The 56,591-nt window shown below is 68.3% G+C and carries 54 protein-coding genes and 1 tRNA gene (2 of these 55 cut by a window edge); 36 read left to right on the forward strand and 19 right to left on the reverse strand.

Going from position 1 to position 56,591, the window contains the following annotated elements; genetic code table 11:
• A protein-coding gene (locus I2487_RS12175) for an ABC transporter ATP-binding protein (RefSeq protein WP_207169628.1) crosses the window boundary here: on the reverse strand, window positions 1-690 show its 5' portion. 336 nt of this gene lie to the left of the window's left edge; only the first 690 of its 1,026 coding nucleotides appear in the window; its start codon is at window positions 688-690; its stop codon lies off the left edge, out of view.
• Between the two features lie 208 nt (window positions 691-898).
• Here I2487_RS12175 and I2487_RS12180 point away from each other — a divergent pair, with 208 nt between their 5' ends.
• From I2487_RS12180 to I2487_RS12195, 4 genes are all read left to right on the forward strand, one after another.
• On the forward strand, window positions 899-1,606 hold the full coding sequence (locus I2487_RS12180) for an ABC transporter ATP-binding protein (protein WP_036476763.1): 708 nt from the start codon (window positions 899-901) through the stop codon (window positions 1,604-1,606).
• The gene (locus I2487_RS12185; RefSeq protein ID WP_207169627.1) at window positions 1,603-2,898 is read left to right on the forward strand and encodes an ABC transporter permease; all 1,296 of its coding nucleotides are present in this window, start codon (window positions 1,603-1,605) and stop codon (window positions 2,896-2,898) included. Before I2487_RS12180 ends, I2487_RS12185 begins: the two co-directional genes overlap by 4 nt.
• Before the next feature lie 58 nt (window positions 2,899-2,956).
• Complete coding sequence (locus tag I2487_RS12190; protein WP_207169626.1) at window positions 2,957-3,688, forward strand: hypothetical protein; 732 nt, start codon at window positions 2,957-2,959, stop codon at window positions 3,686-3,688.
• Between the two features lie 225 nt (window positions 3,689-3,913).
• Window positions 3,914-5,407 (forward strand): MFS transporter, encoded by a 1,494-nt coding sequence (locus I2487_RS12195; protein ID WP_207169625.1) that lies wholly within the window; start codon window positions 3,914-3,916, stop codon window positions 5,405-5,407.
• Here the strand turns inward: I2487_RS12195 and I2487_RS12200 are convergent.
• Window positions 5,391-5,732, reverse strand: a complete 342-nt coding sequence (locus tag I2487_RS12200) for a hypothetical protein (protein WP_207169624.1) — start codon at window positions 5,730-5,732, stop codon at window positions 5,391-5,393. The two genes, I2487_RS12195 and I2487_RS12200, sit on opposite strands and share 17 nt — an antisense overlap.
• Window positions 5,733-5,897: 165 nt before the next feature.
• Between I2487_RS12200 and I2487_RS12205 the strand changes: the two genes are divergently transcribed.
• The 4 genes from I2487_RS12205 to I2487_RS12220 all read left to right on the forward strand — a co-directional run bounded on the left by I2487_RS12205 (window position 5,898) and on the right by I2487_RS12220 (window position 9,746).
• Window positions 5,898-6,533, forward strand: coding sequence for a hypothetical protein (locus I2487_RS12205; RefSeq protein ID WP_207169623.1), 636 nt, complete (start codon window positions 5,898-5,900; stop codon window positions 6,531-6,533).
• A 209-nt stretch (window positions 6,534-6,742) separates the two neighbouring features.
• On the forward strand, window positions 6,743-7,504 hold the full coding sequence (locus tag I2487_RS12210; RefSeq protein WP_518523725.1) for an exodeoxyribonuclease III: 762 nt from the start codon (window positions 6,743-6,745) through the stop codon (window positions 7,502-7,504).
• Window positions 7,505-7,564: 60 nt separating this feature from the next.
• Window positions 7,565-8,605, forward strand: coding sequence for a tryptophan--tRNA ligase (trpS, locus tag I2487_RS12215; RefSeq protein ID WP_518523726.1), 1,041 nt, complete (start codon window positions 7,565-7,567; stop codon window positions 8,603-8,605).
• A 31-nt stretch (window positions 8,606-8,636) separates the two neighbouring features.
• Entirely contained in the window at window positions 8,637-9,746 is a 1,110-nt protein-coding gene (locus I2487_RS12220; RefSeq protein ID WP_207169622.1) for a YhjD/YihY/BrkB family envelope integrity protein, read from the forward strand.
• A 28-nt stretch (window positions 9,747-9,774) separates the two neighbouring features.
• Here the strand turns inward: I2487_RS12220 and I2487_RS12225 are convergent, their stop codons facing one another.
• From I2487_RS12225 to sdhC, 5 genes are all read right to left on the reverse strand, one after another.
• A complete protein-coding gene (locus I2487_RS12225) occupies window positions 9,775-10,779 on the reverse strand; it encodes a hypothetical protein (RefSeq protein ID WP_207169621.1) in 1,005 nt (334 codons plus the stop codon).
• 95 nt (window positions 10,780-10,874) lie between these two features.
• Window positions 10,875-11,663 carry a succinate dehydrogenase iron-sulfur subunit gene (locus I2487_RS12230; RefSeq protein ID WP_207169620.1) on the reverse strand — a complete coding sequence of 263 codons (789 nt, stop codon included), beginning with the start codon at window positions 11,661-11,663 and terminating at the stop codon, window positions 10,875-10,877.
• On the reverse strand, window positions 11,663-13,450 hold the full coding sequence (gene sdhA / locus I2487_RS12235) for a succinate dehydrogenase flavoprotein subunit (protein ID WP_207169619.1): 1,788 nt from the start codon (window positions 13,448-13,450) through the stop codon (window positions 11,663-11,665). Before sdhA ends, I2487_RS12230 begins: the two co-directional genes overlap by 1 nt.
• 76 nt (window positions 13,451-13,526) lie before the next feature.
• Window positions 13,527-14,033: a succinate dehydrogenase hydrophobic membrane anchor subunit gene (locus tag I2487_RS12240; RefSeq protein ID WP_207169618.1), complete on the reverse strand. Its 507-nt coding sequence runs from the start codon at window positions 14,031-14,033 to the stop codon at window positions 13,527-13,529.
• A gap of 2 nt (window positions 14,034-14,035) precedes the next feature.
• The gene (gene sdhC, locus I2487_RS12245; RefSeq protein WP_084479674.1) at window positions 14,036-14,422 is read right to left on the reverse strand and encodes a succinate dehydrogenase, cytochrome b556 subunit; all 387 of its coding nucleotides are present in this window, start codon (window positions 14,420-14,422) and stop codon (window positions 14,036-14,038) included.
• 403 nt (window positions 14,423-14,825) lie between these two features.
• On the opposite strand from sdhC, the gene I2487_RS12250 reads away from it, so the two are divergent.
• The 14 genes from I2487_RS12250 to I2487_RS12315 all read left to right on the forward strand — a co-directional run bounded on the left by I2487_RS12250 (window position 14,826) and on the right by I2487_RS12315 (window position 28,928).
• Complete coding sequence (locus tag I2487_RS12250; protein WP_345941422.1) at window positions 14,826-15,956, forward strand: mannose-1-phosphate guanylyltransferase; 1,131 nt, start codon at window positions 14,826-14,828, stop codon at window positions 15,954-15,956.
• A gap of 19 nt (window positions 15,957-15,975) precedes the next feature.
• Window positions 15,976-17,193 (forward strand): amidohydrolase, encoded by a 1,218-nt coding sequence (locus I2487_RS12255; protein WP_207169686.1) that lies wholly within the window; start codon window positions 15,976-15,978, stop codon window positions 17,191-17,193.
• Window positions 17,194-17,274: 81 nt separating this feature from the next.
• Entirely contained in the window at window positions 17,275-17,739 is a 465-nt protein-coding gene (locus I2487_RS12260) for a cytidine deaminase (protein ID WP_207169617.1), read from the forward strand.
• A complete protein-coding gene (locus tag I2487_RS12265; protein WP_255546329.1) occupies window positions 17,736-19,085 on the forward strand; it encodes a thymidine phosphorylase in 1,350 nt (449 codons plus the stop codon). The genes I2487_RS12260 and I2487_RS12265 overlap by 4 nt, the downstream gene beginning before the upstream one ends.
• A 10-nt stretch (window positions 19,086-19,095) precedes the next feature.
• Window positions 19,096-19,905: a DedA family protein gene (locus I2487_RS12270; protein ID WP_207169616.1), complete on the forward strand. Its 810-nt coding sequence runs from the start codon at window positions 19,096-19,098 to the stop codon at window positions 19,903-19,905.
• 59 nt (window positions 19,906-19,964) lie between these two features.
• Window positions 19,965-21,116 (forward strand): adenosine deaminase, encoded by a 1,152-nt coding sequence (locus I2487_RS12275; protein WP_207169615.1) that lies wholly within the window; start codon window positions 19,965-19,967, stop codon window positions 21,114-21,116.
• Window positions 21,113-21,916: a MazG nucleotide pyrophosphohydrolase domain-containing protein gene (locus I2487_RS12280; protein ID WP_345941423.1), complete on the forward strand. Its 804-nt coding sequence runs from the start codon at window positions 21,113-21,115 to the stop codon at window positions 21,914-21,916. Before I2487_RS12275 ends, I2487_RS12280 begins: the two co-directional genes overlap by 4 nt.
• Window positions 21,917-22,018: 102 nt before the next feature.
• Window positions 22,019-23,299, forward strand: a complete 1,281-nt coding sequence (gene eno, locus I2487_RS12285) for a phosphopyruvate hydratase (protein ID WP_207169614.1) — start codon at window positions 22,019-22,021, stop codon at window positions 23,297-23,299.
• 225 nt (window positions 23,300-23,524) lie between these two features.
• Complete coding sequence (locus I2487_RS12290; protein ID WP_207169613.1) at window positions 23,525-24,094, forward strand: FtsB family cell division protein; 570 nt, start codon at window positions 23,525-23,527, stop codon at window positions 24,092-24,094.
• Between the two features lie 27 nt (window positions 24,095-24,121).
• Window positions 24,122-24,817 (forward strand): DUF501 domain-containing protein, encoded by a 696-nt coding sequence (locus I2487_RS12295; RefSeq protein WP_218624110.1) that lies wholly within the window; start codon window positions 24,122-24,124, stop codon window positions 24,815-24,817.
• A gap of 76 nt (window positions 24,818-24,893) precedes the next feature.
• Window positions 24,894-25,877, forward strand: a complete 984-nt coding sequence (locus I2487_RS12300) for a Ppx/GppA phosphatase family protein (RefSeq protein WP_207169611.1) — start codon at window positions 24,894-24,896, stop codon at window positions 25,875-25,877.
• Complete coding sequence (locus I2487_RS12305) at window positions 25,874-27,331, forward strand: S8 family peptidase (protein ID WP_255546330.1); 1,458 nt, start codon at window positions 25,874-25,876, stop codon at window positions 27,329-27,331. The genes I2487_RS12300 and I2487_RS12305 overlap by 4 nt, the downstream gene beginning before the upstream one ends.
• Window positions 27,332-27,403: 72 nt before the next feature.
• Window positions 27,404-28,795 (forward strand): NAD(P)/FAD-dependent oxidoreductase, encoded by a 1,392-nt coding sequence (locus I2487_RS12310; protein WP_207169610.1) that lies wholly within the window; start codon window positions 27,404-27,406, stop codon window positions 28,793-28,795.
• Between the two features lie 59 nt (window positions 28,796-28,854).
• Window positions 28,855-28,928 (forward strand) — tRNA-Leu (locus I2487_RS12315).
• A 107-nt stretch (window positions 28,929-29,035) separates the two neighbouring features.
• On the opposite strand, the gene I2487_RS12320 is transcribed toward I2487_RS12315, so the two are convergent.
• On the reverse strand, window positions 29,036-30,061 hold the full coding sequence (locus I2487_RS12320) for a hypothetical protein (RefSeq protein WP_207169609.1): 1,026 nt from the start codon (window positions 30,059-30,061) through the stop codon (window positions 29,036-29,038).
• 411 nt (window positions 30,062-30,472) lie between these two features.
• Window positions 30,473-31,507 (reverse strand): LacI family DNA-binding transcriptional regulator, encoded by a 1,035-nt coding sequence (locus I2487_RS12325; protein WP_207169608.1) that lies wholly within the window; start codon window positions 31,505-31,507, stop codon window positions 30,473-30,475.
• Window positions 31,508-31,698: 191 nt separating this feature from the next.
• Here I2487_RS12325 and I2487_RS12330 point away from each other — a divergent pair, with 191 nt between their 5' ends.
• Genes I2487_RS12330 through I2487_RS12340 form a run of 3 tightly spaced genes read left to right on the forward strand, consistent with a single transcriptional unit; the run spans window position 31,699 to window position 34,693 of the window.
• Complete coding sequence (locus I2487_RS12330) at window positions 31,699-32,841, forward strand: Gfo/Idh/MocA family protein (protein ID WP_207169607.1); 1,143 nt, start codon at window positions 31,699-31,701, stop codon at window positions 32,839-32,841.
• Window positions 32,838-33,863, forward strand: coding sequence for a DUF6807 domain-containing protein (locus I2487_RS12335; protein ID WP_207169606.1), 1,026 nt, complete (start codon window positions 32,838-32,840; stop codon window positions 33,861-33,863). Before I2487_RS12330 ends, I2487_RS12335 begins: the two co-directional genes overlap by 4 nt.
• Window positions 33,863-34,693 (forward strand): cupin domain-containing protein, encoded by an 831-nt coding sequence (locus tag I2487_RS12340; RefSeq protein ID WP_207169605.1) that lies wholly within the window; start codon window positions 33,863-33,865, stop codon window positions 34,691-34,693. Before I2487_RS12335 ends, I2487_RS12340 begins: the two co-directional genes overlap by 1 nt.
• 84 nt (window positions 34,694-34,777) lie before the next feature.
• Here the strand turns inward: I2487_RS12340 and I2487_RS12345 are convergent, their stop codons facing one another.
• Both I2487_RS12345 and I2487_RS12350 read right to left on the reverse strand, forming a co-directional pair.
• A complete protein-coding gene (locus tag I2487_RS12345) occupies window positions 34,778-35,386 on the reverse strand; it encodes a CbiQ family ECF transporter T component (RefSeq protein ID WP_207169604.1) in 609 nt (202 codons plus the stop codon).
• A gap of 70 nt (window positions 35,387-35,456) precedes the next feature.
• Entirely contained in the window at window positions 35,457-36,104 is a 648-nt protein-coding gene (locus tag I2487_RS12350; RefSeq protein WP_345941424.1) for a biotin transporter BioY, read from the reverse strand.
• A 191-nt stretch (window positions 36,105-36,295) separates the two neighbouring features.
• Here I2487_RS12350 and I2487_RS12355 point away from each other — a divergent pair, with 191 nt between their 5' ends.
• The 3 genes from I2487_RS12355 (at window position 36,296) to ilvA (ending at window position 40,109) form a co-directional block, all read left to right on the forward strand.
• Window positions 36,296-37,207: a Bax inhibitor-1/YccA family protein gene (locus I2487_RS12355; protein ID WP_207169603.1), complete on the forward strand. Its 912-nt coding sequence runs from the start codon at window positions 36,296-36,298 to the stop codon at window positions 37,205-37,207.
• Between the two features lie 146 nt (window positions 37,208-37,353).
• Window positions 37,354-38,826 carry an AI-2E family transporter gene (locus I2487_RS12360; protein WP_207169602.1) on the forward strand — a complete coding sequence of 491 codons (1,473 nt, stop codon included), beginning with the start codon at window positions 37,354-37,356 and terminating at the stop codon, window positions 38,824-38,826.
• On the forward strand, window positions 38,823-40,109 hold the full coding sequence (gene ilvA, locus I2487_RS12365) for a threonine ammonia-lyase (protein ID WP_207169601.1): 1,287 nt from the start codon (window positions 38,823-38,825) through the stop codon (window positions 40,107-40,109). The genes I2487_RS12360 and ilvA overlap by 4 nt, the downstream gene beginning before the upstream one ends.
• Window positions 40,110-40,234: 125 nt before the next feature.
• Here the strand turns inward: ilvA and greA are convergent, their stop codons facing one another.
• The 3 genes from greA to I2487_RS12380 form a co-directional block, all read right to left on the reverse strand.
• A complete protein-coding gene (greA, locus tag I2487_RS12370) occupies window positions 40,235-40,735 on the reverse strand; it encodes a transcription elongation factor GreA (RefSeq protein ID WP_084479677.1) in 501 nt (166 codons plus the stop codon).
• A 146-nt stretch (window positions 40,736-40,881) separates the two neighbouring features.
• A complete protein-coding gene (locus I2487_RS12375; RefSeq protein WP_207169600.1) occupies window positions 40,882-41,739 on the reverse strand; it encodes a molybdate ABC transporter substrate-binding protein in 858 nt (285 codons plus the stop codon).
• Window positions 41,740-41,810: 71 nt separating this feature from the next.
• Window positions 41,811-42,248 (reverse strand): DUF4307 domain-containing protein, encoded by a 438-nt coding sequence (locus I2487_RS12380; protein WP_207169599.1) that lies wholly within the window; start codon window positions 42,246-42,248, stop codon window positions 41,811-41,813.
• A 236-nt stretch (window positions 42,249-42,484) separates the two neighbouring features.
• Between I2487_RS12380 and mca the strand changes: the two genes are divergently transcribed.
• The 4 genes from mca to I2487_RS12400 all read left to right on the forward strand — a co-directional run bounded on the left by mca (window position 42,485) and on the right by I2487_RS12400 (window position 48,484).
• Window positions 42,485-43,342 carry a mycothiol conjugate amidase Mca gene (gene mca / locus I2487_RS12385; protein WP_207169681.1) on the forward strand — a complete coding sequence of 286 codons (858 nt, stop codon included), beginning with the start codon at window positions 42,485-42,487 and terminating at the stop codon, window positions 43,340-43,342.
• A gap of 193 nt (window positions 43,343-43,535) precedes the next feature.
• Window positions 43,536-43,829, forward strand: a complete 294-nt coding sequence (locus I2487_RS12390; RefSeq protein WP_207169598.1) for a hypothetical protein — start codon at window positions 43,536-43,538, stop codon at window positions 43,827-43,829.
• 123 nt (window positions 43,830-43,952) lie between these two features.
• Entirely contained in the window at window positions 43,953-46,103 is a 2,151-nt protein-coding gene (locus I2487_RS12395) for a prolyl oligopeptidase family serine peptidase (protein ID WP_207169597.1), read from the forward strand.
• A 152-nt stretch (window positions 46,104-46,255) separates the two neighbouring features.
• Window positions 46,256-48,484, forward strand: a complete 2,229-nt coding sequence (locus I2487_RS12400; RefSeq protein ID WP_207169596.1) for a thioredoxin domain-containing protein — start codon at window positions 46,256-46,258, stop codon at window positions 48,482-48,484.
• A gap of 25 nt (window positions 48,485-48,509) precedes the next feature.
• Here I2487_RS12400 and trhA read toward each other — a convergent pair whose 3' ends face one another.
• On the reverse strand, window positions 48,510-49,121 hold the full coding sequence (trhA, locus tag I2487_RS12405; RefSeq protein ID WP_255546347.1) for a PAQR family membrane homeostasis protein TrhA: 612 nt from the start codon (window positions 49,119-49,121) through the stop codon (window positions 48,510-48,512).
• 230 nt (window positions 49,122-49,351) lie between these two features.
• Between trhA and uppS the strand changes: the two genes are divergently transcribed.
• Both uppS and phoH2 read left to right on the forward strand, forming a co-directional pair.
• The gene (uppS, locus tag I2487_RS12410) at window positions 49,352-50,134 is read left to right on the forward strand and encodes a polyprenyl diphosphate synthase (protein WP_207169594.1); all 783 of its coding nucleotides are present in this window, start codon (window positions 49,352-49,354) and stop codon (window positions 50,132-50,134) included.
• A gap of 398 nt (window positions 50,135-50,532) precedes the next feature.
• On the forward strand, window positions 50,533-51,843 hold the full coding sequence (gene phoH2 / locus I2487_RS12415; RefSeq protein WP_345941426.1) for an RNA 5'-3' helicase PhoH2: 1,311 nt from the start codon (window positions 50,533-50,535) through the stop codon (window positions 51,841-51,843).
• A 125-nt stretch (window positions 51,844-51,968) separates the two neighbouring features.
• Here the strand turns inward: phoH2 and I2487_RS12420 are convergent, their stop codons facing one another.
• Window positions 51,969-52,679, reverse strand: coding sequence for a rhomboid family intramembrane serine protease (locus tag I2487_RS12420; protein WP_207169593.1), 711 nt, complete (start codon window positions 52,677-52,679; stop codon window positions 51,969-51,971).
• A gap of 146 nt (window positions 52,680-52,825) precedes the next feature.
• Here I2487_RS12420 and I2487_RS12425 point away from each other — a divergent pair, with 146 nt between their 5' ends.
• Complete coding sequence (locus I2487_RS12425; RefSeq protein WP_207169592.1) at window positions 52,826-53,338, forward strand: MarR family winged helix-turn-helix transcriptional regulator; 513 nt, start codon at window positions 52,826-52,828, stop codon at window positions 53,336-53,338.
• Between the two features lie 124 nt (window positions 53,339-53,462).
• On the forward strand, window positions 53,463-54,884 hold the full coding sequence (locus I2487_RS12430; RefSeq protein WP_207169591.1) for a class II fumarate hydratase: 1,422 nt from the start codon (window positions 53,463-53,465) through the stop codon (window positions 54,882-54,884).
• 99 nt (window positions 54,885-54,983) lie between these two features.
• On the opposite strand, the gene I2487_RS12435 is transcribed toward I2487_RS12430, so the two are convergent.
• The 3 genes from I2487_RS12435 to I2487_RS12445 form a co-directional block, all read right to left on the reverse strand.
• Window positions 54,984-55,472 (reverse strand): NUDIX hydrolase, encoded by a 489-nt coding sequence (locus I2487_RS12435; protein ID WP_207169590.1) that lies wholly within the window; start codon window positions 55,470-55,472, stop codon window positions 54,984-54,986.
• 4 nt (window positions 55,473-55,476) lie between these two features.
• Window positions 55,477-56,010: a prepilin peptidase gene (locus tag I2487_RS12440; protein WP_345941425.1), complete on the reverse strand. Its 534-nt coding sequence runs from the start codon at window positions 56,008-56,010 to the stop codon at window positions 55,477-55,479.
• 79 nt (window positions 56,011-56,089) lie between these two features.
• Window positions 56,090-56,591, reverse strand: the 3' portion of a protein-coding gene (locus tag I2487_RS12445) for a carbonic anhydrase (RefSeq protein ID WP_207169589.1). It continues 128 nt past the right edge of the window; only the last 502 of its 630 coding nucleotides appear in the window; its start codon lies off the right edge, out of view; it ends in the stop codon at window positions 56,090-56,092.

Here is a 56,591-nt window from a genome sequence, read left to right on the forward strand (position 1 = left end):
GGTCGAATGGTCGCGGATGAGCCCGGCAGGGGAGCCTTCCGCCATGATCCGACCCTCATCGACCACGATCAGGCGCTCGCAGAGCTGCTCGGCCTCGTCCATGTGATGGGTGGTGAGCACCAGCGTGGTTCCGGATTCACGCAGCCGGAACAGCCTGTCCCAGAGGATGTGTCGGGCCTGCGGGTCCAGCCCGGTGGTGGGCTCATCGAGCAGCAGGATCTCCGGCTCGTTGACCAGCGCGCGGGCGATGGTCAGCCGGCGCTTCATGCCCCCGGAGAGGTCCTCCACCCGGGCCGTGGCCTTGTGGCTGAGCTGGGCGAACTCCAGCAGCTCTTCGGTCTTGGCGTTGAGCCAGCGGCGCGGCAGCCCGAAGTAGCGGCCATACATGATGATGTTCTCCCGGACGCTGAGCTCCTCGTCCAGGTTGTCCTGCTGCGGGATCACCCCGAGCCGGGCTCGGACCTCGGGGCCGTTCTGCTCCGGGTCGAGTCCGGCCACCGACATCGTGCCGGCGCTGCGCGAGGCCACGGCGGCGATCATCCGCATGGTGGTGGACTTGCCCGCACCGTTGGGTCCGAGCAGGCCGAAGGACTCACCTCGGTTCACCGTGAAGTCGATGCCGTCCACGGCGGTGAAATCTCCGTAGCGCTTGGTCAGTCCTGTGGCGCGGATCGCATGTTCAACGGGCATGAGTGGCAGTGTACTCGTGGTGATGTCCCCTGGTGAGAGCGGGATCGACGCATTCTCGAAGAGTCGGTGCTCCGGGGGAGTTCATCCTTTGGGCCGATGCCCTCGGCGCCCTCATCCGGGAGAATGAGCAGGTAGTTTCAACCTCTGGCTGCCGAGCGGCCTCGCAGCAGGTCTCCGCAGCACCTCTGAACACGATGAAAGGTCATCAATGTCCACTCCAGTTCTCGAGACCGAGAACCTGGTCAAGGTCTATGGCAAGGGCGCCACCCGTTTCGACGCGCTCAAAGGCCTGACCTTTGAGATCCACGAGGGCGAATCCGTCGCCATCGTGGGGAAATCAGGTTCCGGCAAGTCCACCCTCATGCATCTGCTGGCACTTCTGGATGAGCCGACCTCCGGCGTCGTCGCGCTGGGCGGCGAGCCGGTGACCGCGCTGAAGCCTAAGAAGGTCTCCCAGCTGCGCAATGACACCTTCGGCTTCGTCTTCCAGCAGTTCTTCCTGAACCCCAACCAGACGGTGCTGGAGAACATCACCCTGCCGCTGAAGATCGCGGGGATGGGCAAGTCGGAGCGCAACCGCCGCGGCATGGAGGTCCTGGAGCAGCTGGACATGGCCGACAAGGCCAAGAACAAGGCGACCAACCTCTCCGGCGGTCAGAAGCAGCGCGCCTGCATCGCCCGCGCGCTGGTCAACAAGCCCACGGTGCTCTTCGCCGATGAGCCCACCGGCAACCTCGACACGGTGACCTCAGAGATCGTCGAGGACATCCTCTTCGGGCTGCACCGGGACCATGGCATCACCCTGGTGGTGGTCACCCATGATGAGGACCTGGCCGCGAAATGCCAGCGCCGGCTGATGATGCAGGACGGCGAGATCGTCACCGAAGAGCACGGCGCCACGGGGGTGCACGCATGAGGTCAGTCGACGTCGCGCGCACCGCGCTGGGCAATACCTTCCGCTCCAAGCTGCGCACCGCCCTGACGGTGGTCGCCATCGTCATCGGTTCCTTCACGCTGACCCTGACCTCAGGGCTCGGCGCCGGTGTCAACAAGTATGTCGACACCGTCGTCGCCGGCTTCGGCGGGTCCTCGCAGATGTTCGTGATGAGCACCGGAGCCTCCGACGCCGAGCCCACCGATGGTCCGGCCGAATACGACCCGGAGGCCGCAGCGAGCACCGGTGGGATGTTCGGACCCGGCTCCGGCGGCGGAGTGCTCACCGACTCGGACATCGAGGAGATCGAGCAGATCGAGAACGTCTCCTCCGTGGACCCGATGGTCTTCGTCTCACCCGATTTCATCGAGACCCCCGACGGCGCGCAGTACGACATGGAGCTCGACGTGCCGGCCAACGCGCTGGGACTCGAGCTCGAGGCTGGAGAGGCCCCCGGCGAAGACGGCATGGAGCTCAGCATCCCGGCGGACTGGCTCACCATCTTCGACACCGAAGATGCCGAGCAGGTCATCGGGGAGACCGTCGAGATCGGCATCAGCAACGTGACCGGCGAACAGTCCACGGTGGAGGCCGAGATCGTCGGCGTCTCCGAGGAGGCGCTCTCCGGCATCGGCGCCACCCCCATGCCCTCCCGTGAGCTGAATCAGCAGCTCAACGACCTCTCCATGGAGGGCTACGAGGGCCAGGCGCAGAACGCCTACACCATGGCGGTGGTCGATGTGGAGAACATCGAGGCCAACGAGCAGGGCGTCAAGGACGCCCTGATCGATCAGGACCTCCTCGGGCTGACCGTGGAGGACCAGATCGGTGCCGTCCAGGGCGTCATCGACGCGGTCTCCTGGGTGCTCTCCGGCTTCGGGCTGATCGCGCTGCTCGCGGCAAGCTTCGGCATCGTGAACACGCTGCTGATGTCGGTGCAGGAACGCACCCGAGAGATCGGCCTGATGAAGGCGCTGGGCATGTCCAGCGGGAAGGTCTTCGGACTCTTCTCCATGGAGGCCGTGGTCATCGGCATCCTGGGCTCGGTCATCGGTGTGGTGCTCGGGCTCGGAGCCGGGCTCGTCGGCAACGCCTGGCTCACCGGGGAAGGCGGGCCGCTGGGCGCGGTGGCCGGACTGACGCTCTTCGCGGTCGATCCGCTGGCGATCGCCGGGATCACCGCGCTGATCGTGTTCATCGCCTTCCTCGCCGGCACGCTGCCGGCGGCCCGAGCAGCGAAGAAGGACCCGATCGAGGCGCTTCGCTACGAGTGAGACCGTCCAACCGGGCCTAGAGTGATTCGTGAACACAACCAATGAACAAGGAGTCCACATGAGCAATCCTCCCTACGGAGACCAGCCCGGGGTCCCTGGCGGCCAGCCCGGCCAGCCCGGCCAGCCCGGCGGCTACGGCAACAACCCGTCGGGTGCTGAGCCGGGCGGCTTCCCCGGTGGCAGCCCCGGTGGCAACCCCGGTGGCAACCCCGCCGGCGGCTACGGCGGCCAGCCCGGCCAGCCCGGCGGCTACGGCCAGCCCGGCGGCTACGGCGAGGCCGCATCGAAGTACGGCACCGATCCGTATGCGCCGGGCAGCTACGGCGGACCGGTCGCAGAGCCCAAGAAGTACAGCCTGCTCAAGACGCTGACCCTGGTCTCGCTGGCGATCTACGTGCTGAGCTCGCTGCCGGGGCTGTTCCTCAGCGATGAGGCCACCCGGCAAGAGATGATCACCGGCATGGAGCAGCAGGGGATGACCGCGACCGAGGCGGCCGAGGCTGCGGACCTGTTCGGGGGGCTGCTGACCGGCTTCATCTGGGTCAGCCTCCTCGTGGGCATCGGGCTGTACCTGCTGGTGTTCTTCGGGCTCAAGAAGAACAAGAACTGGGCACGGATCACCGGCATCGTCTTCGCGATCCTGGGCATCCTGTTCACGCTGATCGGCGTCATCGGCGCCGACCCGCTGACCCTGGTGCTCGCGCTGGCCCACGTGGGCATCGCGGCCTATTGGCTGGTGCTGGCGTTCAGCACCGAGGTCAAGAGCTACCTGGCCCAGTTCCGCCGCTAGTCACAGTTCCGCCGTTAGTCACAGCTACGGCGTTAGTCACAGTCCGGCGGTGGTCACCGCCCGGTCCTACGGGGGCGCTCCTTCACGGGGCGCCCCCGTTGTGCGTCATGAGGGCGCCGTCAGTGTCTCGAGGGCGTCGTAAGTGTCTCGAGGGCGCCCCATGGCGGCATCACGTGGCCGGTCACAGGGCGCGCCGAGGTGGGGTGACGGGGATAAGGTGAGCTGGTGAACCAGACTTCGCCCACGGGCAGCTCGCGGCGGATGATGACGGCGATGTTCCTGCCGCTGTTCGCGGCGCTGCTGAGCATCAGCATCGTCAACGTCGCTCTTCCTGCCATCGAGGAGAGCCTCAGCGCCACCTCCGCGGATCTCCAATGGGTGCTCTCCGGATACGCGCTGGCCTTCGGCATGGCCCTGGTGCCTGCCGGCCGCGCAGGGGACCTCTGGGGCCGACGCGGTCTCTTCATGTTCGGGGTGGCGCTCTTCGGGATCGCCTCCCTGGGGGCCGCGCTGGCGATGAACCCGCTGGTGCTCAACATTGCACGGGTCTTCATGGGGCTCGCCGCCGGCGTCCTGACCCCACAGATCATCGGCATGATCCAACGGCTGTTCGCCGGACCCGCACGCGGGCGGGCCTACGGGATGATGGGCACCATCATCGGGGTCGCCGTGGCTGCCGGGCCCGCGCTGGGCGGGCTGATCATCGACACCACCGGATCGGACCTCGGCTGGCGGATGACCTTCCTGATCAACGTCCCGGTCACCACCGTCGCGCTGATCGCCATCGTGCGGTGGCTGCCGAAGAACCTGGACGACGCCGAGCCGGCCGGCCCGGCGGATCCCGAGCGCCTGCCCGAGGTCACCGCGTCGGCGGCGCCGGCCCGTGGCATCGCCCGGCTGGACCCGCTGGGTGTGGTGCTGCTCAGCATCGCGGTGCTGCTGCTGATGCTTCCCTTCATCGCTTTCCGCAGCCTGCTCGGCGGGCTTCTCGCCGTCGCCGGTCTGGGCGTTCTGGTGCTGTGGGCGCTCTGGGAGCGCCGGCTCGGGCGCCGCGATGCGGCGGCCCCGATGGTCAATCTGGCGCTGTTCACGCTGCCCAGCTACACGCTGAACTCGCTGGTGCTGGGCCTCTATTTCGCAGGCATGCCGGCCACCTGGGCGGTGGTGGCGGTCTACGTGCAGCAGGGCCGCGGCGAGGGCGCGCTGATCGCGGGGCTGGTCACGCTGCCCAGCGCGGCGATGGTCATGCTGCTCTCCTCACGGGTGGGACGCGCGGTGGAGCGCAAGGGTCCCCGGATGCTGGTCAGCGGGACCATCGCCGGGGTCCTCTCGATGCTCGCCCTGGCCGGTGCCGCCGCACTGATGGTGACCGACTACGGGTCGCTGTGGCTGATCGGAGCCGCGCTCGCAGTGGTCGGGCTCTCCCAGGCGCTGATCATTCCCAGCGCCCAGACGCTCTCGATGCGCGAGGTCCCCGAGTCGATGGCGGGCGCCGCCGGGGGAGTGGCGCAGACGGCCCAGCGGGTGTTCACCGCGATCGGGATCGCCGTGGTCACCGGGATCTACTTCTCGATCAGCGCCGAACAGGGCCACCAGGCAGCGATCGTGACCAGCTCGCTGGTGATCGCCGGACTGATGCTCACCTCGGTGGCGGCGGCGCTCTTCGCCGCCCGACGCGCCCGGCAGGCGCTTCAGTCGCAGGTCAGCGCAGGCGAGTGACCGCCCGAAGGTCCTTGCCGGTCACGTACGCGGGGGCGTCGGTGAAGATCTCGGCGCGCTCGGGGGAGTCCTCCCAGGCCCGCTCCGCCTCCGCGAACTCCTCACGATCGCCGAAACGGCTGACGAACCAGGTCAGCTCGTCCTTGCCGTCGGAGAGCCAGATCGACTCCACCGTGAATCCGCGCTCCTCCCGGGCCGGGATGACCCGCTTGGTCAAGAAGCTGACGAACTCATCCGCCAGCGCCGGGTCCAGCGTGTAGCGCCGCATGAACGTGGTGCGCTCAGGGGCATCCGCGGTGCGGGGAGTCTCGGGTAATGCGGCCATCAGGTCCTCCTGGATCGTCGGGACAGCTCGGGACACGTTCCCTGCCATCCTAAGAGACCCTGCCCTCACCTGGTGGGGCAGGTTTCATGCGGCCTCGGGCACCCGGCCCGTTCGGCACAGGGCGCGATTCGCCATCCGAGCCTGATCACAGGGATAATCAGGCGCATGAGTTCTCAGCAGTCACTGCCCACAGGTGGCGCATCTGGTGCGCAGGAAACCCTCAGGAACTTCGGCCGGAGGACCTCCGGCATCAGCTTCGCGGTGATGATCACCGTGCTGCTGGTGGCGCTGATCTTCGCCGCCAACCAGAACGACGTGATCGGCTGGATCATCGCCGTCGTCGCCGGCGGCTGGCTGCTGCTGGCCACCGTGCTGGTGATCTCGGTGCGCTCCGGGGCCAAGAAGTTCGGCCAGACCCTGGACTCCGCGCGCGCCGACGCCGCCTCCCGGCGTGCCGACACGCTCGGGGGCACCGCGGTGGTCGACGAGGACACCCACGCGCGGAACCTGAAGCTCGACCACTCCTTCAAGATCGTCCAGGTGCAGAAACGGGTGATCACCCAGGAGCTCGCCAAAGCCGAAGAGGCGGACCTGGCCATGGTGGAGCGGGCGCTCGACACCATCGAGATGACCGCCGGCAACGGTCGCGACATGCTCGCCGAGCACGTCGGGCGCGGCAGTCGCGACGCCGGGCAGGATTCCGGCGGCGAATCGGGCGAGCAGCGTGGCGACCAGTCGCGCCGCGCGAAGAAGCGCAACAACAACGACGATGAGCCGATCACCGGCGAGATCGTCAACTGAGAGGACCCGACGTGACCGAGACTTCCACAGGTACAGCCACGACCGCAGCGACTTCACCCGGCGCAGCGACTTCACCCGGCGCGGAGACCGCGGCGGAGGCACCAGACTTCGGCGAGCACCCGCACCGCATCATCGACCCCAAGCCTGCCGGGAAGACCCGGATCGCCTCGGTCAATGTCAACGGGATCCGCGCCGCGCACCGCAAGGGTATGGGCGAATGGCTGGCCGAGCGCGAGATCGACATCCTCGCGCTCCAAGAGGTCCGCGCCAACGAGGAGATCCTCACCAAGCTGGTCACCGACATGACCGAGCCCATGGGCGAGACCTGGCACGTCCACGAGTACGAGGCCGCCGACAAGGGCCGGGCCGGCGTCGCGATCATCTCGCGCAGCGCCCCCATCGCCACCCGCAACGGGATCGGCGACGGCCACCCCGAGGACGAGGGCCGCTGGATCGAAGCAGACTACGCCCTCGAAGACGGTTCCACGCTGACCGTGGTCAGCGTCTACGTGCACTCCGGCGAGGTGGGAACGCCCAAGCAGGAGCACAAGATGCGGTTCCTGCAGTACATGAGCGAGTACCTCCCGAGGCTTGCCGGGCGCACCGATCATCTGCTGGTCATGGGTGATCTCAACGTGGGTCACCGGGAGCTCGACATCAAGAACTGGAAGGGCAATGTGAAGAACTCCGGCTTCCTGCCCGAGGAGCGCGCCTATTTCGACCAGTACTTCCAGGACCTCGGCTACGTGGACGTCGCGCGTTCCCTGGCCGGCGAGGTCGAGGGGCCCTACACCTGGTGGTCCTACCGCGGGAAGGCCTTCGACAACGACACCGGCTGGCGGATCGACTACCATATGGCAACCCCGGGCCTGGCTGAGCTGGCCGGCAACCTGCGCGTGGACCGGGCGCAGGACTATTCGCTGCGCTGGTCCGATCACGCCCCGCTCGTCGTGGACTACCAGCTGCCCTGAGCCCGGCTTCACACCTGACGCTTCACGACTGGCGCCTGACCCTGACCCTGACGCACGACCCTGAACCCTGCCCGACGACACGAAGGAACTGCTGTGACTGAGCGCGTACTCTCCGGGATGCAGCCCTCGGCTGACTCCCTGCACCTGGGCAACTACCTTGGAGCGCTGGTCAACTGGGTGAAGATGCAGGAACGCTACGACGCCTTCTTCTTCATCCCGGACATGCACGCGATCACCGTCCCGCAGGATCCGGCCGAGCTGCGCACCCGGGTGCGCCGGACCGCCGCGCAGTATCTCGCGGGGGGCCTCGACGTCGAGCGCTCCACAGTGTTCGTGCAGTCCCACGTGCCGGAGCACGCGCAGCTGGGCTGGATCATGACCTGCCTGACCGGGATGGGCGAAGCCGCGCGGATGACCCAGTTCAAGGACAAGTCCGCCCGGCAGGGAGCCGACGCGGCCGGCGTCGGACTCTTCACCTACCCGATGCTGCAGGCGGCCGACATCCTGCTCTACCAGCCGCACGGGGTGCCGGTGGGGCACGATCAGAAGCAGCATGTGGAGCTCTCCCGCAACCTGGCTCAGCGCTTCAACCACCGCTATGGAGAGACCTTCCGAGTCCCCGAGCCGCTGATCCCGGAGACCGGCGCCCGGATCTATGACCTGCAGAACCCAACCGCGAAGATGTCCAAGTCCGCCGCCTCCCCGGCCGGGCTGCTGAACCTGATGGACACCGATAAGCAGATCGCGAAGAAGATCAAGTCTGCCGTGACCGACGACGGCGCCGAGATCCGGTTCGACCAGACCGAGAAGCCGGGGATCTCAAACCTGCTGAGCATTTACTCCGCGCTCACCGACCGGCCGGTGCAGCAGATCGTCGAGGAGTATCAGGGCCGAATGTATGGCCATCTGAAGGTGGAGCTGGCCGAGGTGGTCGTGGCGAGGCTCGGCCCGATCCGCGACCGCACCGAGGAGCTGCTCGAGGACCCGGCGCAGCTCGACGCGCTGCTGGCCACCGGTGCCGCGAAGGCCCGGGCCGTGGCGGGGGAGACCCTCGCGCAGGTCTATGACAGGATCGGCTTCCTCCCAGCGAGCCCGCAGTGAGCCTGCGCCGCAGCCGCGCGGGGAGCCCCGGGTGAGCGAGAACCCCTCCAGACTGCGCCCGCGGACCGGCGGTCACGGACTCATCGCCGGTCACGCGCGGGCCGCCGCGAAGGCGATGAATGACCGCGAGGAAGTCTCCGGGATGGTCAACCCGCTTGACCTGGAGGGGCTGCGCCGCCGCGAGGTCAAGGCCCGGCGTGCCTGGGGCCACGCCCGGCGGGAGGGTCGCGGCCGGGCTTCCATGTTCGGGCTGACCCTGTTCTGGGGGCTCACCCGCCTCGACACCACCCGCGGGATGCGGATCCTGAACCTCTTCCTGTTCCACTACGGCACGGTGATGGCCGCCGGCGCGGCCTACATGATGTTCTTCTCCGTCTCCGCCGCCCTGGTGGCGGGATTCTCCGTGGCAGGCCTGGTGATCGGCGGAGACCAGCAGCTGCAGGACACCATCGTGGAGCTGACCAACGACGCGCTGCCCGGGGTGATCGGCGAGGACGGGCTGGCCACGCAGGAACAGCTCTTCGACACCGATGGGTTCACACTCACCCTCGTGGTCTCACTTCTGGTCGCCGCGGTGGCCTCGCTGAGCTGGATCAACGGGCTCCGCGCCGGGATCCGGAGCATCTTCGACCGTCCGCTCATGGATGAGAACGTGCTGCTGGTGAAGTCCCGGGACCTCGGGGTGATGCTGCTGCTGGGCACGATGCTGCTGGCCGCCACGGCCACCAGCCTGCTCTCGGAGTCCGTGCTGAACTTCAGCGAAGAAGTGCTGAGCTGGAACCTGAACGTGCTTCAGGGACTGGTCGGCACCCTGATCACGCTCGCCGTGCCGCTGATCCTCGATGTGCTGGTCGCGGTCCTGATCTTCCGGGTCGCCTCACGTGTGGTGATGCCGGTCTCGGTGTTGTGGCGGGCGGCGCTGCTCGCCGCCGTCGGCTCCTCGGTGCTGCGCCAGCTCTCCACCTTCCTGCTCAGCGGGGTCGAGGGCGGAAACCTGATCGTGTCCTCCTTTGCCACGGTGCTGGGCTTCTTCGTCTACTTCTTCCTGCTCAGCCTGATCTACCTGCTCTGCGCAGCCTGGGCGGCGCTGGCCACCGACGCCCGCAGCCGCCGCCTGGGACCCGTGGCAGCCGCCCGCTGAGCAGGCGCTGAGCAGCAACTGGGACGAGTCAGCGCCGGACGGTGCGGGGGAAGAGCGAATCGACCACGTGGCGCGCCGCATCACGGGGCTGGCCGGACCAGGGGAAGTGGTGCATCGAGACCATCGGGCTGGCGTTGATCTCGAGCACCGAGGCAGGGTGGACGTCGTTCTCGCCGCGGGGCAGGAGCACATCGAATCCGACGATCCTCAGGCCGCGCAGCGCCTGGGAGGCCCGTTCCACGAGTTCTCGCTCCTCGTCTCGGATCTCCTCGGTGGCATCCACCGCATCGCCTCCGGTGTGCAGGTTCGACGTGCTCCGCAGGTAGATGCGCTGCTCCGCCTCCGGGACCGAGTCGGGCCGGTAGCCGTGGCACTGAAGATACTCCCGAGCGACCGCGTCGAGGATCAGATCCTTATGGATCGGGCCGCGGTCCCGGTTCTTCGCCGCGACCAGGTCACTGATGCTGGTCCTGCCGTCGCCCAACACGCTGGCCGGCCGGCGGCGTGTGACCGCGACCAGGGTGCCCTCCACGACCAGGCAACGGTGCTCCACCCCGGTGTAGAACTCCTCCACCAGGACCTGGCTGTTCGCAGCGGCGACGCGACGGAAGGCGCGGTGGAATTCGTCCTCGGTCTGCAGGCCGGCATGGACGTTCTCTCCCTGCCGGCCATTGTGCGGCTTGACCACGCTCTGGCCGAAGGAAGAGGCCCAGGCCCAGGCGCGGGACGATTCGGCGCCGGTGAAGACCGCGTTCTCCGGGGCGCTGATCTTGAGGTCGCGGAAGAGCCTGCTCGCCACGTCCTTATAGGAGGCGATCTTCTTGACCAGGTCGTCGTTGTGGTTCGTGCTTCCGCCTGCCCAGGTGCGCGAGCGGCCCTGGTGTTCGAGCACCATCCGGCGGCTCGTCGCGGCCTTGCGCACGGTGATGCCGCGGTCCAGCGCCTCCGCGGCGACCACGAGGTTCGTGAGGTTCCTGCCCCCTCCCACCCCGACGTCGCTCAGATGTCGGGCTGCCCGGTCGTATCTGTCCATGACCTCACCTAACCGCTTCCCGGCGTGGGATGCAAAAGAGGTGGGGCGGCGGGCGCCGCGATCGCGCCCGCCGCCCCACCTCGTGACCAGCGGGACTACATGCTGCGGCTCAGCACCGCACGCTTGACCTCTTGGATGGCCTTGGTGACCTCGATGCCGCGCGGGCAGGCGTCGGTGCAGTTGAAGGTGGTGCGGCAGCGCCACACGCCCTCTTTGTCGTTGAGGACCTCCAGGCGCATGTCGCCGGCGTCGTCGCGGGAGTCGAAGATGAACCGGTGCGCATTGACGATCGCTGCCGGACCGAAGTACTGCCCGTCGGTCCAGAAGACCGGGCAGGAGGAGGTGCAGGCGGCGCAGAGGATGCATTTGGTGGTGTCGTCGAAGCGCTCGCGCTCCTCGGGTGACTGGATCCGCTCCCCGGTCGGGGCCGGGGAATTGTTGACCATGAAGGGCATGATCTCGCGGTAGGACTGGAAGAACGGCTCCATGTCCACGATCAGGTCCTTCTCCACGGGCAGACCCTTGATCGGCTCGACCAGGACCGGCTTGGAGAGGTCCAGGTCCTTGAGCAGCACCTTGCAGGCCAGGCGGTTGCGACCGTTGATGCGCATGGCATCCGAGCCGCAGACGCCGTGGGCGCAGGAGCGGCGGAACGTGAGCGAGCCGTCGATCTCCCACTTGACCTTATGCAGCGCGTCGAGCACACGGTCGGTGCCGTACATGGTGACCGTCCACTCATCCCAGCGCGCCTCGTCGGAGAACTCCGGGTCATAGCGGCGCACCTGAAGGGTCACGTCGAAGCTGGGGACCTCGCCCCCGCCCCCGCTCTCCTTCATGTCGATCTTGGACGCAGGCTCTGCGGCTTCTTTGGTGGGAGTGCTCATCAGTACTTACGCTCCATCGGCTCGTAACGGGTGAAGACGACCGGCTTGGTGTCGGCGCGGATGCCGTTCGTGCCATCGGTCGAGGACTCAGGGTCCAGATACATCATCGAGTGGAGCATGAAGTTCTCATCATCACGCTCCGGGAAGTCCTCGCGGTAGTGTCCGCCGCGGGACTCCTTGCGGTGCAGGGCCGCCACCGTCATGACCTCGGCCATGTCGAGCAGGAATCCGAGCTCCACCGCCTCGAGCAGGTCCAGGTTGAAGCGCTTGCCCTTGTCCTGGATCTGCACGTTCTTATAGCGCAGGCGCAGGTCGGCGATGACCGCCAGGGCCTCCTTGATGGTCTCCTCGGAGCGGAACACCTGCATGTTCGCGTCCATGGTCTCCTGCAGCTCGGTACGCAGCGTCGACGTGCGCTCACCACCGGTGGAGGCGCGCATCGCGTTGAGCTGGTTCTCGGTGAACGCCGTCGGGTTCTCCGGGATGTCCACGAACTCTGCGGTGGAGGCGTACTCGGCGGCGGCCAGGCCGGCGCGCTTGCCGAACACGTTGATGTCCAGCAACGAGTTGGTGCCCAGGCGGTTGGATCCGTGGACCGAGACGCAGGCGACCTCGCCGGCGGCGTAGAGACCCGGAACCACGGTGTCGTTGTCCTGCAGCACCTCGGCGTTGACGTTGGTCGGCACCCCGCCCATGGCGTAGTGGCAGGTCGGGAAGACCGGCACCGGCTCGGTGTAGGGCTCCACACCGAGGTAGGTGCGGGCGAACTCGGTGATGTCGGGCAGCTTCGCATCGATGTGCGCCGGCTCCAGGTGGGTCAGGTCCAGGAGCACGTAGCCCTTGTTCGGACCCGCGCCGCGGCCTTCGCGCACCTCATTGGCCATCGACCGGGCGACGATGTCACGCGGGGCGAGGTCCTTGATCGTGGGGGCGTAGCGCTCCATGAAGCGTTCACCCTCGGAGTTGCGCAGGATCGCGCCCTCGCCGCGAGCGGCCTCGGAGAGCAGGATCCCCAGACCCGCCAGACCGGTGGGGTGGAACTGCACGAACTCCATGTCCTCCAGCGGGATGCCGGCCCGGTAGGCCAGCGCCATGCCATCGGCGGTCAGGGTGTGTGCGTTGGAGGTGGTCTTGAAGATCTTTCCGAGACCGCCGGTGGCGAAGACCACGGACTTGGCCTGGAAGACGTGGATCTCGCCGTTGGCCAGGTCATAGGAGACGACGCCGGCCGTCTTCTTCTGCATGTAGGTGGTGCCGTCTTCACGGGTCACCTCTTCATCCACGGTGAGCAGATCCAGCACGTAGTACTCGTTGTAGAACTCGACGTTGTGCTTCACGCAGTTCTGGTAGAGCGTCTGCAGGATCATGTGGCCGGTGCGGTCTGCGGCGTAGCAGGCGCGGCGCACGGCGGCCTTGCCGTGATCACGGGTGTGTCCGCCGAAGCGACGCTGATCGATCTTGCCCTCGGGGGTGCGGTTAAAGGGCAGCCCCATCTTCTCCAGGTCCAGCACGGCGTCGATGGCCTCCTTGGCCATGACCTCCGCTGCGTCCTGGTCCACCAGGTAGTCCCCACCCTTGACCGTGTCAAAGGTGTGCCACTCCCAGTTGTCCTCTTCGACGTTGGCCAGTGCGGCGCACATGCCGCCCTGGGCCGCGCCGGTGTGGGACCGGGTGGGGTAGAGCTTGGTCAGCACGGCGGTGTGCGCGCGCTGGCCGGACTCGATGGCCGCGCGCATTCCCGCGCCGCCGGCGCCGACGATGACGACGTCGTACTTGTGAACCTGCATCAGCTTGTGGCTCTCTTTTCTTGTTCGGAAGCATGAGAACGCGCAGATGTGCGCACCGGGTCATCCCCGGCGGGCATCAGACGTTCTGGCAGAAGGAGGGTGAGGACTCGAGCAGCTGGCCGGAGCCATCGAGCAGGCAGGGCTCGAAGGTGAAGATGACCATGGTGCCCAGCACGATGATCACGATCACCGAGAGGTACAGGATGGACTTCAGCCACATCCGCGTGGAGTCCTTCTCCGCGTAGTCGTTGATGATCGTGCGCATGCCGTTGCCGCCATGCAGCATCGCCAGCCAGAGCATCGTCAGGTCCCAGAACTGCCAGACCGGGTTCGCCCACTTGCCGGCCACGAAGCCGAAGTCGATCTGGTGGATGCCCTCACCCACCAGCAGGTTCACCGTGAGGTGAACGAAGATCAGGACGACCAGGGCGGCGCCGGAGACGCGCATGAAGACCCAGGCCGCCATCTCGAAGCTGCCGGACTTCGAGGAGCCGCTGCGCAGGTACTTCGGATCGATCCGCCCCGAGCGGGGGGCCTCGATGCCCTGGGCGGGCAGGAGGGCGTCAGATTTTGTGGTGGTCATTTTCAGAACCCTCCCCAGCCGTCAAGGAACAGCATCAAGTGGCGGACGGTGAAGCCGATCATGGTGATGACCCAGAGGCCCATCACGGTCCACAGCATCTGGCGGTGGTAGCGGGTGCCCTGGGACCAGAAGTCCACCAGGATGATCCGCAGGCCGTTGAACGCGTGGAAGACGATCGCGCCGACCAGGCCGATCTCACCGACGATCATGATCGGGTTCTTATACGCGCCGATCACCGCGTCATAGGCCTCTGGCGAGACTCGCACGAGAGATGTGTCGAGTACGTGGACCAGGAGGAAGAAGAAGATCCCGACACCTGTGATTCGGTGTCCTACCCAGGACCACATACCTTCCCGGCCCTTATAGAGGGTGCCTTTTGTCTGCGTCACCTGTTGTTACCTCCCTGCATCGTTGCATGGCGTTCCGCGCCGCACAGTTACGTACGTTTCTACTTCGCTGCGGCGGTGCGGAATCCGTGACGCCGGCGCGAGTCTGTTGTCAGATACCAGACTAGAGCACCGCGGGGGCCGATGCGGCTCGTGGTGCCTGCCGGGAGGCATTGTTGCGCCGCCGGGCAGGGACCTGATCCAGGCTCGGCGGCGAAATGACAGTCCGCGCCAAATGACTTCTACAGCGTGTAGAAAAGTCGCAATGTGGGGACGCAATTCCGAAATGGCGCGGCGGTCCGCCGGAGTGGACTCTGTGAGCGTCCTGAAGTGGCTCGCGGGCCGGTGCGCCGCGCGCGCTGCGCGGGTGATCGGGTCGGGCGGCGGATGGGTCTACCCTGGTGAAGTGACTTCACAGGCAGCCTTGGACAAGTTCTATACCGTGATCCCCGCCGGCGGGGTGGGCACGCGGCTCTGGCCGCTCTCCCGAGCCAGCGCCCCGAAATTCCTTCACGACCTCACCGGCTCCGGCACCACCCTGATCCGTGGCACCTATGAGCGGCTCGCCCCATTGACCGGCCGACGCGTGATGGTGGTCACCGGCGAGTCCCACCGCGAGGCTGTGCGGGTACAGATCCCCGAGCTCGATGCCAGCGACCTCGTGCTGGAGTCCGAGCCCAAGGATTCGGCGGCCGCCATCGGCCTGGCCGCCGCCATCCTGCACCGACGTGACCCCGAGATCATCATGGGCTCCTTCGCCGCCGACCAGGTCATCGCCCCGGTGGAGATCTTCCAGGAGGCGGTGCGCGAGGCCGTGGCCACGGCCTCGACCGGCAAGATCGTCACCATCGGCATCGCGCCGACCCACCCCTCCATGGGCTTCGGCTACATCCGCCGCGGCGCCCCGCTGCAGTTCGATGGCGCACCGATCGAGGGCGCCCCGAATGCACGGGAGGTCGCAGAGTTCGTCGAGAAGCCGGGCCAGGAGCTCGCCGAGCAGTACGTCGCCTCCGGGGAGTACCTCTGGAACGCTGGCATGTTCGTGGCCCCGGTCGCGCTGCTGCTGGAGCACCTGGCGCGCGCAGAGCCGGTGCTGCATGCGGGGCTCACCGAGATTGCGGCCGCCTGGGGAACCCCCGAGCAGGCTGAGGTCACCGCGCGGGTCTGGCCCGAGCTTCCCAAGATCGCCATCGACTACGCGGTGGCCGAGCCCGCCGCGGCCGCCGGGGACGTCGCCGTGATTCCCGGGAACTTCACCTGGGACGACGTCGGAGACTTCGCCGCGATCGCCCGGCTGAACCCGGCGCGCGAGCAGGAGTCGATGACCGTGCTGGGGGAGAAGGCCCGGGTGTACTCGGACCAGTCCTCCGGCGTCGTCGTCTCGGACACCCAGCGGGTGGTCGCGCTGATCGGGGTCGAGAACATCGTGGTGGTCGACACCCCGGATGCGCTGCTGGTCACCACCACCGATCACGCACAGTCGGTGAAGCAGGCCGTCGAGGCGCTGAGGGCACAGGGAGAATCCGATGTCCTCTGAGCCGGATCGCCCCGCGGTGATGCTCAAGGCCGCCCATGCCTCGGCCGCCGAGGTGGTCGAGGACCTGGAGGCCACGCTCATCGAGATGCGCCGGGACCTTCACGCCCACCCGGAGCTCTCCTGGAAGGAAGAGCGCACCACGGAGCGGCTCGCCGCCGCCCTGCGCGCGGCCGGGCTGGAGCCGGAGCTCATGCCCGAGACCACCGGGCTCTACGTGGACATCGGCGCCGGGGAGTTCGCCGCCGGCTTCCGCGGGGACATCGACGCGCTGCCGGTGAGCGAGCTCACCGAGCTGCCCTTCGCCTCCACCCACTCAGGCGTCACCCATGCCTGCGGCCACGACATCCACACCACGATCGCGCTCGGAGTCGCACTGAGCCTCCAGCGGCTGCACCAGCAGCGAATCACCGACGGCGACCCGGCGGGCCTGGGTGCCAGGGTCCGGGTGATCTTCCAGCCGGCCGAGGAGACCATGCCTGGAGGCGCCCTGGAGATGGTGCGCCAGAACGTGCTCGCACCGCTGCCCCGGATCTTCGCGCTGCACTGCGACCCGCGCATCGAGGTCGGACTGATCGGGACCCGCATCGGGGCCATCACTTCCGCCGCCGACGTGGTGCGGATCAATGTCACCGGACGCGGCGGACACACCTCCCGGCCGCACCTGACCGAGGACATGGTCTCCGCCCTGGCCCACATCGCCTCCACGGTCCCGGCGGTGCTCTCCCGCAGGGTGGACGTGCGCTCCGCGGTCTCGCTGGTCTGGGGCCAGATCGAGGCCGGCAGCGCGCACAACGCCATCCCCGCCCACGGCACACTGGTCGGGACCATGCGGATCCTCGACGCCGACGCCTGGCGCGACGCCGGGGCGCTGCTGGATGAGATCGTTGAGCAGGTCGCCGCCCCATGGGGCGTGGATGTGGAGCTCGAGCACATCCGCGGGGTGCCCCCGGTGATCAACAACGAGCGCGAGACCGCCCTGCTGGAGCGTGCAGGCCGAGAGGTGCTCGGTTCCGAGGGCCTGGAGCTGGCCCCGCAGTCCATGGGCGGGGAGGACTTCGCCTGGATGACCCAGGAGCTTCCCGGCGCGATGTTCCGGCTCGGGACCAAGACCCCGGGCGGCATCGACTTCGACCTGCACCGCGGAGACTACGTCCCCGACGAGCGGTGCATCGGCTACGGCACCAAGATCATGGTGACCACGGCACTCGGAGCGATCAACGAGCTTCGCCGGAAGTAGCGCCCACCGGCCGGGGCCCGACGCGCCTGCCGCCGGGAGATTGGCACCCGGGCCCCTCCGTGTCCTCGTAGGATGTCCCCTATGACTCAGGACGATGACTTTCTGACCGGACGCATCGCACGGATCCCCGCGCCGGACCACGCCGCCGACTGGGAGCGCCTCACCACTCAGGCCAGGATCGCGATGACCCGGGCCTACGTGCCCTATTCGGACTATCCGGTGGGCGCTGCGGCGCTGCTCGAGGACGGAACGGTCATCTCCGGCTGCAATGTGGAGAACGCCTCCTATGGGCTCACCCTCTGCGCCGAGTGCACCATGATCGGTGCCCTGCAGATGTCCGGCGGCGGAAAGATCGTGGCATTCACCTGCGTCAACCGGCAGGGCGAATACATCACGCCCTGCGGACGCTGCCGGCAGCTGCTGCTGGAGTTCTCCGCCCCCACCATGCACGTGCGCACCGCGCGGGGCACCACCACACTGGACGCGCTGCTGCCGGAATCTTTCGGTCCCCGCGATCTTGAGACCAACGACTTGGAGATGCGATGACCGCTGCCGGTATGACCTATGACCGCTCGGCCCACGATGCCGTGGAGCTGATCCGGCTCAAGCGTGACCACGGACGGCTCTCCCAGGACCAGATCCAATGGATCATCGCCGCCTACACGGATGGGTTCGTCGGCGATGAGCAGATGTCGGCGCTGGCCATGGCGATCCTGCTCAACGGGATGACCCGGCAGGAGATCGGGCACTGGACCGCCGCGATGATCGCCTCGGGCGAGCGGATGGACTTCTCCTCGCTGCGCACACCCGAGGGCACGCGTCGGCTCACCGCCGATAAGCACTCCACCGGGGGAGTCGGCGACAAGATCACGCTCCCGCTGGCCCCGCTGGTCGCCAGCTTCGGCGTGCCCGTCCCGCAGCTCTCCGGCCGCGGACTCGGCCACACCGGTGGAACCCTGGACAAGCTCGAAGCCATCGCCGGCTGGCAGGCGGATCTGAGCAATGAGGCTCTGCTGCGTCAGCTCGACGAGGTCAACGCCGTGATCTGCGCGGCGGGCCCAGGGCTGGCCCCGGCGGACAAGAAGCTCTACGCGCTGCGCGACGTCACCGGCACGGTGGAGGCGATCCCGCTGATCGCCTCCTCGATCATGTCCAAGAAGATCGCCGAGGGCACCGACGCCCTGGTGCTCGATGTGAAGGCCGGCTCGGGTGCGTTCATGAAGTCCCGCGCCGAGGCCGAGGAGCTGGCCCGCACCATGGTCGCGCTGGGCACCGATGCCGGCGTGAAGACCTCCGCGCTGCTCACCGACATGGACACCCCGCTGGGGCTCACCGCAGGCAACGCCATCGAGATCGAAGAGTCGGTGGAGGTGCTCGCCGGAGGTGGGCCCGGCGACGTCGTCGAGCTCACCGTGGCGCTGGCGCAGGAGATGCTCACCGCCGTGGGCATCACCGGGGTGGACCCGGCGGAGAACCTGCGCAACGGACGCGCGATGGATTCCTGGCGCCGGATGATCTCCGCACAGAGCGGCGACCCCGATGCGGCCCTGCCGCAGGCGGTGCACAGTCACACGATCCACGCCGGGGTCTCCGGCACCGTCACCCGGATGGACGCGATGGCCGTGGGGCTCGCCGCCTGGCGGCTCGGCGCCGGCCGGGCGCGGAAGCAGGACTCCGTCCAGGCCGGGGCCGGGGTGCGGATGCACGCCAAGCCCGGGGACCGCATCACCGAAGGCCAGCCGCTGTTCACCCTGCTCACCGATGACGAGCACCGGATCGCCCGGGCGCAGCAGTCGCTGGAGCGCGCCGTGGACGTCGACGTCGAGTCCGGTCCGCACGAGACGCCCGATCTGGTCTTCGGCCGCATCAGCGCGGCAGACCTGACCGACTGAGGCCGCGCGGATGCGCCCCGGGGAGCTCCTCGACGTCATCAACCAGACCATCCTGGAGGCCGCTTCCGGATGGTGGACTCTGGTGGGCCTGTTCGTGCTCTGCGTGGTCGACGGGTTCTTCCCGGTGGTGCCCTCAGACTCGCTGGTGGTCGGGCTGGGCTCGCTCGCCGATGAGCCCGGCACCCCGTTCCTGCTCTGGGTGATCCTGGTGGCCGCCTCCGGAGCCCTGCTCGGAGACTTCATCGCCTACCGGATCGGTCGCGCGATCGGCCCGATGCGCTTCGGCTGGATGCGCCGCCCCACCCCCCAGCGCACCCTGATCTGGGCGCGCCATGAGCTGGACAAGCGTGGAGTGCTGCTGATCTTCGTGGGCCGGTTCATCCCCGGAGCACGGGTGGCGATCAACTTCGTCGCCGGCACCACCGGGTTCTCGCTCCGCAGGTTCCTGGTGATCGATGCGATCGCCTCGCTGGTCTGGGCCTCCTACTCGGTGGGGATCGGCGCGATCAGCGCGAACATCTTCGACTCGGTGCTGGTGGCGATGACGGTCTCGATCTCCGGCGCGGTGCTGCTGGGCTGGATCTTCGACCGGCTCTTCCGGCTGCTGACCCGCTGGCTGGACCGCAAGGGCGTCCACCTGGACCCCGAGGGCTACTTCGACACCGCGGCGCTGCCCGTGGAGCCCCCGCTGCGGCTGCACCGCGACCGGGAGGACCATGACCGCGACCATGACGAGGGTCAGGACAGCGACCATGACCGGGGCCGTGACGGGGGTCAGGACGAGGACCGCGACGCCGACCAGGAGCATCCCCGCCGCTGAGCTGCCCGCCCAAGACCGCCCGGGCGACTTCCGTCCGCGTCCTCGATAGACTCGGCGTCATGACTTCTACCGCCGCTGATCTCCGCACCGCCGCCGCCAAGCTCGAAGAGCAGCTGCGCAACCTGCCCAAGGTCTCCCTGCACGATCACCTCGACGGCTCGCTGCGCCCAGCGACGTTGATCGAGCTGGCCGCCGAGATCGGCCACGACCTGCCCAGCCAGGACGCCGAGGAGCTCGCCGAGCGCTTCCGGCAGAACGCGAACTCCGGCTCGCTGGAGAAGTACCTGGAGGCCTTCGCGCACACCACCGCCGTGATGCAGACCGCGCCGAACCTGCGCCGGGTCGCGAAGGAGTACGTTGAAGACCTGGCCGCGGACGGCGTCGTCTACTCCGAGGTCCGCTGGGCCCCCGAGCAGCACCAGACGCAGGGCCTGAGCCTGGATGAGGCCGTCGAAGCGGTCCAGGAGGGGCTGAACCAGGGCATGGAGACCGTCGCCGAGCAGGACGGCGTCATCGTCGTCGGCCAGCTGGTCTCCGCGATGCGCCAGTCCGACCGTGCCGATGAGATCGTCGAGGTCGCGCTGCGTCACCGGGACAAGGGTGTGGTCGGCTTCGACATCGCCGGGCCCGAGGCGGGCTTCCCGCCCAGCCGCTTCGCCGACGCCTTCACCCGGCTCGCGACCGAGATGCTTCCCACCACGGTCCACGCCGGCGAGGGCGACGGCATCGAGTCCGTGCGCGACGCGCTGGTCTCGGGCCGCGCGCAGCGCCTGGGCCACGGCGTCCGCGTCGCCGAGGACATCAGCGTGATCGAGGGCGAGTCCGACTCCGAGGCCGGAGAAGAGGTCTTCCAGGTCGAGCTCGGCCCGGTGGCCCGCTGGGTCCGCGACCGCCAGGTCCACCTCGAGGTCAGCCCCACCTCCAACCTGCAGACCGGCGCCATCGCCGGCTTCGCCGAGGGCGAGTCGCCGGAGCTCAGCGATCACCCCTTCGACATGCTCTACCAGCTGGGCTTCAACGTCGGGGTCAACACCGATAACCGCCTGGTCTCCGGGGTGACCCTCTCCGGAGAGCTCGCGCTGATCGCCAGCACCTTCGACTACGGCCTGGGTGAGCTCGCCGATTTCCAGATCAACGCGCTGGAGTCCTCCTTCCTGGGTCACGAGGAGCGCGAGGCACTGGCCGGCATGATCCTCGAAGCCTGGCAGTGAGCCCCAGTCCCAGCGATGAGTCCGGCAGCGACGCGTCCGGGCCCCGCAGCGACGCGTCCGGCACCGGCCGCAGCGACCAGCCTGAGCCCGGTGACCGGTCCGAGCCTCGCCCCGCGGCGGAGGACCAGATCGCGATGCTTCGCTGGGTCATCGCCCGGCTGCGCGAACACTGCCCCTGGACCTCCCAGCTGACCCACGAGGATCTCACCGAGTACCTCGTGGAGGAGGCCTACGAGGTGCTCGAGGAGATCGAGGCCGGCAGCCTCGGCGAGGGCCTGCGCAAGGAGATGGGGGACCTGCTGTTCCAGATCGCGCTGCATGCCCAGCTGGCCCAGGAGCGCGGCAGCTTCGACCTCGACGGGGTGGCCCAGGCGATCACCGCGAAGCTGGTCCGGCGCAGCCCGCATGTCTTCACCGCGGAGGGCCGCCTGGACGTGGACCCCCACGCGAGCATCGAGCAGGTCGAAGCCGCCTGGACCCGGATCAAGGCCCAGGAGAAGGCTCTCGAGGACCAGACGCCGGCAGGCGCAGCACCAGCGGCACCGGTCCAGGGCGGCGGCCTCACCGCCGTCGTCGACTCGCTGCCGGTGCACCTGCCAGCACTGGCCAGGGCCGCGAAACTCATCGACCGGCTCGGTCGGGAGCCCGATGAACATCTCCCCAACTCTGAATCGGCCACGCTGGCGGCGGCTGACGAGGCGGAGCTCGGTGAACTACTGTTTGCTGTGGTGCGGACCGCACGCGCGAACGGCCAGGACCCGGAGCGAGCGCTGCGCAGCCACCTGAACCGCATGGCCTGAGCGAGAAGCTCAACAGCTCGATCCCCAAGGCACCGGCGCAAGGGCGCGCTCGGCACATCCGAAAAGTTTCCCACTGAATGAACAACAAGGAGCCGACAGAATATGTCTCTTATCGTCAGCGTGTACGGCCGCGAAATCCTCGACTCACGAGGCAACCCGACCGTGGAGGTCGATGTCCTGCTCGAGGACGGCAGCTTCGGCCAGGCCGCAGTCCCCTCCGGCGCCTCTACCGGTGCCTTCGAAGCGGCCGAACGCCGCGACGGTGACAAGGACCGTTACCTCGGCAAGGGCGTCACCGCCGCCGTGGGCGCCGTGAACGACGTCATCGCCGCCGCGCTGGAAGGACAGGACGCCACCGAGCAGCGGATCATCGACCAGATCCTGCTGGACCTCGACGGCACCGAGAACAAGAGCTCGCTCGGCGCCAACGCGATTCTCGGCGTCTCCCTGGCAGTGGCCAAGGCCGCCGCCGACGCCTCGGATCTGCCGCTGTACAATTACCTCGGCGGCCCCAACGCGCACCTGCTGCCCGTGCCGATGATGAACATCCTCAACGGCGGCTCCCACGCGGACTCCAACGTCGACATCCAGGAGTTTATGATCGCCCCGATCGGCGCGGCCACCTTCTCCGAGGCGCTGCGCTCGGGCGTGGAGGTCTACCACTCGTTGAAGGCGCTGCTGAAGGAGAAGGGTCTGGCCACCGGGCTGGGCGACGAGGGCGGCTTCGCGCCGAGCCTGTCCTCCAACCGAGAAGCACTGGACCTGATCACCGAGGCGATCCAGCGCGCCGGCTACACCCCCGGCAAGGACATCGCGCTGGCCCTGGACGTGGCGGCCACCGAGTTCTACTCCGACGGCGCCTACACCTTCGAAGGTGAGTCCAAGACCCCCGAGCAGATGAGCGCCTACTACGGCGAGCTCGTCGACGCCTACCCGCTGGTCTCCATCGAGGACCCGCTGGACGAGGACGACTGGGCCGGCTGGAAGACCCTCACCGAACAGATCGGTCACAAGGTGCAGCTGGTCGGCGACGACCTCTTCGTCACCAACCCGGATCGCCTCGCCAAGGGCATCGCCGCAGACACGGCGAACTCGCTGCTGGTGAAGGTCAACCAGATCGGTTCGCTCACCGAGACCCTCGACGCGGTCTCGCTGGCTCAGCGCAGCCGCTACACCACGATGATCTCCCACCGCTCCGGGGAGACCGAGGACACCACCATCGCTGACATCGCGGTGGCGACCAACTCGGGACAGATCAAGACCGGTGCCCCGGCTCGCTCCGAGCGCGTGGCCAAGTACAACCAGCTGCTGCGCATCGAAGAGGAGCTCGGCGACGCCGCGCGCTACGCCGGAGCCTCGGTGTTCCCGCGCTTCACCGCGTAGCCCGCACTGCTCCTCGGCATCGCTGAGGCCCGAACACGACGGGGCGCCTGGCCCTGGGTCCTGGTTCCGACCAGAGCCCCGAGGCCCAGGCGCCCCGTCGTGTTCCGGATCATCCTCCCGCGCCCGAGCCGCTCGCGTGTCAGATCCGAGCCCCGAGGCGCGCTGCCGATATCCTGGGAGACCACGCCTACCTCTCTGCTTCCCCCTTCAAGGCGGTGACAACTCTTGCCCAACAGACGTGCCTCGTCAGCCGAGGCCAAAGCGCGCGCGGCACAGGCGCGTCGACTCGCCGAACGCGAGCAGGTCTCCGGTGAGATCCGGACCCCCGCAGACATCACCGCCCGCCGCAAGACACGCTCCACAGCCTCCGCCGGGTCGGTGAAGACCCCGGTCAGCGCTGCCACGACGGTCCCCGAGCGGACCTTTCCGGGTCGGATGATCCTGTTGAGCATCGTGGTGCTGGTCGTGATCTCCTTCCTGGTCCCCACCGTGAACAGCTTCTTCCAGCAGCGCTCGGAACTGAACGAGCTGGAGTCTCAGATCGCCGCTGAGCAGCAGGAACAGGCCGAGCTGCAGTCGGAGCTGGTGCGCTGGGACGATCCGGACTTCGTCCGCCAGCAGGCCCGGGAGCGGATCAACCTGGTCATGCCGGGGGAGCGCCGCTACCAGGTCATGGGTGAGCCCGGAGCGAGCACCGAGGACATCGAGCAGCTGGACTCCACCGAGGTCCGCCACGACCTTCCCTGGGCCGAGGCGCTCTGGGACTCCCTGGTCCGCTCCGCCGCAGAGGACTGAGCCGACCCGCCGCAGACCGCTCCGCCGCTGCCCGGGCCGACCCGCCGCGGCGGTGGAGTAAACTCGGCTCCCGTGAACTCGACTACCCCGCACCCCAGCGATCTGGACACCCTGAGCCTGCAGCTGAGCAGGCCAGTGCGCGACGTCGTCGAGATCCCCGCCCGCTGCACCTGCGGAAACCCCCTGGTGGCAGCCACGGCGCCACGGCTGAGCAACGGGATTCCGTTCCCGACCACCTTCTATCTGACCCATCCGGCTGCCACCGCCGCCGTCTCCCGGCTCGAGGCCTCAGGGCTCATGGCCGAGATGAGTCAGCGCCTGAGCACCGACGCCGACCTCGCCGCAGCCCACCGGGCAGCTCACGAGAACTACCTTGCCGAGCGGGAACGGCTGCGCAGAGTCGCCGGACTGGACCCGGTCTGGGAGATCGAGGGGATCAGCGCGGGCGGGATGCCTGATCGGGTCAAGTGTCTGCATGTGCTCGTCGGGCACTCGCTGGCGGTCGGCCCCGGCATCAACCCGCTCGGTGATGAGGCGTTGGAACGCATCGCCGAGGAGTTCACCCCGCAGATCTGCATCTGTGCCACCTCCTGGGATCACGAGGCTGCGGTCCCGCAGCGTGATCTGAGCCGACACGTGCGCCGCAGGAACCAGGGATTCGCCCGCACACAGGACGCGGACGCGCAGGACCGGGTCTCGCAGGACCCCGAAGAGACCGCATAGAGTGCTGGCAAGGACCCCCGCGGTTCGGCCAGCCCGTCGACCGCTCACCCATACCGGCGAGGAGAAGGACACCCCCATGAGAGTTGCTGCCATCGACTGCGGAACCAACTCCATCCGGCTGCTGATCGCCGATGTCGAGGCCAGCGGCCGGGTCAAGGATGTGGTGCGGCAGATGACCGTGGTCCGCCTGGGGGAGGGCGTGGACGAGACCGGGGAGTTCTCCGCCGGCGCCCTGGAACGCACCTTCGCGGCGGTAGACAGCTACGGGGCACTCATCCGCAGGCACCACGTGGAGGCGGTGCGCTTCGTCGCCACCTCGGCCTCCCGCGACGTGACCAACCGGGACGAATTCGTCGCCGGGGTCAAGCACCGGCTCGGCGTGGAGCCCGAGGTCATCCGCGGCAGCGAGGAGGCCGGTCTGTCCTTCGCCGGCGCCGCCTCGGTGCTGGACTGGGACGCCGAGCGCAAGATCCTGGTCGTCGATCTCGGCGGAGGCTCCACCGAGTTCGTGCTCGGCACCTCGGCCGGGGTCGAGCACGCCATCTCCACCGACATGGGCTGCGTGCGCTTCACCGAGCGTCATATGCGCAGCGACCCGCCCACCGACACCGAGACCTCGATGACCAGCTTCGAGACGCTCTCCTTCTTGGAGAACGTCTCCGAGGTGATGCCGCTGCACGAGACCGAGGTGGTCATCGGGGTGGCCGGCACCGTCACCACCGTGGCGGCCCACGCGCTGAAGCTCGAGGACTACGAGCCGGACCTGATCCACGGCGCCGAGATCGACCTGGACACCCTGCACCAGTCGGTGGAGCAGCTGGTGCACTCGACCCGTGACGTGCGGGCCCAGATGCCGATCATGCACCCCGGACGGATCGACGTGATCGGCGCCGGCGCGCTGATCTGGGGCACGATCCTGGACTACCTGAACAAGGTCACCCACGGGCGGATCGTCTCAGCGGTCGCCTCCGAGCACGACATCCTCGACGGCATCGCGATGTCCCTGGCGCACTCTCAGGCGCGCGCTCCCTCCGCGGCTTCAGCGGAGCCCCGGGGATGACAGCCGGTTCCCGTGCCCTCGGTGCTGCACTCGCCCTCGGCCTGGGGCTCAGCGGCATGATCCTGACCGCTCCGGCCTCCCACGCCGATCAGTGGCGCGACCAGCAGTACTGGCTCGAGGACTACGGCATCACCGAGGCCTGGGAGACCACCCGCGGGGAGGGCATGACCATCGCCGTGATCGACACCGGGGTGGACTCCGGGCACCCCACCCTCTCTGGCGCCGTGGTCGGCGGCACCGACGTCTCGGGCGCCGGCGACGGCGGAGCCCCGGTGGATCAGGTCGCCACCGAGCACGGCACGCTGGTGGCGTCCCTGGCGGCCGGCCGCGGCGCCTCTATAGAGGCTGAGGCCGTCGCCAGACTGGTGGACGAGGACTTCGAGGACCTCGACGCAGAGGAATGGGAAGACTGGTGGGAGGTCTTCGAGGCCTCGCTCGAGGGCATCTATGGCGAGGACTGGCAGGACGAGGTCGACGCCGATGCGCTGGAGGAGTTCGAAGAGACCCGCACGGCGCCCCGTGAGCTGACCCAGGACGAGGACCTCGACGACGGCGTGATCGGCGTCGCTCCGGAGGCCTCCCTGCTCTCGGTCTCGCTGCTGCTCCAGGACCCCAACCCCTACGGCGGTGGCACCGAGGAACAGATCGCCGAGGCCGTGACCTGGGCCGTGGACAACGGCGCCGATATCATCAACATGTCCCTGGGCTCAGGCTTCCAGGAATGGCCCGAGGCCTGGGATGAGGCCTTCCTCTACGCCGAGGAGAACGACGTGCTCGTCGTCGCAGCCTCCGGCAACCGTGCCTCCGGACACCTCTCGGTCGGTGCCCCCGCCACCATCCCGGGGGTGCTCGCCGTGGCCGGGGTCGATGAGTCCCGTCAGATCAGCGCGGACTCCTCCTCCCAGGGCATCGCGATCGGCATCGCCGCCGCCTCCGAACCTCTGGTCGGAGCAATGCCGGGGGACGCCTACATGCAATGGAACGGCACCTCAGGCGCCTCTCCCATCGTCGCCGGAGCCGCCGCCCTGGTCTGGGCCGCCAACCCGGAGCTCAGCGCCCAGGAGGTCAAGCACCGGATGCTCTCCACCGCAGACTCCGAGGGGGCCGAGGGAGTGGACCCGGAGTATGGACATGGAGTCCTCGACGTGGCCGAGGCGGTCTCCGGCGACGTCCCGGCCTTCGAGGCGGCCCAGTATCCGACCCTGGCCGAATGGGTGCGCGTGCATCGCCGGGGCGAGGTCGAGCCGACCGAGACCAACGAGATCCCGGAGGACGCCGGCGTCGTGGCCGGACCCGACGGTGAGCCGCGCGCGATGCCGGAGCCGGGGCAGCCCAGCACCGCGCAGGACTGGGCCGGGCCCGTGGCGGTCGGTGCCGCCGCGATGCTGGTGGCGGCGGTGCTGACCATGGCCGTGATCCACTATCGTCTGGTCCGCCGCCAGGACCACAGCTGAGCGACGCGCCCGGCCGCTGCGGCCTGAGCTGACCTCACCACCCACCATCGAGCTACGTATATGATGAGGCATATGGCTATTCCACAGACGCTTTCTGCGAAACCTCGTGTCCTCATCGTCGGCGGCGGCTATGTCGGTCTCACCACCGCACAGCTGCTTCAGAAGAAGGTGAAGGCCGCCGGCGGGATCGTGACCGTCGTCGACCCGATGCCGTACATGACCTACCAGCCGTTCCTTCCCGAGGTCGTCGGCGGCCACATCGAGGCCCGCCACGCGGTCGTCTCCCACCGCCGCCACCTCAAGGACTCCGAGATCATCACGGGCAAGGTCACCGCCGTGGATCACGACGGCCGCACCGCCACCGTGGAGCTCTCCCAGGGCGAGACCGTCGAGCTGCCGTACCAGGACATCGTCATGGCCGCCGGTGCGACCACCAAGACCTTCCCGATCGAGGGTCTTGCCGAGCACGGCATCGGTCTGAAGACCATCGAAGAGGCGCTGACTCTGCGCAACCACATCCTGGAGCGCATCGAGGCCGCCTCGGTGATGACCGATGAGGTGGCAAAGTCCCGCGCCCTGACCTTCACCGTGGTCGGCGGCGGCTTCGCCGGCATCGAGACCGTCGCCGAGATGGAAGACATCATCCGTGCGGCCGTGGCCGTGAACCCGCGCATCGGGCAGACCGATGTGCGCATCGTCATGGTCGAGGCCATGGGCCGGGTCATGCCCGAGGTCACCGAGGATCAGGCGATCGGCGTCGTGGAGCACCTGCGCGGCCGCGGCATCGAGGTCCTGCTCAACACTTCGCTGGGCTCCGTGGTGGACGGCGAGATGCGCCTGGTCAACATGAAGGACAAGTCCGAGGCCGATCGCTTCGAATCCGACACTCTGGTCTGGACCGCCGGCGTCGCGGCCAACGTCGTCGCCAAGAAGTCCGGCTTCCCGGTGGATCCGCGCGGCCGGGTCACCGGTGCCGCCACGCTGCAGATCGCCGACGAAGACGGCAAGGTCCTGCAGAACGCCTGGACCGCCGGTGACATCTCCGCGATCCCCGACCTCAGCGGCGGCGGCCTGCCCGACGGCACCTGCGTGCCCAACGCGCAGCACGCCTCCCGCCAGGCCAAGGTGCTGGCGAAGAACCTGCTGGCCGCGAGCTACGGCCAGGGGCAGCTCAACGAGTACAAGCACGATTCCCTCGGCGCTGTCGCCGGTCTGGGCATGTTCCAGGGCGTCGGCAACCCGCTGAAGGTCAAGATCAGCGGATTCCCCGCCTGGATGGCCCACCGCGGCTACCACGCCCTGGCGATCCCCACCGTGGAGCGCAAGGTGCGCGTGATCGGCGGCTGGGTCAACGAGCTGGTGCTGGGCCGGGACTACACCCCGGTGCGCGATCTCGAGAGCCCCTACCGGCAGTTCCAGGAAGCTGCCGGAGGCGTGAAGTCCAAGGAAGCCGCGAAGGGCTGACCCTGAGTCATCCTTGACGGAGCACGAGAAGGCGGGCTGTCCCTGACAGCCCGCCTTCTGCCCCTATAGCCCAATCGGCAGAGGCAACCGACTTAAAATCGGTCCAGTGTGGGTTCGAGTCCCACTGGGGGCACCTTGCTGCGGAGTTCATCGATGCTGGCGCGCTCCCTCGGATCACCCGGGCCCCAGACCGTGTAGCCGGACGCCGCCACCCGCGGTGCGAGGCTGCCGGAGCCTCACTCAGGCGCAGAGCCCACTCTCACCCACGCCACGGGAACAGAGCAGGGTATGCTCCACCCGGGTGAGCTCGTATCCTTCTTCGGCCTGAGCCACGTGCACGAAGAGGCGCTGGCCGGCCACCGAGTCATCCAGGGCGCCGGTCACATCGATCCGGTAGAAGTCTTCGTCGAAATCCGCCGGTTCGCTCACCAGCACCCATGAGGGCCCCATCTCGGAGTCCAACCCCGGCTCCTGGCGGCTCTCGGTGGCGCGGACGCCCACCGACTCTGCGATCTCGTTCGGGTCCTGGGCTGGGGACACCTCGGCGAAGTCCTCGCTGACCTCCGTGGTCTCGCCGAACCAGTAGAGTCCGCCGTCCTGCGCCGAGCGATGGAGCCACCCGTAGCCGTCGGCGAGCTCGAGCTCGCTCCAGAAGCCCTCATCCTCCGCGGCGCCGTCCGGCGTCTGTTCCTGGTCGTCCTCGGAGTCCTCGACGAGGTCACGCCCATCGGTTTCGCTGGGGTGGTGCCGGTCTCGACCGCCCAGGTTCACGGCATCGAGTGATTCGAGCTCCGCCGTGACCTCGCTTGACCGGGTGGGTTCTACATAGACCGGGATTGGATCCTTCGAGGGGTCGAGCCCGGCCACCCCGACCTCCTCGCCCTCGCCAGCGGCGGAGAACATCTCGGCATCCTCTCCGTGGAGATCCTCATCGAAGTCATCAGCCGCGAGCCGTTCCACACCGCCCGGCGGGAGTCCGCTGCCAGGACCCCGCCGATCCTCGGATTCGGCATCCTCGGCACTCTCTGGATCCTCGTCGGTCTCAGACGCTGAGTCATCGTGCGCCTGCTGCTCGGATGAGTCCCCGTCCTCAACCGGGGCCGAGGAGTCTCCTGAGGGGCCTGAGGTCTCCGACGTCTCCGGAGCAGAGCTGGGGGAAAGTTCCGATGAGGTCGACTCGGAGCTGCTGCAGCTCACCAGCGCCAGAGCTGCCAGGGAAGCCACCGCCGAGAGCGAAGCGGTCTGAGGTGCGGTTCTGTGTCTCATGTGTCTCCCGTGAAGATTTTTTCTTCTGTCCCACGGTACACAACAGGGCCCGGCGGGACGGGGAGTCAGCGACGGCCCACTCCGCCGGCGTCTCGCAGATCCACCGTGGTCAGGGAGCCGTCGCGTCAGTTCAGCTCGTTCTGGATCTTGCCGCAGAGCAGAGCGACGGCCCTCTCGGGTGCTGGCCGTCTGAGTCCCGTCGGTGGATGCTCGGTTCGACCTCGCCGTCCTCGCTGGTCGCGCAGACGCAGCCCGTCATGCCTCACAGTAATCCCTGCCACATTGCCGGGTCCTGGTTCTTCGCGTCCGACCACGCCGATCGGCTGAACGCGCTGATACTCGGTGTGCGAGGTCCCAGGACGCTTTTGTGAACGTTCACGTTGAGTTTCGGAGTCGGTTGCTCGCCCCGGTTCAGCGTTGGACCTCGGATGGCTCCGGCTCCGGCGCGGGACCGGTGGATTCGCGCAGGATCAGTCGACTCACCGGGATCGTTGAATCCGGTGCCGGCTCGTTGCGGACCAGGGCGATGAGCCGCTCCATGGCCGAGCGGCCCTGCGACCTCTGATCCACCGCGACGGTGGACAGTGCTGGAACGGCGTAGCGCGCGGTCGGCAGGTCGTCCCAGCCGGTGATGCTCAGCCGCCTGGGGACCGGCCACCCCCGGTCGTGGGCCGCGCGGAGCGCACCCAGTGCGAGGTAGTCGTTGGCCGCTATCACCGCGGTTACCCCGGAGTCCTCCTCGAGGCCGCTGACCGCTGCGTAGCCGGACTCGAGGGTCCAGTCGCCGCCCCGGATACCATGGGAGTCAAGCCCCAGGTCCTCGATGCTGCGCAGGTACTCTTCGCGTCGGGCCCGCGCCGAGGACCAGTCCTGAGGTCCCTGGATGTGCAGGAAGCGGCGGTGCCCCATTCCTGCGAGGGTCTCGATGATCTCGCGCAGCGCGGAGGCGTCGGCCAGCGGGCCGATGCCGCGCAGTCGGTCATCGTACTGGTCGAGGATCGCGAGCGCCGTAGTGCCTGGGCCGCGGGGCTGCTCACTCATGCCGGGCAGCGCGCCCAGGGCAAGGACGCCCTCGAGGCGTCCGGAGTCCAGCAGCTCCTGGGTGCGCTTGGCGCGATCCTGTGCGGGCCCCTCGATCACCGAGATCTCCATGAAGTAGCCGCTCTGCCGGGCGAGCTCGGCGGCCGCGGCGAGGGTGGGTGTCGGCATCGCCGTGACCGGGGAGGGCAGGATCGCGGCCAGGATCCCGGTCTCCCGGGTGCGCATGGATCGCGCGATCATGTTCGGGCGGTAGTTCAGCTCCTGGATCGCCGCCTCGACCCGTTCGATGGTGGCCGGCTTGAACGGCCCCTTATTGTGCAGAAACCGCGAGACGGTCTGGTGCGAGACCCCGGCCAGGGCGGCCACCTCGTGCAGGGTGGCGGCGCGCGGGGGTGTGCTGGCCATGTGCTTGCTCCTCGGCGGGCTGCGGGGCCGGATCTCGGCCGCCAGGACGATCCTCGCACATAGGTTCAGCACTCGGACCGTGTCAATGTGTTGACAGTCACACCACAGAGTCAATAACCTCAGGTGGAACACTCAGAGTGATCGTTCACATTCGGGGATGAATCACCTGCCACAGTCACCGAGGAGACCGCATGTCTGAGACCGTACACTCCGGCCGCCGCGCCAAGATCCGAGCCGGGCTCATCGGCGCCGGCGGGATCGCGACCATCGCCCACCTGCCCACCTTGAAGGCCCACGCGGATCGCGTGGAGGTCGTGGGCATCGCCGACCTCGATCCTGATCGGGTCAGCCAGGTCGCCGATGAGTGGGGGATCGCAGGCCGATATCGCTCCGCGCAGGAGCTGCTCGATGCGGAGTCTCCGGATCTGCTGATCATCTGCACCCCGCCCTCGGCGCATAAGGACGCGGCCATCCAAGGTCTGCAGGCCGGCGCCTGGGTCTGGTGCGAGAAGCCGCCGGTGCTGACCCTGGCTGAGTACGATGCGGTCGCCGCCGAGGAGATCGAAGGGGGACCCTATGCGTCCTACGTCTACCAGCACCGCTTCGGCTCCGGCGCGAAGACGCTGAAGAAGCAGGTCGCCGAGTCGACCCTGGGCCGCCCGCTGGTCGCGCTGTGCAACACCCTCTGGTACCGGCCACACGCCTACTATGACGTGCCCTGGCGGGGGAAGTGGGCCACCGAAGGCGGGGGCCCCGCGATGGGTCACGGGATCCACCAGATCGATCTGCTCCTGGAGGTCCTCGGGGAGTGGACCGAGATCACCGCGGTGGCCGAGCAGCTGGACCGCGACATCGAGACCGAGGACTTCTCCTCCGCCATCGTGCGCTTCGCCAACGGTGCCATCGCCACCGTGGTGACTTCCGTGATCTCCCCGCGGGAGGTCTCCTACCTGCGCTTCGACTTCCAGGACGCCACCGTGGAGGTGGAACACCTCTACGGCTACGACAACAGCTCCTGGACCTGGACCCCGGCGCCGCATGCCGCCGAGGACCTCGCGGCCGTGGAGGCGTGGTCGCCGCAGGAGAACGTGCCCTCCTCACACCGACAGCAGCTTGCCGAGCTGCTGGACTCCATGGAGGCCAAGGTCCGGCCGCGCGCCTCCGGGGAGGAAGGCCGCCGCACCCTGGAGTTCATCGCCGCGCTGTATCAGTCGGCGGAGACCGGAAGGTCCGTGAAGCGCGCAGACCTGCGCCAGGAGGGCGCCTATTACACCGCGATGCACGACGAGTCCTATATCTACGGAGATCTACGGAAAGCAGAACTGACCCGATGAGCACCGATCAGCAGCACACCGAGTCCGCGCCCGTCAGCCCCGCCGCCCACGCCACCTCCAGATCAGCCGCCTCCGCTCCGAGCCGGGTCGCCCAGTTCGAGGTCAGCCCCAGGTTCGAAGTGACCCCGGGGGAGAAGCAGATCGCGGTGACCGCCGCCGGGACCGAGATCCTGCGCTATGTCACTCACCCCGACTCCCCGCAGGAGGAGGCTCCCAAGCCCTACCTCTACCCGTTGCGGTTCCTCGACGGCGGCGAGGCCTCGGTCCGCCGCCCCTGGGACCACCGCTGGCACACCGGCCTGCAGTTCACCTGGTCCCACGTCGCGGACCAGAACTTCTGGGGCGGCCCGACCTTCGCCGCCGAGGACGGCTACAAGATGCGCGGGAACCTCGGGAGGATGAACCACACCGGGTTCAGCACGCAGCCCTCCGGCGGAGACGAGGTCAGCTTCGATGAGACCTTGGAATGGATCACCTCTCGCGGCGAGCACTGGTTCGACGAGCACCGGGTCCAGCGCGTGCACTCCCTGGACCCCGCCCGTGGCATCTGGGCCATCGACCTGACCACCGAGCTCACCAACGTCTCCGGTGAGACCCTGCCGCTGGGAAGCCCGACGACGGCGGGGCGCCCCAATGCCGGATACACCGGCTGGTTCTGGCGCGGGCCTCGGTCCTGGAGCGGCTGCCAGGTGGTGAACTCCAATGGGGCCGAAGGGGAGGAGAACACCATGGGCCAGGTGGCCGACTGGGTCGCCTTCTCCTCGGAGCACGACGACCTCGACGGCGGCGGCACCATCATGGCCTTCGCCGGCACCTCCGAGTGCGCCGGGACCCGGCTGCCGCCGATCAAGTGGTTCACTCGCACCTCGATCTTCGCGGTGGCGAGCCAGTCGCCGGCCTTCGACGAAGAGATCCACCTCGAGGCAGGCGCCACCCTGCGGCTGCACCACCGCTTCGTCTTCATCGCACGGGTGCTGGAGCCGGAGGAGCGGACCCAGATCGGACAGGAGTTCGCGCTCTGATGAACAACCAGACGCCGGCACATGGACCGGGGCAGACGCCCGCACGGACACCGGGATCGAGCCCGGGGCAGGCCCGGGGCTCGATCCCGCCGGCCCGCTCGCTGCCGCGGTTCCCCGGTGGGACCTCGTTGAGTCAGCTGTGCGTCTATGACTGGGAGACCTCCGACGGGCTCCACGGCGGATCCCCGCATCTGCACACGCTCTCCACCGAGGCCTATGTGGTGACCTCCGGTCGCGGCGAGGTCCACACCATCAGCTCAGCCGGTCCGGCCGTGGATGCGCTCGCCGCCGGGTCGCTGCTCTGGTTCACCCCGGGCACGGTGCATCGGCTGGTCAACCACGACCAGCTTCAGCTGCAGGTCATCATGTCCAATGCCGGTCTGCCCGAGGCCGGGGATGCGGTGCTGACCTTCCCCGAGGAGATCCTCGCCGATCCGCAGCGCTACCGCGACGCCGTCGCGCTGCCCGCCGAGGGTGATGAAGCCGCCAGTGCCGAGGCGGCTCGGGCCCGGAGGGATCTGGCCATCGAAGGTTATGAGCAGCTGCTGGGCAGGATGGAGGCTCAGGGGCAGGAGGCCATGCAGCGCTTCCATGGGCTTGCTGTGGACCTGGTCCGTCCGCGGGTGGGGGACTGGCAGCGGATCTGGGAGCACAGTGTGGAGGCCGAGACCGAGCGCACCCGGGCTCAGCTGCTCGCGCTGGGTGCTGGGGACGGCGCGCATCTGCAGGAGGCTGCGGTCATCCGCGGCGAACCCCGTCCGGAGCCGCGGCTGTGGGGAATGTGCGGGCGCCTGCAGACCTGGACCGGGGAGGATCTCGAGCAGCACTGACCCAGACTCATCCGGATTCAGCCGGACCCAGCCGGACCTAGCCGGAATGAATGGAATTCAGCGCTGCACCCAGCAGGCCCGGGGTCAGCGGACTCCGCGCGCAGCCAGTGCTTCGGCGGTCTCCTCGGCATGGCGCAGGCTCATCACCAGCAGCGGCAGCACCGTGGCGCGCGGGGTGGGGCGCATTCCACGCGCCCGCTGCGCCTCGCGGATCTCGGCGTAGAAGGAAAGGATCAGCGGCACCGAGCGGATGGTCAGGGACAGTGCCAGGGAGATCCGCTCCGCGCTGAGCCCCAGCCGCAGCAGCAGCGGGTCTACCGGTCGCAGGAGGCGCTCGAAGCTGGAGAGGATGTCCGAGGTGGCGGTGGTCAGCGTGAACAGGGCGGCCATCAGCACCACGGCAAGCACCCGCGCCACGTTGAATCCCGTCTCGGCGGGGGTCAGGAAGATCAGCTGGGGGATGATCAGCACCAGAGCCAACCACTTGAGCCGCCAGAGCTGGGCCAGCAGGCCGCGGAGTCCGACCCCGGAGAGCAGGAAGCCGGTGAGGGTGAGCGCCCAGACTCCCAGCAGCACCGCGAGGTTCTCACGAAAGATCGAGGCGATGAGCGCGGCCAGGAAGATCCCGAGGAACTTCGCCCCCACCGGCAGCCGGTGCAGGTACGAGGTGCCCGGCTGGTAGAGCGGGATCACCGGTGCGCCCCCACGGCTGGTGTTGTCCTCGACGGTGGTGTTCGCGAGGGTGGTGTTCGCGACGGTGGTGTCACCGCCGGCGCCTGCGCGCGTAGGTGAACGGTGCCGGGTAGGCGCGGGCCAGGGAGTGGGTCAGCGTCACCGCGATCGCCGCCTTGATGGCGTCACCGGGCAGGAATGCGAGGTTGATCAGCGCGGCCTGTTCCAGGCTGAGTCCCATCTGGAATGCCATGACCGGAAGGCCGCAGGCGTAGACGACCACGATCCCGCCGAGCGCCGTGCCCACGATGGTGCGCCAGACGCGCAGCGGCCAGGAGGCCTGGGTGATCAGTCCCACCAGGAAGGCCCCGGGGATCCAGCCCAGCGCGAAGCCGGCGCTGGGTCCGGCGAAGGCGCCCAGGCCGCCGGAGCCGTGAGCCAGCAGCGGCAGTCCCGCCGCGACCAGCACATGGAGCAGAACGATGGCGCCGGCTCCGCGCCACGGTCCCAGCACGGCGCCGGCGAGCATCACGCCGAGCGTCTGCAGCGTGATCGGGACCCCGCCGGCCAAGGGGATGGCGGGGAGCTGGCCCAGCACCGCGACCAGGGCCGCGAACATCGCCATCTGGGCGATGCTGCGCACCCCGGTGCTGGGCGCGGCGGGGGCAGCGGCACCGGAAGACCCCGGGGCGGAGGGTGAGGCGGCTGATGCGGAAGGCGCAGAAGATCTGTTGAACACCGTTCAAATATAGCGTCTCCGATCGACTGTCGTCCGCTGGCGGCAGATTCCCGGGTAATCTCCAGCTGAGCCGGGGCCATGGCGCTAGAATATGGAGGGACTCGTCTCTCGTGGGACCGGCCGGATAGCCGTGACCTGCGGGGACAGACGATGAGACATCCACCCGAGCACCGATAGGAGTGCGGTCACACATGTCCAATCCCATCTTCAACACCGGTGCCTTCCCTGACCAGTTCAGCGAGAAGAAGCGCGAGCGGCGCCGGTTCTATATGAATGACCAGGGCGTGACGGAGCAGTCGCGCCAGAGTTCCTCCCAGGGCCAGCCCTTCGCCGCCCAGTACGGCATGCCCGGCCAGCAGACCGGCGGTGCCGGTGCGGATCAGCTGAACCGTCAGTACAACCTGCCCGACGCCGCGGGCTCTCAGGGCGCGGCGATGACCTATGACGACGTCATCCGCAAGACCGTCACCAGCTTCGCCGTCGTGCTGCTCGGCGCGGCCGGAGCGGTGGCGCTCGGTCTGGTGATGCCCGGCGCGATCATGGGGCTGGCGCTGGTCGCCGCCCTGGCCGGCTTCGGCCTCGGCCTGGCCAACGCGTTCAAGAAGGAGCCGAACCCGGCCCTGATCCTGGCCTACTCGGCCACCCAGGGCTTCTTCCTGGGCGCCTTCACCATGGTCATGGAGACCATGTTCCCCGGAATCGCCGTGCAGGCGGTCATGGCCACGCTCGCGGTCTTCGGCACCGTGCTGGCGCTGTTCAAGTCCGGCAAGGTCCGCGCCACCCCGAAGCTGAACAAGATGTTCTTCGTCGCGATCATCGGCTACGCGGTGTTCTCGCTGATGAACTTCGGTCTCGTGATGTTCACCGATATCGGCATGTTCGGCCTGCGCGCGGGCTGGATGGGTGTCGCCATCGGTGCCTTCGCCATCCTGCTGGCCACCTACTCCCTGGTCATGGACTTCACCAACATCCAGGAAGGCGTGGAGGCCGGTGTGTCGCAGAAGTACGGCTGGGCCGCAGCCTTCGGACTCACCGTGTCCCTGGTGTGGCTCTACATCGAGATCCTGCGCGTGATCGCGATCCTGCGGTCGATGGCTGAATAGGAACGCCCGAGAACCGAGTCCGTTCACACGCCGCACAGCGCCGAGGAACTGACTCCCCGCAATAGATGACGGGCCCGCCCGATGCCGCGAGCATCCGGCGGGCCCGTCGTCGTTTCACCCCCTGGTTGCCATGGCAGGATGTAGCAATGAACACTGTTGAAAAGCTCGAGCTGATGGAAGAGGACGTGCCTCCCCGGATGGCCGAGGAGCAGCGGATCCAGGACGATGTGCCCTGGGGCATCCGGATCGCTGCCGCCTGGTCCTGGCGCGTCATCATCATCCTGCTCTTCGTGGGCGTGCTGATCTGGCTGCTCAGCCACATCTCGCTGCTGCTGATCCCGCTGCTGGTCGCCGCCCTGCTGGCCACGCTGCTGCGCCCGCTGCACAACCTCTTCGTGAAGTGGAAGTTCCCGCGCGTGGTCGCGGCGATCACCACGCTGCTGGTGCTGATCGGCTTTGTCGCCGGACTCCTCACCCTCGTCGGACAGCAGCTGGTCACCGGTTTCGCCGAGATGGCCACCCAGGTCCAGGAGGGCCTCTTCGAGCTGGTCACTCTCGCCGAGGAGACCGCGGCAGGCTTTGGCATCGAGATCTCGACCGATCAGATCAACCAGGGTCTGGAAGAGGGCCTGACCTACCTGCAGGACAACTCCGACGCGATCCTCGGCGGAGCCATGGCGCTGGGCTCCACCGCAGGCAACATCGTGGTCGGCGGCATCCTGGCCCTGTTCACCCTGATCTTCTTCCTGGCCGATGGCCGCAAGATCTGGGATTTCCTGGTCTTCTTCGCCCCCGGCAAGCACCGCCCCGCCATCCACGGCGCCGGCCGTCGCGGCTGGACCGCGCTGGGCTCCTATATGCGCGTGCAGGTCTTCGTGGCCGGCGTCGACGCCGTCGGCATCGGCGTCGGTGCGGCACTGCTGGGCGTGCCGCTGGCGCTGCCGGTGGCCGTGCTGGTCTTCTTGGGCTCGTTCATCCCGATCGTCGGTGCCGTGGTCACCGGCGCCGTCGCCGTGATCCTGGCACTGGTGGCCAACGGACTGGGCAACGCGCTGCTGATGGTCGGCGTGGTGCTGCTGGTCCAGCAGATCGAGTCCAACATCCTGCAGCCCATCGTGATGGGCAAGGCTGTGCGGCTGCACCCGCTGGCAGTGATCCTCGCCGTGACCGCCGGCACCACCCTGCTGGGCATCGTCGGGGCACTCTTCGCGGTGCCGGTGCTGGCCTTCGTCACCCGAGCCGCGCGCTACCTCGTCAAGGAGGAATGGCGCGGCGACCCCGAGGCCAAGGAGATGGAGAAGCTGGAGAAGGAAGAGGCGATCAAACGCGCCGCCCAGAAGGAGGTGCAGGAGGCCGAGGAACAGGCCTCGCTGGCGAACATCACCCGCAGACTCAAGGAGACCATCCCAGGGCTCGACCCCGAGAAGCGCGGCTTCGGACGCCGGGGAGAGTCCTCCGAGGGGCAGGTGACCCGCACCGAGACGCACACGGCTGCCGGCACCCGGCCGCGTCCCGACGCCGAGGAGACCGACCACGGCACAGCAGCGCCGTCGGGAACCGAGACTCGAACCCAGACCCGAGACGACACCCGGTCTGAGGAGGGGGGTACAAGAGCATGACACGGATCCAGCACCATCCCGAGGCCCAGGACCGCCCGGGCGCCCAGCTGAGCGTCCAGATCGAGGACATCGAAGCCGCCCAGAAGCTGCTCGCCGACATCATCGTGCGCACCCCGATGGAACATTCCCGGGCGCTGGGGCGCATGGTGGACGCCACGGTGCACCTGAAGGCGGAGAACCTCCAGCGCGCCGGCTCCTTCAAGGTGCGCGGGGCCTATGTGCGCATGGCGCGGCTCTCCGAGGAGGAGAAGTCTCGCGGCGTCGTCGCGGCCTCGGCGGGCAATCACGCCCAGGGCGTGGCCCTGGCGGCGAAGAAGCTGGGCATCACCGCCAAGATCTACATGCCGCACGGTGTGGCGCTGCCGAAGCTGGCCGCCACCCGGGACCACGGCGCCGAGGTCATCCTGCACGGCTCCAACGTGGACGAGGCGCTGGCCGAGGCGCAGCGACACTCGGATGAGACCGGCTCGGTCTTCATCCACCCGTTCAACAACACCGACGTCGTCGCCGGACAGGGGACCATCGGCCTGGAGATCCTGGAGCAGGAGCCCGAGGTCGACACCGTGATCATGGGCATCGGCGGTGGCGGCCTGCTGGCCGGCTCGGCCGTGGCGATCAAGCAGCAGGCCGCGAGGCTGGGGCGAGAGGTCAAGATCATCGGCGTCCAGGCCGAGAACGCCGCCGCCTACCCGCCCTCACTTGCCGCCGACGCGCTGGTCCCGATCAAGGGGGTGCGCACCATCGCCGATGGGATCGCCGTGGGCCGTCCCGGTGAGATCCCGTTCGAGATCATCAAGGACCTGGTCGATGAGGTCGTGACGGTCAGCGAGGACGCGATCGCCCGCGCGCTGATCTTCCTGCTGGAGCGCTCCAAGATGGTCGTGGAGCCCGCAGGCGCCGTGCCGGTGGCCGCGCTGATGGAGGGCAAGCTCGCCGAGCTGGGCATCAGGTCCAAGAACGTGGTGGCCGTGCTCTCCGGCGGAAACATCGACCCGATGCTGATGCTGCGCGTGATCCAGCACGGTCTCTCCGCGGCCGACCGGTTCCTCACCGTGAAGCTGATGCTCAAAGACCTTCCCGGTGAACTGGCCACGATCTCTCAGATCATCGCAGATGCCGACGCAAACGTCACCGGGGTCGACCACAGTCGGATCGGAGGTGCGCTCTCCATGGGTGAGGTCTCGATCGTGATCAACATGGAGACCAAGGGTGCCGAGCACTCCGAGCGCGTGCTCAACCGGCTGCGCGCCCAGGGCTACGAGCCCATGGTCCCGCAGCACTGAGGTCAGCGCCCGGCCGCCTGGCCGGCCCCGGCCCGGAGGCGCCCCGCACGACGACGGCGGCGGCCCCCTCCCTGAGAAGTCTCAAGGTTCGGGGGCCGCCGCCGTCGTGTTGCTGGGTGTGGGTCTCAGCCGCCGAAGGGCTCGGCGGAGAGGATCTCCACCGGGATGTCCTTGCCGTTGGGCGCTGAATAGCTGAGCTTGTCTCCGGGCTTGGCGCCGTTGATCGCCTCGCCGATGGGGGAGCGCTCGGAGTAGACCTCGAGGTCGGTGTCTCCGGCGATCTCGCGATTTCCGAAGAGGAACTTCATGGTGTTGCCAGCGATCTTGGCCTCCACGAGCATTCCGGGCACCACGGTGTCGCCGGTGGGAGCCTCGCCGACGTAGGCGTTCTCCAGCAGGTCCTTGAGGTAGCGGATGCGTGCCTCAGCCTTGCCCTGCTCTTCCTTCGCGGCGTGGTAGCCGCCGTTCTCCTTGAGGTCTCCCTCTTCGCGAGCAGACTCGATGCGGTCAACGATCTCCTGGCGACCGGGTCCGCTGAGGTGCTTGAGCTCGCCTTCCAGCCGGTCGTAGGCCTCCTGGGTCAGCCACTGAGCGTTCTCGTCGATCTCGGGGGTGTGCGTTGACACGGTTCATCTCTCCTTATTCATGCAAAGACCCCGCCGGAGGTCGGCATGGTGCTTCGGCCCTTCAGCCCGGAACATGCCTCGGCGGGGTGTTGATGCGTTCCCCACATGCTAGTGGGGGCGCTCCGGATTCTCAATCAGGACCGTGACTATTCTTCGGAACTGGCCCCAGCTTCCGCGACAGGGGCGGGAAGGAAGCCTGCTCCGCTGAAGGCTGAACGTGCCTGTTCCCCGGAGAGGATCCCGAAGAACTCATCGGCAGCTCCGGAGTTCTGTGGATCGGCGAGCACCCCCGCCCAGACCTGCGTGGTGTGGTGCTGGAACTGCGGGATCTCGAAGGTCTGCAGCGCTGCGTCCTGGGCGAGCACGTCGGTGACGTAGGCCAGAGCAACATCGCTCTCGCCCCGAATGAGGTTCTGCAGGGGGTTCTCCGGCTCAGCGGAGAAGCCTGCGCGGGAGACAGGGGGATCTTCGTGCTTCAGGTCCAGATCGAAGGCGCCGGAGAGTTCGGTGATCTGCTCGGTGCAGGGTGCGTCCCCGGTGCAGGTGCTCACCCTCAGCTCGGAGGATCGGGCGGAGAAGTCCTCGAAGTCCACTATGTCTGAGGGGTTCTCCGCCGTGGCGACCAGCACCAGGCGGTTGCTCGCCATCGGGAGCGGGTCGCCTTCGATGCTGCCCTGACGCCTGAGCGCCTGCATCTGCTCGCGTGAGGCGGTGAGCACGAGGTCGGCCTCGGGCCCGGAATCGATCTCGCGCTGCAGCGCCTCGGCGTCGAGGTATTCCACCTGGGTGGAGATGCCGCTCTGGCGTTCCTGAAGGTCAGTCGCGAGCCCCTCGAGCGCGGGTTCCGTGGAGGGTGCCGCGAGCACGTTCACGCTGCGGCCCTGCTCTGCGTTGATCCCTGCCGCAGGGCTGCAGGCGCTGAGCACGAAGGCGGCGACGAAGCAGAGCAGCAGCACGAGCGCGATCACGCCGCGAAGTCGGAAGAAGAGAGAGTCGGGTTTCATGGACAGGTCCCTATAAGGGTGTGGAGCCCGTCTGCTAGAGCTCTATGGGTGATGCAAGTCGTGCGCGGCGGTCATTCGACCTGCCAGCATGAGTCCACCACTCCGGTGACTCCGCGGGACTCGGTCCGCAGATCGGTGCGGTAATACTCGCTGCGGTCTCCTGCGCTCGACCCCTCGTGGGGACCGATGGTGACCACCCGCGCTCCGACGACCGCGTAGCTGTTGTCCAGCACGTGGATCATGCATTGAACCGTAGCATCCTGGTCCTTGGAGACTTCGAAGTCCACCGAGGCCTCGGTGTCGGAGGTGATCGTGTAGCCGACGTCGTTGTGGGTGAGCTGGCCGACCGCGTTGCCTACGGTGAAGTAGAGGATCGCCCCGAAGGCCAGAACCAGCGCGCCCAGGATCATCCAGCGCTGAGACTTCCCCGACGCGCTGCGCCTCGGGGCGCCGTAGCGGGACTCCAGCTCGGTGGAGGCCGCGGCGTCGGTGGTGCTGGACTCAGTCATCAGGACTATTCTAGGTGCTTATGCAGAGCTCACACCGCACCTTCACCCAGAAGTCCTCGACGGACCGCGCCCCCCGCTCCTCGGGTCCGCTGAATTCCCGCACCGGGCACGCCGGCGGCGCCCATCATGGCGACGGCGGCAGCCCCGAGGTCGGGGCCGGGATCAGCACCGAGGTGGTGGCGGCGGCGGTGGACGGGGCCAAGGCGCAGGGCCTTCCGCGATCCTCTGGTCTGCGCATGCTGGCCGTGCATGCCCACCCCGACGACGAGTCCTCCAAGGGTGCTGCCATGATGGCCGCCTATGCGGCCGCCGGGGCTGAGGTCATGGTGGCCACCGCCACCGGTGGCGAGCAGGGCGACCTGCTGAACCCCGAGGCCGGCGAGATCCTGCAGACCCACCGCGACCTCCCCGGCGTGCGCCGGATGGAGATGGCCGAGGCCGCCAAGGCGCTGGACATCTCCCATGTCTGGCTGGGCTTCGCCGACTCCGGGCTGCCCGAGGGCGACCCGACGCCGCCGCTGCCCTTCGGCAGCTTCGCGACCCTGCCGCTGGAGCAGGCCGCCGCTCCGCTGGTGCGCCTGATCCGACGCTTCCGGCCGCATGTGATCCTCTCCTACGACGAGGTCGGCGGGTACCCGCACCCGGATCACATCATGAGCCACAAGATCACCGTGGAGGCCTACCGGGCCGCAGGAGACCCCACGCAGTACCAGGGCCTCGGCGAGGCCTGGGAACCGCAGAAGCTCTACTACGACCGGGCCTTCAATCCAGGCCGGTTCGAGGCGATCCATAAGGCCCTGATCGAGGCCGGGCACACGTCCCCCTATGAGGACCGGCTGCTGCGCTTCCGGGATGGGTCGCTGCCCTGGATGACCGAGCATGAGGTCACCACCCAGATCCCGGTGGGCACCTTCCTGGAGCATCGCGACCGCGCGCTGCGCGCCCACCGGACCCAGGTCGAGCCCGACGGCTTCTTCTTCGCCACCCCGAACGACTTCCTGCGCGAGGTCTGGCCCTATGACGACTACGTCCTGGTCGATTCCCGGGTGGAGACGGAGCTGCCGGAGCATGACCTCTTCAGCGGTCTGCGCTGAGGCCTTGGTTCCTCGCCGGATTTCTACAACGCGTAGACTTGACTCACCGGTCGCCCTCGGCGGCGCCCGGATAAGCCCGGTCCACCAGGACTGACGACGTTCAAAGGCAGAGACACCTGTGGTTCTAATTCCCTCGGTCAACAATCCGTGGCCAGGTGGGGGCGGCGGTGACGCCCCCGAGCTCCGTCCTGGGTTGGAAGAGGCTGACATCACCCCGGGGATCGAGGGCTTCCTCTTCACCGCCCTGGTCGTGGTGCTGCTCATCGTGGTGGTCCGTGACCTGGTCAAGCGCATGCGTCGGATGAAGTACAGGGCGCAGGTGGAGGCCGAGTACGGCGAGGACGAGGCGGAGTTCCCCGGTGAGATCACCGAGGCCGAGATCTCAGCCTCCCAGCAGCGCTCCCGCGACGCCGCGGCCGAGGCCCGCTTCGGCCCGACGCCGACCGCCCCGCCCACCGAGAACGAGCCCCAGCCCCCCGCCCGCTGACCCGGAGCCCTTCCCCCCCCTCGTCGAGGGGCTGATTTCGCGAGCAGTTGAGTGGGTTTCGGGGCCTGAATGCCCGGAGATTCCGCCCCTCAACGCCGGGGTGGGGTGTCCTACACTGGCGCCATGGTGACAACCCTTCCTCATGGATCCTGGCCCTCGACGATCTCTGCCGAACAGCTGGCGGTGGGCGGCAACCGACTGGGCTCCCCACAGTGGGTCGGCGCCCAGCTCTGGTGGAGCGAGTCCCTCGCCGCCGAGGGCGGCCGACAGAGCATCGTGCGCACCGATTCGGACCCGCTGGCGGCGGCACAGCACGACGACGACGCGGCTCGCCGGGGCCCTGCCGCGCGCCCCCGCACCGTGAGCGTGCTGCCGGCCCCGTTCAACGCCCGGTCCCGGGTCCACGAATACGGCGGCTCCTCGTGGATCGCGCTGCCCGCCGACCCTCCGGCCCCGGCCGCCCTGCCCGAAGGCGCCGTGCCCGAGAGTGCCGTCCCGGCGCAGGATGGTTCCGGGGATCCGCTGGTGTTGTTCGTGAACTTCACCGACCAGAGGGTCTACGCCTTCGTCGAGGGCGCAACCCCGCAGCCGATCAGCCCGGTGGGTGCCGAGATTGCCGCCGCCGGCGGACCCTCGCTGCGCTGGGCACAGCCCACCGCGGTCTCCCTCGCCGAGGGCACCACGGAGGTGTGGTGGATCTGCGAGGAGCACCTCGGGGGTGAAGACTCAGCGGGTGCTGCGCGCATCGAACGCTATATTGCGGCGCTTCCCCTGGACGGCTCGGCCGCCGAGGACCAGACTGCGGTGCGCAAGGTGACCCCGTCCTCGCGGTTCGTCGCGCACCCGCAGCTCTCACCGGATGGGACCCAGCTGGCCTGGATCTCCTGGGAACACCCGCAGATGCCCTGGGACGGCACCGCGCTGCACGTGGGCCGAGTCGCCGGCGGGATCGTGGTCGAGGATCAGGTCCTCGACGGCGGCCCCGAGGTCTCGGTGCTGCAGCCGCAGTGGCGTCGCGACGGGGAGCTGCTCTACCTCAGCGACCGTTCCGGGTGGTGGAACCCCTGGACGGTGCAGACCGCCCCGGCAGAGCCGCCGCGCCAGCTGCTGGTCGATGAGCAGGAGTACGCCGGGCCGCTCTGGCAGCTGGGCCAGCGCTGGGTCACCCCGATCGACGCCGATCACGCCCTGTGCATCCACGGAACCGCCACCGACTCGTTGGGCGTGCTGGACCTGCGTGACGGCACGGTCTCGCCGGTGGCGCTGCCGCATACCGCCATCTCCGGGGTGAGCCTGCGCGAGGACGGTGCACTCGCGCTGCATGGCTCTTCAAGGACCGAATTCCCTGCGATCAGCGTGGGCCAGCTCGTGGTGACCGAGGGGCAGTGGACGGTGGAGAGCCTCGACGTCGTACGCTCCTCCCGGCAGGACGCCCCCGACCCCGGGCTGCTGCCGGTGCCCGAGCCGATCACGGTGCGCGACGCCTCGGGGCAGGAGATCCATGCGGTGCTCTACCGGCCGCACCAGGAGGGATTCGCCGCTCCGGAGGGTGAGCTGCCACCGTTCATCGCCCAGGTGCACGGCGGGCCCACCGGCCAGGCCGCCGTCGGACTCTCCCTGGGGATCGCTTATTACACCTCGCGCGGACTCGGCGTGGTGGACATCAACTATGGCGGATCCACCGGTTTCGGCCGGGCCTACCGGGAACGGCTCAAGGGTCAATGGGGCGTGGTGGACGTGGAGGACACCGTCGCGGTCATGGAACACCTGGTACGGGAGGGGATCGCCGATCCTCGTCGGCTGGGGATCGAGGGCGGCAGCGCCGGGGGATGGACCACCCTGGCCTGCCTGACCCGCACCGAGACCTTTGCCGCAGGAGTCTCCAGCTTCGGAGTGGCCGATCTGGTGGCGCTGGCCGAGGACACCCACGACTTCGAGTCCCGCTACCTGGACGGGCTCGTCGGCCCGTACCCGGAGGCCGCAGAGATCTACCGCGAGCGGGCACCGCTGAACCATGTGGACACCCTGAGCTGCCCTGTGCTTCTGCTTCAGGGCGACGAGGACCCAATCGTCCCGCCGAACCAGGCCGAGATGTTCCGCGATGCGCTCGCGGCGAAGTCGATCCCGCATGCGTATCTGCTCTTCGCCGGGGAGCAGCACGGATTCCGGAAGGCCGAGAACATCATCACCAGCTTCGAGGCTGCGCTGAGCTTCTACGGCCAGATCTTCGGCTTCGAACCCGAGGGGATCCCACACCTGCAGCTGAGCCGCTGACCGGCTGACCCGCCCGCCCTCCCTGACGTTGAGGGGCGGATTCTACGAGCAGTTGAGCGGGATCGGGGCCTCAGATGCACGGAGATTCCGCCCCTCAACGCGGGTGGGATGGGGTGCTCGACGCCGGGTCGCGGGTGCGCGAGACTGGGCGGATGGGACATCGCATTGCTGAGAGCTCTTCGCTGTACCTCCGATCCCACGCCGAGAACCCCGTGGACTGGCACCCCTGGGGGGCTGCGGCCTTCGCCGAGGCGCGCCGCCGCGACGTCCCGGTCTTCGTCTCGATCGGCTACGCGGCCTGCCACTGGTGCCACGTGATGGCGCGCGAGTCCTTCGCGGACCCGGTGCTCGCGGCGACGCTGAACGAACGGTTCGTCGCGATCAAGGTCGACCGCGAGGAGCACCCCGATGTGGATGACACCTATATGGCCGCCACCCAGGCGATGACCAAGCAGGGCGGCTGGCCCATGAGCGTATTCACTCTCCCCGATGCCCGGGTCTTCCACGCCGGCACCTACTTCCCTCCCCGCCGGGTGGGGCAGGTCCCTTCCTTCGCCGAGGTCCTCGATGCCGTCCACCAGGCCTGGACCGAGCGCCGCAGCGAGGTCGAGACCTCCGCGGGCAAGATCGCCGAGTCCCTCGGGGTTCAGCGTCGGCAGCAGGCGGGACTGGCCACGACGGTCCATGCCCTGGACGATGGCGCACCCATCGACGGCGCAGACGCCGGCCCCTCGCGCACCGGCCCCTCGCGCATAGAACCCGCGGAGCTGGACGGACTGGTCGACGACGCGCTGCGGGTGCTGAGTGAGCAGGAGGACCCGGTCCACGGCGGCTTCGGTTCCGCGCCGAAGTTCCCGCCCTCCCCGCTGCTGGGCTTCCTGCTCGAGGAGGCCGTCTGGGACCCCGGCTCCGAGGCGGCCGGGTTGGCGCTGCGGACACTGGAGACCCTGGGTCGTTCTGCGCTCTTCGACCAGGTCGAAGGCGGATTCGCGCGATACGCCACCGACCTCGCCTGGGCGCTGCCGCACTTCGAGAAGATGCTCTACGACAACGCTCAGCTCATCGGGCATTACGCCCGGCTCAGCAGGCACCCCGCCGTCGACGAGGTCTCTCGCGCACGCGCCGAACGGCAGGCCCGGCTCAGCCTGGACTGGCTCACCGAGCGCATGCTGCTGCCGGACTCAGGACTGCTGGCCTCCTCGCTCGACGCCGACACGGTGGACGCCGACGGTCGGCACAGTGAGGGCGCCACCTACCTGTTCTCCGACGAAGAGCTGGACGAGGCCGCTGGGGCTGCCGGCCTGGGGGAGGAGCAGGCCCAGGAGCTGGTGGCGCTGAACCACGGCGTCCCCGCCGATGAGCAGTCGATCACGCAGGGCGCCCCGCTGCACATCAGCGCGCAGACTCCGCGCACCCTGCACTTCGATGCGCCGCTGACCGGGGAACAGACTCAGCTCATGGAGCAGGTGGCACCGGAGCTGCGCCGTCGTCGGCTGCTGCGGGATCAGCCGGCCCGGGACGAGAAGGTCGTCGCGGCCTGGAACGCCCAGGCGATCACCTCCATGGCCACGGCCGCGGCGCTCTGGGACGATTCCGCGCTGCTGGCCCAGGCCGAGGCGCTCGCCGAACGGCTCTGGCAGACCCACGTGAGGCATGAACCCGGCGAAGACCCCGCGGACGAGTCCGCTGCTCTCCACCGGGCTGGTCGGGTGCGCCTGCACCGGATCTCCTACGCCGGCATTCCCGCCGCCGAGCTCGGCGGGCTTGCCGATCATGCGCATCTGGCGGTGGCCTGCTTCCAGCTCGGCTCGGCCGGCGCCGACGCCGAGTGGATGCGCCGCGGCGCCGCCGTGCTGGGTCAGATCCTGCAAAGCTTCGTGATCCGCGAGGGCGGGGAGATCCAGCTCTTGGAGAGCTCGGATGCCGAGGGGCTGCTCACCGCCGCGCAGCAGGGCCCGCTGCTGGCCACCCCGCTGGACGGACCCGAGCCCAGCAGCGTCGCCGCCCTGGCCCAGGCGCTGCAGATGGCCGAGGCGCTGGAGCTGCTCGGTGCCGAGGACCTCAGACCAGGGCAGATCCTGCAGCACGTGAAGCTCGCCGCCGCCAAGGCACCCACCGTGATCGGAGCCTCCCTGCTGGTGGCGCGCCGGGCGGCACGGCAGTCCCCGGCGTTCCGGTTCCTCGCCGGCACCGCGGCGGACCTGGCTCAGGTGCGCCGGGCCGGTGCGCTTCACGGGGTGCCGGTGGAGCCGGTTGCCGCCGAGACCGTGGCGCCGGAGGCCGGGCTGCAGCTCAGCGTATGCCTCAACGCCGTGGGCGCGATGGTCTGCCTGCCTCCGGTGGGTTCACCGGATCAGGCGCTGGCCGCGCTGCGCGGGTGAAGCCCCCGGCTGTGCAGCGCAGGCCTCAGTCCAGCAGCGCGAACATGATCGCGATGTAGTGGCAGATGAATCCGATCAGCGTGCAGGCGTGGAAGAGCTCATGGAACCCGAACCAGTGCAGCGAGATGTTCGGCCGCTTCAGCGCATAGAAGACCGCACCGACGATGTAGAACAGCCCGCCCACGCAGATCAGCGTGGCTGCGGCGACGTCGGCGGCGAAGAAGTCACCCAGGAACACCAGCGCCGCGAGGCCCAGGAGGACGTAGACCGGGGTGTAGAGCCAGCGCGGCGCGTCGGTCCAGAAGACCCGGAAGGCGACCCCGCCCAGGGCCCCGGTCCAGACCGCCACCAGCAGGATCAGGTCGCGCGGCTCCGGGAGCAGCGCCAGGGTCAGCGGGGTGTAGGTCCCCGCGATGATCAGCATGATGTTGGTGTGGTCCAGGCGCTTGAGCACTCGTGCGGTGCGCGGTGACCAGGTGCCCAGGTGATAGGTCGCGGAGACGGCGAACAGCAGCAGCCCGGTGATCACATAGACCACCGAGGCCACGCGCAGGGTGCCTGGGGGAGCCAGAACGATCAGCACGATGCCCGCGCTCAGAGCCAGCGGCACCATCGCGGCGTGCAGCCAGCCGCGCATCCGCGGCTTCAGCGGCACCTCGGAGTCGAAGAGTCGCTCCGCCGGGGCGGTGCTGCGGTGAGGAAGCTCGGTCTTCTGCTCATGCGTAGCCACGGCACCAGTGTAGAGCCACAGGTGACCAGCCAGTAACATACTGTGTCACACGCCGCATCTGGACGCGCGCCGCCCCCGGGCTCAGATCTCCGGGCCGTCCCTTAGGGTGGGAATGCGCCAACATTGCAGGAGGTCCCATGGGGCTGCGTTCTCTCGCCTATGCCGTCTATGAGCGGCAGATCAGCCGCGCGCTGCCGCAGGACCGGATCCCGCAGCACATCGGCGTGGTGGTGGACGGCAACCGTCGTTGGGCGAAGCTGGCCGGCACCCCCACCGCAGACGGCCACCTGGCGGGCGCGAACAAGATCGTGGAGTTCATCGACTGGTGCGCCGAGCTCGGCGTGCCCACGGTGACCCTCTACATGCTCTCCACGGACAATATGAGCCGCTCCGCCGAGGAGCTGGACCAGCTCATGGAGATCATCGCCGACACCCTCGAGCGGCTGTGCGAATCCCGGCCCGGCGGGCGCCCGGTGCGGGTCCACCCGGTCGGGCAGCCCGAGCTGCTTCCCGCGCCGCTGGCCGAGCGGCTGCGTTGCGTGGATGCGGAGCTTGCCCGGGCCGAGGAGGAGCCGGCCGTGCATGTCAACGTTGCGGTGGGCTACGGCGGACGTCAGGAGATCGTGGACGCGGTCAAGGATCTGCTGCGTCACGCCGAGTCCCAGGGGCGAAGCATCAGCGAAGTGGCCGAGGAGCTCACCCCAGGCTCGATCGCCGACTGGCTCTACACCCGCGGCCAGCCCGACCCGGAGCTGATCATCCGGACCTCGGGGGAGCAGCGGCTCTCCGGATTTCTGATGTGGCAGTCGGCCTACTCGGAGTTCTACTTCTGCGAGGCGCTGTGGCCCGACTTCCGCCGCGTGGACTTCATCCGCGCGCTGCGTGACTACGCACAGCGGCAACGGCGCTTCGGAAACTGACGCCGGCACCCGCCGCGCCGCGCCGGCGTCATGAGCGTCCGGTCTCGAAGTGTTTACCGGTTCGTCACGCCGAACTCATCGAAAACTACTGCCATGTAGTTCGATGCGGAGTACGCTTTGAAGTGTCAGAACACTGACCGGAGAGGCCCGATCGCGTATGCCGCAGGCATCACGGAGAAGGGGTCGGACCGGCCCCGCAGGGCCGAACCGACCACCCCTGAGAATCACAACGGGGACAGTTCAAGGTTCCGCCGCGAGTCGGAGACGTCACCAGGCGTCCGCCGTCGAGACTCACGGACGGGACCTTCTGTGTTTCCGGATATGGAGAAACCGTGGCCTCCTCGCACCTGAACCAAGCAAACGCTGACTCCGTCGACAAGGAGGAGTTCGAGAAGGAGATCGCCGGCGCACTCGCCCAGAAGTCCTACGTGATAGACACCTCGGTGCTGCTTTCGGATCCGAAGGCCTTCCTGAGGTTCGCCGAGCATGAGGTGATCCTCCCCGTCGTCGTCATCTCCGAGCTGGAGAAGAAGCGCCACGATGCTGAGCTGGGCTATTTCGCCCGCTCGGCGCTGCGCCTCCTCGATGAGCTGCGCGTGAAGCACGGGGCGCTGAATCGACCCATCCCGCTCAACGACCAGGGCGGACGGTTGCTGGTGGAGCTCAACCACATCTCCTTGGAGGTGCTGCCGCAGGGCTTCCGCGGTTCCGACAACGACGCGCGAATCCTGGCGGTGGCGAAGAGCTTCGCCGACGAGGGCCGTGAGGTCACCGTGGTCACCAAGGACCTGCCGATGCGGGTGAAGGCCTCGGCGATGGGGCTCGCGGCCGATGAGTACCGCAACGAATGGGTCGCCGATTCCGGCTGGACCGGCCTGGCCGAGGTCAGCGCGAGCTCGGAACAGATCGCCCAGCTCTACGAGGGCGAGAAGATCGACCTCGAGGACGCCGAGGAGCTGCCGGTGAACACCGGGCTGGTGATCTCCTCGGACCGCGGCTCCGCCCTGGGCCGGGTCAAGCAGAACGCGGCCTCACAGAAATACGTCCAGGTGGTCCGGGGAGATCGCGAGGTCTTCGGGCTGCACGGACGCTCCGCCGAGCAGCGCCTGGCCATCGACATGCTGATGGACCCGGAGCTGGGCATCGTCTCGATGGGAGGTCGAGCCGGAACGGGGAAGTCCGCGCTGGCCCTCTGCGCCGGGCTCGAAGCCGTGCTGGAGCGTGGAGAGCACAAGAAGATCATCGTGTTCCGCCCGCTCTACGCGGTGGGCGGCCAGGAGCTGGGATACCTGCCCGGCTCCGAGGCCGAGAAGATGAACCCTTGGGGCCAGGCGGTCTACGACACGCTCGGCGCGCTGGTCTCGGAGAACGCGCTGGACGAGGTGCTGCACCGCGGACTGCTCGAGGTGCTGCCGCTGACCCACATCCGCGGGCGCTCGCTGCATGATGCCTGGGTGATCGTCGACGAGGCGCAGTCGCTGGAGAAGAACGTGCTGCTCACCGTGATGTCGCGGATGGGGCAGAACTCGAAGATCGTGCTCACCCACGACGTCGCCCAGCGCGACAACCTTCGGGTCGGCCGACACGACGGCATCGCTGCGGTGGTCGAGATCCTCAAGGGCAACCCGCTCTTCGGGCATGTCACGCTGACCCGCTCGGAGCGTTCCCGGATCGCCGCGCTGGTCACGGAGCTGCTCGAGGACGTCTAGATCCCTGCGCTGCTGAGCATGCCCCGTCCGGCTCGGCCGGCCGGGGCATGCTCAGCACGGATGGCCGGGGCATGCTCGGCACGGATGGCCGGGGCGAGCTCGGCACGCCGGCCGATCAGTTCGGCTCAGCCTCGCGCGATCCTCCTGCTGGCACGCTCGGCGCGCGCAGACCTGGTGAAGATGAAGGCGACGACGACGCCGGCCGCGGCTCCGGCCAGATGCCCGGACCATGACACCCCGCCCGGGCTGATCGGGGTCATCCCGACGAGCATGCTCAGCCCATAGAGGAAGAGCACGGCCAGTGAGAAGACCACCGCGAGGATCCGCCGCGTGATGAAGCCGAAGGCGACCAGGAAGGTCGCGAAACCATAGATCACCGCGGAGGCCCCGATGTGCAGCCGGCCGCAGCCGAAGCCTTCCGGGGCGTGGCAGATCCAGGGCGTGCCGCCGAGCCAGAGCAGCACCCCTGAGAGCAGCCAGATCACGGCGGTGATGCTGACGAACCGCCGGGTCAGCAGCGAGACCATGCCGCCCAGGACCAGCCAGGACATCGAGTTGCTCAGGATATGCCCGAGGCTGCCGTGCAGCAGCGGCATGAACAGGATCCCGAGCAGGCCGTCCACGTCGCGCGCCTGCAGACCCAGCGCCCGGTTGAGCCAGTTCCCGGTGAAGACCATCACCAGATACACCGCCCACATCCCGACCAGCGGGACCACGACCGGCAGGAAGGTCCGACCGAAGGTGGATCTCAGGTCGGAGCTCAGAGATCCCCAGGAATCCTCGGACGTGCTGCCGATCTGATCGCCCGCGCCGGATCGTTGGAATGCTCTGCTCATCACTCCATGCTACGCAGAGGCCGGGGGTCGGCGTGCACCCCCGGTGGCCGGGATTTCGGCGGTGTCCTACCATTGGCTAGAAGGGCTAACACTTAGCCCATGCAACTATCGAGAGACAGCGGCGTGACGGCCACTGCGAGGCGGGGATGTTGAAGGAAGAACACGGACATCAGGAAGATTCCCCCGGTCTCCGGCCCGGGGGCTACTGGTACCAGGACACTGCGCATGCGCCGAGCTCCGTGGAGGTGCTGAACCTGCTGCGCAGGTACCGCGAGTCGGAACGGAAGATGCGCTCGCGCACCCGGGATTCGATGAGCATGGGAGAGACGGATCTCCTCGCGCTGCGCCACGTGCTGCGCGCCCAGGCAGCCGGAGAGCTGCTGCGCCAACGGGATCTGGCCCGCGAACTGGACATCAGCGCCGCCTCGGTCAGCGTCCTGGTGGACCGACTGATCCGTGACGAATATGTCCGACGCGTGCCGTTCCCCAGCGACCGCCGCTCGGTGGCGATCCAACCCACCATCGCAGGAGACCACGAGGTGCGCGAGACGCTCAGCGAGATGCACCGCCGGATGCTCGCCGCCGTGGAGACGCTCACCGAGGCTGAACGCGCGGCCGCCGCGAAGTTCCTCAACGGGCTCATCGCCAGCGTCGACTGAGCTCGGTCGGTGCGCCCCGCCGCGCAGCGTCCCTGGTGCGCCCGCAGCGTCCACGGGTCAGCCCGGGGGCTCGGGCTGCGCGTCACTGTCTCGGTCCCCGGAGATCGGTTATTAGACTGAGGCTATGACCGAGAACACTGCTGAGACCGAATACCGTATCGAGCGCGACACCATGGGTGAGGTGAAGGTGCCCGCCCAGGCCCTGTATCGCGCACAGACCCAGCGCGCCGTGGAGAACTTCCCGATCTCGGGACGCACCCTGGAGCGCGCCCACATCGAGGCGCTGGCGCGGGTGAAGAAGGCCGCCGCCCGGGCGAACAAGGATCTCGGGGTGCTCGACGCCGAGCTCGCCGAGGCGATCGTCCACGCCGCCGAGCTGGTCGAGACCGGAGACCTCGACGAGCACTTCCCGATCGACGTGTTCCAGACCGGCTCCGGGACCTCCTCGAACATGAACACCAACGAGGTGCTGGCCACCCTGGCCAACCGCTACCTGGCAGAGAAGGGCTCGGACAAAGAGGTCCACCCCAACGACCACGTCAACGCCTCGCAGTCCTCCAACGACGTCTTCCCCACCTCCGTGCACGTGGCCGCCACCTCCGCGCTGGTCAACGATCTGCAGCCGGCCCTGGCCTACCTCGCCGAGGCGCTGGAGGCCAAGTCCGAAGAGTTCGCCTCCGTGGTGAAGTCCGGCCGCACCCACCTGATGGACGCCACCCCGGTCACCCTGGGCCAGGAGTTCGGCGGCTACGCCGCACAGGTGCGCTACGGCGTCGAACGCATCGATTCCGCCCTGCCGCGCGTGGCCGAGGTGCCCCTGGGCGGAACCGCCGTGGGCACCGGGATCAACACCCCGCTGGGCTTCGCCGAGAAGGCCATCGCCAGCCTCGCCCAGGACACCGGGCTGCCGCTGACCGAGGCCCGGGACCACTTCGAGGCCCAGGCCAACCGAGACGGGCTGGTGGAGGCCTCCGGGCAGCTGCGCAACATCGCCTACTCCCTGATGAAGATCAACAACGACCTGCGCTGGATGGGGTCGGGTCCCAACACCGGTCTCGGTGAGATCGCGATCCCGGACCTGCAGCCGGGCTCCTCGATCATGCCCGGCAAGGTCAACCCGGTGATCTGCGAATCCGCGATCCAGGTCTGCGCCCAGGTGATCGGCAACGACACCACCGTCGCGCTGTCCTCCACCAACGGCGCCTTCGAGCTCAACGTGGGCATCCCGGTGATGGCCGCGAACCTCCTGGAGTCCATCCGGCTGCTGAAGAACACCAGCTATGTGATGGCCGACAAGATGATCAAGGGCTTGACCGCCAACGAGGAGCGCGCCGCGTTCCTCGCCGCCGCGTCCCCCTCGGTGGTGACCCCGCTGAACAAGCACATCGGCTACGAGGCCGCCGCCGAGATCGCGAAGCACGCGGTGAAGAACAAGCTCACCGTGCGCGACGCCGTGATCGAGCTGGGCTACGTCGAGCGCGGCGAACTCACCGAGGCGCAGCTCGATGAGTCCCTGGACCTGATGAGCATGACCCGCCCCGGCTGATCCCGGCCCCGTTCAGCCCCGCGCCTTCCCGCCCCGTGCAGTTGAGTTCTCCGGTCGCTACACAGCGACCGGAGAACTCAACCAGCGGGTGGGGTGGACTCAGCTGCGGAATCGGGCGGGGGCCTCGGCATCCAACGCCCAGTCGATGACCATCCGCTGGTCCTCGCTGATCGGCTCCGGGAGCCTCGAGACGCGGAACCAGCCGACCTCGACGGACTCGTCATCGTTGACCCGGGCCTGCCCCGAGACGGGCTCCATCTCCAGCACCGTGTCCAGGTACCGGCACGCGTCCCCATTGGGGTAGCGCACCAGCCCGGTCGCGAAGACCCCGGCCACCCGCACCGGACGGGCGATGACCCCGGTCTCCTCCTCGACCTCGCGGACGGCGCCCAGGGCCGGGTCCTCGCCTGGATCCAGGATCCCCGAGGTCACCGTCCAGGCGCCGTTGTCGGCCCGACGCACCAGCAGCACCTCGGTCTCTTGGTCCCCGGTGGCTCGGCGCAGTACCACGCCCCGGGTGGCCGGGATCCAGAGCTCCTTGGTGCCGATGTCTTGACGCAGTTCCTTGATGAAGTCAGGGGTGGGCATGGGTTCAGCCTAGCGAGTCACCGCCGCTGAGCATCAGCGCAACAGCGGTGCCCACCAGGAGAAACGGCCCGAAGGGGACCGCGGTCCTGGCCGTGCCTTGCCCGGAGATCAGCAGTCCCGCCGAGACCAGTCCGCCGAGCAGGAAGGACGCCACGACGGCGGCCAGCACGGTGTTCCAGCCGAGGAGGCCGGTGTAGAGCCCCAGCACCACGGCGAGCTTCACGTCTCCCATGCCCAGTGCCGGCGGAGCGATCAGCCGCACGAGCAGGAAGAGCCCGCCCCAGATGAGTGCGGCAGCGAGGGCACGCAGCGCAGCGAGCGGGTCCCCCAGCAGCAGCGCCGTGGGCAGCAGGAGGCCCAGTGCGACTGCGGCCCAGGGGTAGATGATGCGGTTCGGGAGCCGGTGTTCCCGCAGATCGATGAAGCTCAAAGAGATGGCGCAGACCGCGAAGACGACCCCGCCGACCAGCAGCAACAGCCCGGCAAGGGCCTGGTCCAGCGATCCGGAACTCAGAAGCTCGGTGATGAACGCGATCACGGACCCACCCTAGGCGTCAGCCCCTCCGGAGGGAATGGGGCTGACCGTCCTGGGGAGATTCAGCCGGCTGGGCCGAAGGTCAGACCTCGCCGATGCTGGTGACGACGTCGGCCCGCCCCTCCGAGAGCCGGTAGGTCACCCCCATGACCGCGGTGCGACCCTCGGCCACGGCCGCGTGGAGCACCCGGGAGTGATCCACGATCCGGTGCGCGGTCTGCTTCACATGCTCTTCCACGGTCTCATTGACGCTGGTGATCCCCGCGCGCTGCGCGGCCATCACCGAGGGAGTGATGCGCTCCACCAGGCTGCGCACGAAGCCGGTGGGGGTGACCCCGGACTCGGTGGCCTGCAGCGCGGCCGAGACCGCGCCGCAGGAGTCGTGGCCCAGCACCACGATCAGCGGGACCTTGAGCTCGGCGACGCTGAACTCCAGGGAGCCGAGCACGGCGTCGTCGGTGACCTGACCTGCGGTGCGCACGACGAAGATGTCGCCGAGGCCGACGTCGAAGATGATCTCGGCAGCCAGACGGGAGTCCGAGCAGCCGAAGATCGTGGCCACCGGGTGCTGGGACTCGGTGAGC

Source organism: Nesterenkonia sp. E16_10, from assembly GCF_017347085.1.
GTDB lineage: Bacteria > Actinomycetota > Actinomycetes > Actinomycetales > Micrococcaceae > Nesterenkonia.

Bases quoted from the DNA above. Each gene is read 5' to 3' on its own strand.
- I2487_RS12325 (WP_207169608.1), bottom strand. From the start codon at position 31,507: ATGGCCAGCACACCCCCGCGCGCCGCCACCCTGCACGAGGTGGCCGCC.
- I2487_RS12430 (WP_207169591.1), top strand. From the start codon at position 53,463: ATGACCGAGAACACTGCTGAGACCGAATACCGTATCGAGCGCGACACC.
- I2487_RS12340 (WP_207169605.1), top strand. From the start codon at position 33,863: ATGAACAACCAGACGCCGGCACATGGACCGGGGCAGACGCCCGCACGG.
- I2487_RS12425 (WP_207169592.1), top strand. From the start codon at position 52,826: ATGTTGAAGGAAGAACACGGACATCAGGAAGATTCCCCCGGTCTCCGG.
- I2487_RS12240 (WP_207169618.1), bottom strand. From the start codon at position 14,033: ATGACCACCACAAAATCTGACGCCCTCCTGCCCGCCCAGGGCATCGAG.
- I2487_RS12275 (WP_207169615.1), top strand. From the start codon at position 19,965: ATGACTTCTACCGCCGCTGATCTCCGCACCGCCGCCGCCAAGCTCGAA.
- I2487_RS12320 (WP_207169609.1), bottom strand. From the start codon at position 30,061: ATGAGACACAGAACCGCACCTCAGACCGCTTCGCTCTCGGCGGTGGCT.
- I2487_RS12265 (WP_255546329.1), top strand. From the start codon at position 17,736: ATGACCGCTGCCGGTATGACCTATGACCGCTCGGCCCACGATGCCGTG.
- sdhA (WP_207169619.1), bottom strand. From the start codon at position 13,450: ATGCAGGTTCACAAGTACGACGTCGTCATCGTCGGCGCCGGCGGCGCG.
- I2487_RS12260 (WP_207169617.1), top strand. From the start codon at position 17,275: ATGACTCAGGACGATGACTTTCTGACCGGACGCATCGCACGGATCCCC.
- I2487_RS12255 (WP_207169686.1), top strand. From the start codon at position 15,976: ATGCTCAAGGCCGCCCATGCCTCGGCCGCCGAGGTGGTCGAGGACCTG.
- I2487_RS12420 (WP_207169593.1), bottom strand. From the start codon at position 52,679: ATGAGCAGAGCATTCCAACGATCCGGCGCGGGCGATCAGATCGGCAGC.
- I2487_RS12335 (WP_207169606.1), top strand. From the start codon at position 32,838: ATGAGCACCGATCAGCAGCACACCGAGTCCGCGCCCGTCAGCCCCGCC.
- I2487_RS12270 (WP_207169616.1), top strand. From the start codon at position 19,096: ATGCGCCCCGGGGAGCTCCTCGACGTCATCAACCAGACCATCCTGGAG.
- I2487_RS12205 (WP_207169623.1), top strand. From the start codon at position 5,898: ATGAGTTCTCAGCAGTCACTGCCCACAGGTGGCGCATCTGGTGCGCAG.
- I2487_RS12380 (WP_207169599.1), bottom strand. From the start codon at position 42,248: ATGACTGAGTCCAGCACCACCGACGCCGCGGCCTCCACCGAGCTGGAG.
- I2487_RS12180 (WP_036476763.1), top strand. From the start codon at position 899: ATGTCCACTCCAGTTCTCGAGACCGAGAACCTGGTCAAGGTCTATGGC.
- I2487_RS12355 (WP_207169603.1), top strand. From the start codon at position 36,296: ATGTCCAATCCCATCTTCAACACCGGTGCCTTCCCTGACCAGTTCAGC.
- I2487_RS12375 (WP_207169600.1), bottom strand. From the start codon at position 41,739: ATGAAACCCGACTCTCTCTTCTTCCGACTTCGCGGCGTGATCGCGCTC.
- I2487_RS12190 (WP_207169626.1), top strand. From the start codon at position 2,957: ATGAGCAATCCTCCCTACGGAGACCAGCCCGGGGTCCCTGGCGGCCAG.
- I2487_RS12210 (WP_518523725.1), top strand. From the start codon at position 6,743: ATGGGCGAATGGCTGGCCGAGCGCGAGATCGACATCCTCGCGCTCCAA.
- I2487_RS12330 (WP_207169607.1), top strand. From the start codon at position 31,699: ATGTCTGAGACCGTACACTCCGGCCGCCGCGCCAAGATCCGAGCCGGG.
- I2487_RS12200 (WP_207169624.1), bottom strand. From the start codon at position 5,732: ATGGCCGCATTACCCGAGACTCCCCGCACCGCGGATGCCCCTGAGCGC.
- I2487_RS12400 (WP_207169596.1), top strand. From the start codon at position 46,256: ATGGGACATCGCATTGCTGAGAGCTCTTCGCTGTACCTCCGATCCCAC.
- I2487_RS12185 (WP_207169627.1), top strand. From the start codon at position 1,603: ATGAGGTCAGTCGACGTCGCGCGCACCGCGCTGGGCAATACCTTCCGC.
- uppS (WP_207169594.1), top strand. From the start codon at position 49,352: ATGGGGCTGCGTTCTCTCGCCTATGCCGTCTATGAGCGGCAGATCAGC.
- I2487_RS12305 (WP_255546330.1), top strand. From the start codon at position 25,874: ATGACAGCCGGTTCCCGTGCCCTCGGTGCTGCACTCGCCCTCGGCCTG.
- I2487_RS12230 (WP_207169620.1), bottom strand. From the start codon at position 11,663: ATGAGCACTCCCACCAAAGAAGCCGCAGAGCCTGCGTCCAAGATCGAC.
- eno (WP_207169614.1), top strand. From the start codon at position 22,019: ATGTCTCTTATCGTCAGCGTGTACGGCCGCGAAATCCTCGACTCACGA.
- I2487_RS12360 (WP_207169602.1), top strand. From the start codon at position 37,354: ATGAACACTGTTGAAAAGCTCGAGCTGATGGAAGAGGACGTGCCTCCC.
- mca (WP_207169681.1), top strand. From the start codon at position 42,485: ATGCTGGCCGTGCATGCCCACCCCGACGACGAGTCCTCCAAGGGTGCT.
- ilvA (WP_207169601.1), top strand. From the start codon at position 38,823: ATGACACGGATCCAGCACCATCCCGAGGCCCAGGACCGCCCGGGCGCC.
- I2487_RS12395 (WP_207169597.1), top strand. From the start codon at position 43,953: ATGGTGACAACCCTTCCTCATGGATCCTGGCCCTCGACGATCTCTGCC.
- I2487_RS12310 (WP_207169610.1), top strand. From the start codon at position 27,404: ATGGCTATTCCACAGACGCTTTCTGCGAAACCTCGTGTCCTCATCGTC.
- I2487_RS12300 (WP_207169611.1), top strand. From the start codon at position 24,894: ATGAGAGTTGCTGCCATCGACTGCGGAACCAACTCCATCCGGCTGCTG.
- trhA (WP_255546347.1), bottom strand. From the start codon at position 49,121: ATGCGCGGCTGGCTGCACGCCGCGATGGTGCCGCTGGCTCTGAGCGCG.
- I2487_RS12435 (WP_207169590.1), bottom strand. From the start codon at position 55,472: ATGCCCACCCCTGACTTCATCAAGGAACTGCGTCAAGACATCGGCACC.
- I2487_RS12225 (WP_207169621.1), bottom strand. From the start codon at position 10,779: ATGGACAGATACGACCGGGCAGCCCGACATCTGAGCGACGTCGGGGTG.